54 protein-coding genes (2 of these 54 only partly in view) are annotated in these 56,402 nt (G+C 70.9%); 32 read left to right on the top strand and 22 right to left on the bottom strand.

The features are described from left to right. Positions 1 to 344 carry the start of a MocR-like pyridoxine biosynthesis transcription factor PdxR gene (pdxR, locus tag ACTOWY_RS29975; protein ID WP_441312954.1) on the bottom strand. 1,012 nt of this gene lie to the left of the window's left edge, so 344 of the gene's 1,356 nt are visible here — the first part of the coding sequence; the start codon lies at positions 342 to 344; the stop codon falls past the left edge of the window. A 65-nt stretch (positions 345 to 409) separates the two neighbouring features. On the opposite strand from pdxR, the gene ACTOWY_RS29970 reads away from it, so the two are divergent. The 4 genes from ACTOWY_RS29970 (at position 410) to ACTOWY_RS29955 (ending at position 2,611) form a co-directional block, all read left to right on the top strand. Then, positions 410 to 871, top strand: a complete 462-nt coding sequence (locus ACTOWY_RS29970) for a carboxymuconolactone decarboxylase family protein (RefSeq protein ID WP_441312953.1) — start codon at positions 410 to 412, stop codon at positions 869 to 871. Beyond that, on the top strand, positions 864 to 1,622 hold the full coding sequence (locus ACTOWY_RS29965) for an isocitrate lyase/PEP mutase family protein (RefSeq protein WP_441312952.1): 759 nt from the start codon (positions 864 to 866) through the stop codon (positions 1,620 to 1,622). The genes ACTOWY_RS29970 and ACTOWY_RS29965 overlap by 8 nt, the downstream gene beginning before the upstream one ends. Before the next feature lie 72 nt (positions 1,623 to 1,694). Next, the gene (locus ACTOWY_RS29960) at positions 1,695 to 2,084 is read left to right on the top strand and encodes an SSI family serine proteinase inhibitor (protein ID WP_441312951.1); all 390 of its coding nucleotides are present in this window, start codon (positions 1,695 to 1,697) and stop codon (positions 2,082 to 2,084) included. An 89-nt stretch (positions 2,085 to 2,173) separates the two neighbouring features. Continuing rightward, the gene (locus ACTOWY_RS29955; protein WP_441312950.1) at positions 2,174 to 2,611 is read left to right on the top strand and encodes an SSI family serine proteinase inhibitor; all 438 of its coding nucleotides are present in this window, start codon (positions 2,174 to 2,176) and stop codon (positions 2,609 to 2,611) included. 193 nt (positions 2,612 to 2,804) lie between these two features. On the opposite strand, the gene ACTOWY_RS29950 is transcribed toward ACTOWY_RS29955, so the two are convergent. Continuing rightward, on the bottom strand, positions 2,805 to 4,085 hold the full coding sequence (locus tag ACTOWY_RS29950; protein WP_441312949.1) for an RNA-guided endonuclease InsQ/TnpB family protein: 1,281 nt from the start codon (positions 4,083 to 4,085) through the stop codon (positions 2,805 to 2,807). 54 nt (positions 4,086 to 4,139) lie between these two features. Further along, entirely contained in the window at positions 4,140 to 6,506 is a 2,367-nt protein-coding gene (locus tag ACTOWY_RS29945; RefSeq protein WP_441312948.1) for a glycosyl hydrolase family 95 catalytic domain-containing protein, read from the bottom strand. A 234-nt stretch (positions 6,507 to 6,740) separates the two neighbouring features. Between ACTOWY_RS29945 and ACTOWY_RS29940 the strand changes: the two genes are divergently transcribed. The 3 genes from ACTOWY_RS29940 to ACTOWY_RS29930 all read left to right on the top strand — a co-directional run bounded on the left by ACTOWY_RS29940 (position 6,741) and on the right by ACTOWY_RS29930 (position 8,446). After that, positions 6,741 to 7,610: a trypsin-like serine peptidase gene (locus ACTOWY_RS29940; protein WP_441312947.1), complete on the top strand. Its 870-nt coding sequence runs from the start codon at positions 6,741 to 6,743 to the stop codon at positions 7,608 to 7,610. A gap of 162 nt (positions 7,611 to 7,772) precedes the next feature. Continuing rightward, positions 7,773 to 8,132, top strand: coding sequence for a YidH family protein (locus tag ACTOWY_RS29935; protein ID WP_441312946.1), 360 nt, complete (start codon positions 7,773 to 7,775; stop codon positions 8,130 to 8,132). Beyond that, positions 8,129 to 8,446, top strand: a complete 318-nt coding sequence (locus ACTOWY_RS29930) for a DUF202 domain-containing protein (protein ID WP_185001815.1) — start codon at positions 8,129 to 8,131, stop codon at positions 8,444 to 8,446. The genes ACTOWY_RS29935 and ACTOWY_RS29930 overlap by 4 nt, the downstream gene beginning before the upstream one ends. Here the strand turns inward: ACTOWY_RS29930 and ACTOWY_RS29925 are convergent. Both ACTOWY_RS29925 and ACTOWY_RS29920 read right to left on the bottom strand, forming a co-directional pair. Continuing rightward, positions 8,430 to 9,527, bottom strand: coding sequence for a glycosyltransferase (locus ACTOWY_RS29925; protein WP_441312945.1), 1,098 nt, complete (start codon positions 9,525 to 9,527; stop codon positions 8,430 to 8,432). The genes ACTOWY_RS29930 and ACTOWY_RS29925 overlap by 17 nt on opposite strands. Positions 9,528 to 9,678: 151 nt before the next feature. Then, complete coding sequence (locus ACTOWY_RS29920) at positions 9,679 to 10,821, bottom strand: nucleotide disphospho-sugar-binding domain-containing protein (protein ID WP_441312944.1); 1,143 nt, start codon at positions 10,819 to 10,821, stop codon at positions 9,679 to 9,681. Between the two features lie 683 nt (positions 10,822 to 11,504). Between ACTOWY_RS29920 and ACTOWY_RS29915 the strand changes: the two genes are divergently transcribed. From ACTOWY_RS29915 to ACTOWY_RS29890, 6 genes are all read left to right on the top strand, one after another. Further along, positions 11,505 to 12,437 (top strand): hypothetical protein, encoded by a 933-nt coding sequence (locus ACTOWY_RS29915; protein ID WP_441312943.1) that lies wholly within the window; start codon positions 11,505 to 11,507, stop codon positions 12,435 to 12,437. 96 nt (positions 12,438 to 12,533) lie between these two features. Next, the gene (locus ACTOWY_RS29910) at positions 12,534 to 13,643 is read left to right on the top strand and encodes an ABC transporter ATP-binding protein (RefSeq protein WP_441313050.1); all 1,110 of its coding nucleotides are present in this window, start codon (positions 12,534 to 12,536) and stop codon (positions 13,641 to 13,643) included. After that, on the top strand, positions 13,643 to 14,473 hold the full coding sequence (locus ACTOWY_RS29905; RefSeq protein WP_441312942.1) for a hypothetical protein: 831 nt from the start codon (positions 13,643 to 13,645) through the stop codon (positions 14,471 to 14,473). Before ACTOWY_RS29910 ends, ACTOWY_RS29905 begins: the two co-directional genes overlap by 1 nt. A 38-nt stretch (positions 14,474 to 14,511) precedes the next feature. After that, complete coding sequence (locus tag ACTOWY_RS29900) at positions 14,512 to 18,261, top strand: ABC transporter ATP-binding protein (protein ID WP_441312941.1); 3,750 nt, start codon at positions 14,512 to 14,514, stop codon at positions 18,259 to 18,261. A gap of 180 nt (positions 18,262 to 18,441) precedes the next feature. Beyond that, complete coding sequence (locus ACTOWY_RS29895; protein WP_441312940.1) at positions 18,442 to 22,119, top strand: multifunctional oxoglutarate decarboxylase/oxoglutarate dehydrogenase thiamine pyrophosphate-binding subunit/dihydrolipoyllysine-residue succinyltransferase subunit; 3,678 nt, start codon at positions 18,442 to 18,444, stop codon at positions 22,117 to 22,119. 72 nt (positions 22,120 to 22,191) lie between these two features. Then, positions 22,192 to 22,374: a DUF6104 family protein gene (locus ACTOWY_RS29890; RefSeq protein ID WP_185001806.1), complete on the top strand. Its 183-nt coding sequence runs from the start codon at positions 22,192 to 22,194 to the stop codon at positions 22,372 to 22,374. Here the strand turns inward: ACTOWY_RS29890 and ACTOWY_RS29885 are convergent. After that, complete coding sequence (locus ACTOWY_RS29885; protein ID WP_441312939.1) at positions 22,371 to 23,333, bottom strand: helix-turn-helix transcriptional regulator; 963 nt, start codon at positions 23,331 to 23,333, stop codon at positions 22,371 to 22,373. The two genes, ACTOWY_RS29890 and ACTOWY_RS29885, sit on opposite strands and share 4 nt — an antisense overlap. A gap of 62 nt (positions 23,334 to 23,395) precedes the next feature. Here ACTOWY_RS29885 and ACTOWY_RS29880 point away from each other — a divergent pair, with 62 nt between their 5' ends. Further along, positions 23,396 to 24,667: an FAD-binding oxidoreductase gene (locus ACTOWY_RS29880; RefSeq protein ID WP_441312938.1), complete on the top strand. Its 1,272-nt coding sequence runs from the start codon at positions 23,396 to 23,398 to the stop codon at positions 24,665 to 24,667. On the opposite strand, the gene ACTOWY_RS29875 is transcribed toward ACTOWY_RS29880, so the two are convergent. Continuing rightward, a complete protein-coding gene (locus ACTOWY_RS29875) occupies positions 24,637 to 25,605 on the bottom strand; it encodes an aldo/keto reductase (protein ID WP_441312937.1) in 969 nt (322 codons plus the stop codon). The two genes, ACTOWY_RS29880 and ACTOWY_RS29875, sit on opposite strands and share 31 nt — an antisense overlap. A gap of 69 nt (positions 25,606 to 25,674) precedes the next feature. Here ACTOWY_RS29875 and ACTOWY_RS29870 point away from each other — a divergent pair, with 69 nt between their 5' ends. From ACTOWY_RS29870 to ACTOWY_RS29860, 3 genes are all read left to right on the top strand, one after another. Continuing rightward, the gene (locus ACTOWY_RS29870; protein ID WP_441312936.1) at positions 25,675 to 26,226 is read left to right on the top strand and encodes an AAA family ATPase; all 552 of its coding nucleotides are present in this window, start codon (positions 25,675 to 25,677) and stop codon (positions 26,224 to 26,226) included. 68 nt (positions 26,227 to 26,294) lie between these two features. Continuing rightward, positions 26,295 to 26,963, top strand: coding sequence for a response regulator transcription factor (locus ACTOWY_RS29865; RefSeq protein WP_441312935.1), 669 nt, complete (start codon positions 26,295 to 26,297; stop codon positions 26,961 to 26,963). Beyond that, entirely contained in the window at positions 26,960 to 28,270 is a 1,311-nt protein-coding gene (locus tag ACTOWY_RS29860) for a sensor histidine kinase (RefSeq protein ID WP_441312934.1), read from the top strand. Before ACTOWY_RS29865 ends, ACTOWY_RS29860 begins: the two co-directional genes overlap by 4 nt. Here ACTOWY_RS29860 and ACTOWY_RS29855 read toward each other — a convergent pair. Then, positions 28,191 to 28,517 (bottom strand): hypothetical protein, encoded by a 327-nt coding sequence (locus ACTOWY_RS29855; protein WP_441312933.1) that lies wholly within the window; start codon positions 28,515 to 28,517, stop codon positions 28,191 to 28,193. The two genes, ACTOWY_RS29860 and ACTOWY_RS29855, sit on opposite strands and share 80 nt — an antisense overlap. A gap of 155 nt (positions 28,518 to 28,672) precedes the next feature. On the opposite strand from ACTOWY_RS29855, the gene ACTOWY_RS29850 reads away from it, so the two are divergent. Further along, entirely contained in the window at positions 28,673 to 29,683 is a 1,011-nt protein-coding gene (locus ACTOWY_RS29850; protein ID WP_441312932.1) for a pentapeptide repeat-containing protein, read from the top strand. Here the strand turns inward: ACTOWY_RS29850 and hutI are convergent. From hutI to hutH, 5 genes are read right to left on the bottom strand one after another with little or no spacing between them, the layout of a single operon-like run. Then, complete coding sequence (hutI, locus tag ACTOWY_RS29845; RefSeq protein ID WP_441312931.1) at positions 29,647 to 30,804, bottom strand: imidazolonepropionase; 1,158 nt, start codon at positions 30,802 to 30,804, stop codon at positions 29,647 to 29,649. The two genes, ACTOWY_RS29850 and hutI, sit on opposite strands and share 37 nt — an antisense overlap. Beyond that, positions 30,801 to 32,111: a formimidoylglutamate deiminase gene (locus ACTOWY_RS29840; RefSeq protein WP_441312930.1), complete on the bottom strand. Its 1,311-nt coding sequence runs from the start codon at positions 32,109 to 32,111 to the stop codon at positions 30,801 to 30,803. Before ACTOWY_RS29840 ends, hutI begins: the two co-directional genes overlap by 4 nt. After that, positions 32,108 to 33,310 (bottom strand): allantoate amidohydrolase, encoded by a 1,203-nt coding sequence (locus ACTOWY_RS29835; RefSeq protein ID WP_441312929.1) that lies wholly within the window; start codon positions 33,308 to 33,310, stop codon positions 32,108 to 32,110. Before ACTOWY_RS29835 ends, ACTOWY_RS29840 begins: the two co-directional genes overlap by 4 nt. Next, positions 33,307 to 34,980: a urocanate hydratase gene (hutU, locus tag ACTOWY_RS29830; RefSeq protein WP_441312928.1), complete on the bottom strand. Its 1,674-nt coding sequence runs from the start codon at positions 34,978 to 34,980 to the stop codon at positions 33,307 to 33,309. The genes ACTOWY_RS29835 and hutU overlap by 4 nt, the downstream gene beginning before the upstream one ends. 1 nt (position 34,981) lies before the next feature. Beyond that, on the bottom strand, positions 34,982 to 36,529 hold the full coding sequence (gene hutH, locus ACTOWY_RS29825) for a histidine ammonia-lyase (protein ID WP_441312927.1): 1,548 nt from the start codon (positions 36,527 to 36,529) through the stop codon (positions 34,982 to 34,984). A gap of 90 nt (positions 36,530 to 36,619) precedes the next feature. Between hutH and ACTOWY_RS29820 the strand changes: the two genes are divergently transcribed. Beyond that, positions 36,620 to 37,402 (top strand): IclR family transcriptional regulator, encoded by a 783-nt coding sequence (locus ACTOWY_RS29820; RefSeq protein WP_441312926.1) that lies wholly within the window; start codon positions 36,620 to 36,622, stop codon positions 37,400 to 37,402. 77 nt (positions 37,403 to 37,479) lie between these two features. On the opposite strand, the gene ACTOWY_RS29815 is transcribed toward ACTOWY_RS29820, so the two are convergent. Genes ACTOWY_RS29815 through ACTOWY_RS29800 form a run of 4 tightly spaced genes read right to left on the bottom strand, consistent with a single transcriptional unit; the run spans position 37,480 to position 40,914 of the window. Further along, positions 37,480 to 38,370, bottom strand: a complete 891-nt coding sequence (locus ACTOWY_RS29815; RefSeq protein ID WP_441312925.1) for an ABC transporter substrate-binding protein — start codon at positions 38,368 to 38,370, stop codon at positions 37,480 to 37,482. Continuing rightward, positions 38,367 to 39,149, bottom strand: coding sequence for an ABC transporter permease (locus tag ACTOWY_RS29810; protein WP_441312924.1), 783 nt, complete (start codon positions 39,147 to 39,149; stop codon positions 38,367 to 38,369). The genes ACTOWY_RS29815 and ACTOWY_RS29810 overlap by 4 nt, the downstream gene beginning before the upstream one ends. Next, entirely contained in the window at positions 39,146 to 39,823 is a 678-nt protein-coding gene (locus ACTOWY_RS29805; protein WP_185010443.1) for an ABC transporter permease, read from the bottom strand. Before ACTOWY_RS29805 ends, ACTOWY_RS29810 begins: the two co-directional genes overlap by 4 nt. After that, the gene (locus ACTOWY_RS29800) at positions 39,820 to 40,914 is read right to left on the bottom strand and encodes an ABC transporter ATP-binding protein (protein WP_247764198.1); all 1,095 of its coding nucleotides are present in this window, start codon (positions 40,912 to 40,914) and stop codon (positions 39,820 to 39,822) included. Before ACTOWY_RS29800 ends, ACTOWY_RS29805 begins: the two co-directional genes overlap by 4 nt. A 123-nt stretch (positions 40,915 to 41,037) precedes the next feature. Between ACTOWY_RS29800 and ACTOWY_RS29795 the strand changes: the two genes are divergently transcribed. After that, on the top strand, positions 41,038 to 42,591 hold the full coding sequence (locus ACTOWY_RS29795; protein ID WP_441312923.1) for a bis-aminopropyl spermidine synthase family protein: 1,554 nt from the start codon (positions 41,038 to 41,040) through the stop codon (positions 42,589 to 42,591). 52 nt (positions 42,592 to 42,643) lie between these two features. After that, entirely contained in the window at positions 42,644 to 43,414 is a 771-nt protein-coding gene (locus ACTOWY_RS29790; RefSeq protein ID WP_441312922.1) for an alpha/beta fold hydrolase, read from the top strand. Here the strand turns inward: ACTOWY_RS29790 and ACTOWY_RS29785 are convergent. Beyond that, positions 43,411 to 46,647: an EAL domain-containing protein gene (locus ACTOWY_RS29785; RefSeq protein ID WP_441313049.1), complete on the bottom strand. Its 3,237-nt coding sequence runs from the start codon at positions 46,645 to 46,647 to the stop codon at positions 43,411 to 43,413. The two genes, ACTOWY_RS29790 and ACTOWY_RS29785, sit on opposite strands and share 4 nt — an antisense overlap. A gap of 308 nt (positions 46,648 to 46,955) precedes the next feature. Beyond that, a complete protein-coding gene (locus ACTOWY_RS29780; RefSeq protein WP_441312921.1) occupies positions 46,956 to 48,137 on the bottom strand; it encodes an NAD(P)-dependent malic enzyme in 1,182 nt (393 codons plus the stop codon). Between the two features lie 321 nt (positions 48,138 to 48,458). On the opposite strand from ACTOWY_RS29780, the gene ACTOWY_RS29775 reads away from it, so the two are divergent. Beyond that, entirely contained in the window at positions 48,459 to 49,073 is a 615-nt protein-coding gene (locus ACTOWY_RS29775; protein WP_441312920.1) for a dTDP-4-dehydrorhamnose 3,5-epimerase family protein, read from the top strand. Positions 49,074 to 49,160: 87 nt separating this feature from the next. On the opposite strand, the gene ACTOWY_RS29770 is transcribed toward ACTOWY_RS29775, so the two are convergent. Next, entirely contained in the window at positions 49,161 to 49,490 is a 330-nt protein-coding gene (locus ACTOWY_RS29770) for a S26 family signal peptidase (protein WP_441312919.1), read from the bottom strand. A gap of 72 nt (positions 49,491 to 49,562) precedes the next feature. Here ACTOWY_RS29770 and sodN point away from each other — a divergent pair, with 72 nt between their 5' ends. Further along, positions 49,563 to 49,973, top strand: a complete 411-nt coding sequence (gene sodN, locus ACTOWY_RS29765) for a superoxide dismutase, Ni (RefSeq protein WP_247764204.1) — start codon at positions 49,563 to 49,565, stop codon at positions 49,971 to 49,973. A gap of 14 nt (positions 49,974 to 49,987) precedes the next feature. Here the strand turns inward: sodN and ACTOWY_RS29760 are convergent, their stop codons facing one another. Continuing rightward, positions 49,988 to 51,217 carry a tyrosine-type recombinase/integrase gene (locus ACTOWY_RS29760; protein WP_441312918.1) on the bottom strand — a complete coding sequence of 410 codons (1,230 nt, stop codon included), beginning with the start codon at positions 51,215 to 51,217 and terminating at the stop codon, positions 49,988 to 49,990. Then, positions 51,207 to 51,737, bottom strand: a complete 531-nt coding sequence (locus tag ACTOWY_RS29755; RefSeq protein WP_441312917.1) for a helix-turn-helix domain-containing protein — start codon at positions 51,735 to 51,737, stop codon at positions 51,207 to 51,209. The genes ACTOWY_RS29760 and ACTOWY_RS29755 overlap by 11 nt, the downstream gene beginning before the upstream one ends. A 150-nt stretch (positions 51,738 to 51,887) precedes the next feature. On the opposite strand from ACTOWY_RS29755, the gene ACTOWY_RS29750 reads away from it, so the two are divergent. From ACTOWY_RS29750 to ACTOWY_RS29710, 9 genes are all read left to right on the top strand, one after another. Then, complete coding sequence (locus tag ACTOWY_RS29750; protein WP_441312916.1) at positions 51,888 to 52,055, top strand: helix-turn-helix domain-containing protein; 168 nt, start codon at positions 51,888 to 51,890, stop codon at positions 52,053 to 52,055. Continuing rightward, entirely contained in the window at positions 52,052 to 52,339 is a 288-nt protein-coding gene (locus ACTOWY_RS29745; protein WP_441312915.1) for a hypothetical protein, read from the top strand. The genes ACTOWY_RS29750 and ACTOWY_RS29745 overlap by 4 nt, the downstream gene beginning before the upstream one ends. An 85-nt stretch (positions 52,340 to 52,424) precedes the next feature. Next, positions 52,425 to 52,655 (top strand): hypothetical protein, encoded by a 231-nt coding sequence (locus ACTOWY_RS29740; protein WP_441312914.1) that lies wholly within the window; start codon positions 52,425 to 52,427, stop codon positions 52,653 to 52,655. Next, complete coding sequence (locus tag ACTOWY_RS29735; protein ID WP_441312913.1) at positions 52,652 to 53,029, top strand: hypothetical protein; 378 nt, start codon at positions 52,652 to 52,654, stop codon at positions 53,027 to 53,029. Before ACTOWY_RS29740 ends, ACTOWY_RS29735 begins: the two co-directional genes overlap by 4 nt. Positions 53,030 to 53,031: 2 nt before the next feature. Continuing rightward, positions 53,032 to 54,450, top strand: a complete 1,419-nt coding sequence (locus ACTOWY_RS29730; RefSeq protein WP_441313048.1) for a DNA primase family protein — start codon at positions 53,032 to 53,034, stop codon at positions 54,448 to 54,450. Between the two features lie 154 nt (positions 54,451 to 54,604). Next, positions 54,605 to 55,381, top strand: a complete 777-nt coding sequence (locus ACTOWY_RS29725; RefSeq protein ID WP_441312912.1) for a hypothetical protein — start codon at positions 54,605 to 54,607, stop codon at positions 55,379 to 55,381. Between the two features lie 131 nt (positions 55,382 to 55,512). After that, positions 55,513 to 56,019, top strand: a complete 507-nt coding sequence (locus ACTOWY_RS29720) for a helix-turn-helix domain-containing protein (protein WP_441312911.1) — start codon at positions 55,513 to 55,515, stop codon at positions 56,017 to 56,019. Then, complete coding sequence (locus tag ACTOWY_RS29715; protein WP_441312910.1) at positions 56,016 to 56,207, top strand: hypothetical protein; 192 nt, start codon at positions 56,016 to 56,018, stop codon at positions 56,205 to 56,207. Before ACTOWY_RS29720 ends, ACTOWY_RS29715 begins: the two co-directional genes overlap by 4 nt. After that, positions 56,204 to 56,402, top strand: the 5' end (the start) of a protein-coding gene (locus ACTOWY_RS29710; protein WP_441312909.1) for a hypothetical protein. 215 nt of this gene lie beyond the right edge of the window; the window shows 199 of its 414 coding nt (coding positions 1–199); it begins with the start codon at positions 56,204 to 56,206; its stop codon lies off the right edge, out of view. The genes ACTOWY_RS29715 and ACTOWY_RS29710 overlap by 4 nt, the downstream gene beginning before the upstream one ends.

Below are 56,402 nucleotides of genomic sequence, written 5' to 3'. Positions count from 1 at the left end.
CAGGAACTGCCGGGGAACAGCGAGGCGTCCGGCTCGCCGGGACGGAAATCCCAGCGCGCGCCCTGCTCGGCCGGGCGGTGCGCGCTCGGCGGGTCCAGCGCGGGGGCGGCGGCCACCACGGTCGGCGCGCCCTGGCGGCTGCGGAACCAGCCCTCGGCGGTGAGCTGGGCGTAGGCCTCCACCACGGTGCCCCTGGCCACGCCGAGCTGGGCGGCCAGCACCCTGGTCGAGGGCAGCGGGTCACCAGGGCGCAGCCTGCCGTCCCTGATCGCCCCGCGCAGCGCCCGCTCGATGGCGGCATGCCGGGTCAGACCGGGTTCCAGGTCCAGATACAGCTCGGCCACTGGTCCAGATTACTTGGCTCGCACTGGTCCAGTTTTCTGGACCAGTTCCGCCTAGGCTGGGTCTCGTGAGCAACAACCGAGCACTCTTCGCGAAGTCCTGGCCCGCCGGCTACAAGGCCATGCTGGCCTTCAACCAGACCGTGGCCGACTCCGGCCTGGACAAGATCCTGGCCGAACTGATCAAGATCCGCGCCTCGCAGCTCAACGGGTGCGCGTTCTGCCTGGACATGCACGTGCGGGACGCGGTCAAGCTGGGCGAGAGCCAGCAGCGACTCGGCCTGATCGCCGCCTGGCGGGAGGCCGCCGGGGTGTTCACCGAGGCCGAGCGGGCCGCGCTGGCGCTGACCGAGGCGGTCACCGGCATCAACCACGGCGGGGTGCCCCAGGACGTCTACGCCGCGGCCCTCGACGCCTTCGGCGAGGAGACCCTGGCCAAGGTGGTCTACGCCATCGTCACCATCAACGCCTGGAACATGCTCAACGTGACCCAGGAACTGCCGTTCAAGGTCGAGCACGCGCATGGGTGATCTCACCGCGCAGGCCGCCGAGCTGAAGTCGCGGCACGTTCCCGGGCGGCCGTTGGTGCTGCCCAACGCCTGGGACGCGGCCACCGCGCGACTGGTGCACAAGCTGGGTTTCCCGGTGGTCGCGACCTCCAGCTACGCCGTGGCCGCGGCCGCCGGGTACCCCGATGACAACTCGATGCCCGCCGAGGTCGCCTTCGCCAGGGTCGCCGCCATCGCCGCGGCCACCCCGGCCCCGGTGACCGCGGACCTGGAGGCCGGTTACGGCCTCTCCGCCAAGGAGTTCACCACCGCGCTGCACGGCGCGGGCGCGGTCGGCTGCAACCTGGAGGACAGCGACCACCGGGGCGGCCTCAAGGCCATCGAGGAGCAGGCCGCCTGGCTGTCCGCGCTGAAGGCCTCGACCGGACAACCGTTTGTGCTCAACGCGCGGATCGACTGCTTCATCCTGGATGCCGGTGCGCCGCAACGGGATCTGGCCGAGGCGATCGAACGCGGCCGGGCCTACCTGGCCGCGGGCGCGGACTGCGTGTACCCGATCGGCCTGCGGGATCCGGTGCGGATCAAGGAGTTCACCGCCGCGGTGGGCGGTCCGGTGAACGTGCACTACCACTTCGACGGCCCGGCCGTGCCGGAGCTGGCCGCGCTCGGCGTGGCCCGGATCTCGCTGGGCGCCGGGCTGTTCGCGGTGGCACAGCGCGCAATCAAGGACGCGGTGGCGACCCTGGGTGACTACTCGTCCACTGTGGACTGAAGTCGAGGCACGATCCGGTGGTCCCGCTGACGGAGCGGCGTTTCGCCCCTTCCGGCGCGGGACCATCGACGCATGCCCCTCCCCACCTTTCTGCCCCTGCTGGCCGCCGCCGGCCTGCTGACCCCCGGCCTGCTCACCCCGCCGCCGGAGAGCGTGCTCGAACTGACCGTGGAGAACGTCGGCGCGGCCAACCTGCCGGACGCGGTCACGCTGACCTGCGGCCCCGACGAGGGCGACCATCCCACGCCCGGACTCGCCTGCACCGAACTCACCAGGGTGGGCGGGGACGTGCGCCAGGTCGGCGATCACGAGACCGCCTGCACCGACCACATCGAGAACCCGAAGCGGGCCACCGCACGCGGGCACTGGCGCGGCCAGGCGGTCGACGTGGAGCTGTACTTCGGCAATCCCTGTGAGTTCGCGACCCGTGCGGGACACGTGTTCCGCATCAACGGAGAGTGAACATCCACGACCGGGTGTCACGCGATCCGGCGGACCCGGCAGCGCAGACCTCGGCCCCCGCGTGCGGCTCCGGTAAACCGGTTCGCACTATGCGTACCTCACACCTACTCGCCAGCACGGCGCTGACCGCAGCCGCGCTGTTCGCGATGACCCCCGCCGCCACCGCGGCGTCCACCTCCGGACTCGATGTTTCGGCGATGACGCTGTCGGTGTCCTACGGCGAAACCGATTCCCTGGTCCCGGACGAGTCCGCGATCCTGGCCTGCAACCCGGCGCTCGGCACGCACCCGAGCCCGACCAGGGCCTGCCGTTCGCTGGCTCGCGCGAACGGCGACATCGCCCGGCTCGCGCCGAAGGACGGCTACGCCTGCACGCTCGACTACCAGCCGCGCTCGGTGTCGGTGAAGGGCACCTACCGCGGCAAGGAGCTGGACTGGCAGGGCCGATTCCCCAACACCTGCACCATGCTCGCCGAGACCGGCGACCTGTTCACCTTCGCCGGCGGTCCTGCCCTGCCGTTGCCGTAGTACTCAGAACTAGTTAGCCCACAGAGCTAACTGCGCGCGCGGGCGGCTCACCTGTACTGCGAGCAGGTGAGCCGCTCGCACCTGTGTCCGGCCCCTGCTGCCGGACACCCATCCCCCGGCCCCTGCTGCCGGAGGAAGTTGGACGGGGCGCCCCGATCGCCCCGCACTCCTAACTAATCATCCAGGGCTGAAGCTACGCTGAGAAATAGCTGTCAAGAACCCGTCCCTCGGCGGACAGGCTCGTCGCCTGTCCCCGCCTTCCGGGTCTCCCACTAGGGTTGCTGCTGCCGCCCTGACTGGCTGCCAGGGTGGGCGCTGCGTCTGGACGCATAACTTCGCCCCAGCGCACAACACCGCGAGTGGCGATGTTGCGCGCCGCGTTGTGGTCGGCGTGCCCAACGAAGCCACACCGGCCACAGACAAACAACGCTTGCGAGCGTCGGCTTTTCTTGTCGATATGCCCGCACCGGTTGCAGGTCTGCGACGTGTAGGCCGGATCGACCTGCACGAACGCGACCCCGGACCGGGCGGCCTTGTACTGGAGGTACTGGCCAAGCTGAGCAAAGGCCCAGGCATGCAGCGTGGCCCGTTGGGGCTTGCGAAGCCGTACCCGTCCGCGGATTCCCGTCAGGTCTTCGACGGCGATACCGCGCTCGGTGCGTTGTGCCTCGGCCACGATGCGTTTGCTGATCCGGTGGTTCACGTCGGCGGCGAACCGGGCTTCCCTGCGGCGGCGTTTCTTGAGCAGACGCCGGGCAGAGGAGGTCTTCTTGACCTGTAGGCGCTGCCGGAGCCGCCGCTGCCGTGCGCGGTACCGGTTGAGGTGCGAGCCGCAGGACCGGTGACCATCGCTGGTGGTGGCGATGTTGATAATCCCGAGGTCGACGCCGAGGAACCCGTCCGGTTCCCGTAACGGCGCTTCCTGAACGTCGATGGCCGCGTGCAGAAACCACATGCCGTCACGGCAGATCAGGTCGGTCTCGCCGATGGTCCCGCCCCGCAGGAGAACCAGCTGTGCGGGACTGCCCACCAGCCGCAGATCGCGGACCCGACCGGCGACCGTCCAGATCGACACCGTGCCCGCACAACCGTGCTCGGGCAGCTGCCAGGACAGGCAGCGAGCATCGAAGGGTTGTGCCGCGTCCGAACGGAATCGAACCGGTTTGTCCGCAACCTTCCGGCGACGCGCTGAACCAGTTGGCCCGTAGTTTCCTGCCCGCAGGTTTGCCCGCACCGTGGCGTAGGCTTCGGCGACCTTGCCGATGACCCTGACCGTGGGCTGCGCCGACAGACCAAACCAGTCCCGCAGTCCGCGGTACCAGCGTTTCTGCGCATCGATCTTGTGCCACACCCGGTCACGATGCATCTGTTCGGATAACCAGGTCGCGGCCACGTTGCAGGTGTGCAGCGTTGCCAACAGAGCCGACGCCTGTTCCGGTGTCGGCAGCAACCTGACCTTCACCACCTGCCGCACAACAGCCATTCTTCCACTGGCCCCTGTCACCACAGTGAACCCGGCATCGGTTCGTTATCCGGGTAAGCCCCAGGGGGCGGCCGGTGTGTTCGGGGTCACCGGCCCGATGCGCAGATCCGGGCGGATGCCTTTGCGGTGCACCAGGACCTCCTCGCCCGCGCGCAGGAACAGCTCGATCTTCCCCTCACCCAGGTCCTGCCAGCGTTTCGGCAGGCCCCACCGGTCCCGCACGCTGATCTCACCCTCGATGCCCGGTCGCAGCACGCACGGGGCGCCGGCCTCGCTGCGCAGCCGCACCCATTGGGTGGCGCCGCCGGATCGCTTGGCGGACAGCAGGAACGCGCCCTCGGTGCGGAACTCGTGCAGCACTGCCTCGCGCCAGCTCGCGGGCACCGCGGGGAACACCCGGATCACCCCGCCCCAGCTCTGGCACAGCATGTCGTGCAGGGACTGGGCCGCGGACAGCGGGGTTTCGATCACCGGCCCGGATTCCTGGTACATGGTGTTCGGTTTGACGAAGCGGCGCAGCAGCTCACCGAGGTAGAACTCGGCCTTGTCGCCGCGGCCCATCTGCGCGGAGATCGCGGCCGCGCCGGTGAAGCTGTAGCCCTGCAGCGCGCCCTCGAAGCTGATCCAGTGCTCCAGGGAGGTCTCGATGAGCTTGCGGTGCTCGGGCTGTTCCCAGGTGATCTCGTAGAGCGGGTAGACCTGCAGCAGGTGTGAGTAGTGCCGGTGCGATTTCGCGAACGGCGCGCCCGCGCCGATCATGTAGCCGTTGGCGTCCACCGGGTAGCCGGTGAGTTTGTCCAGCACCTCGCGCCAGCGCCCGGTCATCGGATCGGCCACCCGCAGGATCTTCGCCGCTTCGAGGAGGGTCTTGCAGCCCCAGCGCAGCAGGGCCAGGTCGTAGGTGCAGTCCGGCGCGTTGATCCCGTACTCGGGTGAGAAGGTGAACGGCAGATGCAGTCTGCCGTCCGGGCCGGTGCTGAGGAAGTGCAGGTAGTAGCGGATCGCGCCGCGCAGCAACGGGAAGAGCACCTCGCGCAACAGGTGCTCGTCCATGGTGTGCCGGTAGGACAACCACACGTTGTGCAGGGCCCACACCAGGTTGCCGACCTCCGGGGTCGGTTCGGCCTTGCCGGGGACGCCGATGCCGTAGCCCGCGGTGCCGGTGCCGGATCCGTTGCGCAGGAACATGTCCGTGGTGCGCGGCAGGCCGTAGCTGCCGTCCCGGTAGGCCGCGTCCACCTGTTCGCGCAGTGCGTCCCGGTGCCGGTCCAGGCTGCGGGTGACCGCGTCCAGCTCCAGGTGGTTGGAGCCGTGGATGAGCCAGTACTCCAGCTGCACGTTGAGGTTCCACCAGGTGGCAGGCCACGGGGTGGGTTCGAGCCAGGGCCCGGTGGTGGCCATCACCGGGGCGTCCGCACGGGCCGCGGAAGCGATCTTGTAGAGCTGGATCCAGTAGAAGCTCTGCAGCCTGCCGTCCGGCACGGACAGGAAGCTCTTCCGGTAGTAGTCGTTCCACCAGCGCCGATGGCCGCGGGCGAAGGTGTCGAAGGGCTGGGTGGCGGCGGCCCGGACCGCGTGCAGGGCCTTGGCCCGCGGCGGGGTGCCGGGGTGCGCCCACGCCACGGTGGCGTACAGGGTGCGGCGGCCGCCGCGGGTGCTCTCCCGCCAGGCGGTGACGTGCCCGCCACCGGCCAGCAGCGGCTGGGCCGCGAGCCGGGTGTCCCCGTGCTGTTCCAGTTCCGGGGCCGGGTTGGGCAGGAAACCGGGCGGTGGCGGCTTGTTGAAGCGTGGGTCGGTGCGCGGGCTGATCGCGGTGGCCGGGTGGAATTTCCAGGTCAGGCCGCGCTCACCGGCACTGGGGGCCAGCTCCACCGCGAGCACCGATCGTCCACTGTGGACAATGGCGCGGAGTCCGATGGTGCCCGCCGCGGTGGTGATGGTGCCGCGCAGTTCGGCGTTGTTCAGGTCCAGCCGCCAGTCCACGCCGGTGATCGCGCCGACGGGGGTGAGCGCGAGATGGCCGATCGGGATCCGGGCCAGGCCGAACAGCGCGCCGAACTCGGGACGGTGATCCTGCACCTCGGAGTGCTGCACGTTGAACCGGATGCTGTTGCCGCCGGGCGGGGCGTAGATGCCGGAGCCGAGGAACCCGTTGCCCAGGAAGGGGCCCTCGGCCCAGGTCGCCGGGAGCTTGCGCCAGATCAGGTCGCTGGAGGCGAGGAAGTCGGTCCAGCCGCGGTCGCCGAGGCCGTCGACCCAGCCGCCCCCTGCCGAGCCGCTGCCCACGGCTTCGACGGGGGCGGCCGGGTCTTCAGCGCCGGCCAGCGCCGCGGGTGCTGCCACCGCACCCGCCACTCCGGCCAGCGCGCCACCCAGTAATCCGCGTCGGGTCAGTTCGCCCGCACCGTCCATCCCAGCACCCCTCTGTGCGATGGGTAAGCGCATTCATCCGACCTATCCGGTCGAAACTAGGAACGAAAAGGTTACCCAGTCAAGGGTAAACCTGCGAAAACACCGACCTTTGGCCAGGTTTTTGGGTCCATTCACTGAATGCCCCCCGCCGAACGGACCCTGCCTGCCGCCCACGTGCTGCTCCTAGCGTCGGAGTCCTCATGCCCCCTGCACATGAGGTGGAAGGAACACCCGATGAAGCTCACCCGCTTGCTCGCACTCGGCGCCTGCGCCGCCGCCCTGGCCGCGATCCCGGTCGGCGCGGCCACCGCCAGTCCGACCCAGGAGGTGTCCGCGCAGCAGACCGCTGACTACTGGACACCAGAGCGGATCAAGGACGCGGTGAACAACCCCATGCCGCTGCCCGGCCCGGACATGAGCAGCACCGGCGGCCTGTCCGCCGCCGCGCCGCAGGCCACCATCCAGCCGGTGCCCGGCCCGTACACCACGGAGAAGATGCGCAGCCAGGGCAGGCTGCTGTTCACCACCGGCGGCCGCAACTCCAGCTGCTCGGCGACCTCGGTGGTGGCGGCCAACAAGAACCTGGTGTGGACCGCGGCGCACTGCCTGCAGTACGGCGGCAACACCTCGGCGAACGTGAGCTTCCTGCCCGCGTTCCTGAACAACGCCCGCCCGTACGGCACCTGGCCGGCCACCAAGCTGCACATCCCGGCCCGGTGGACCTCCAGCTCGCAGCGTGACTTCGCCTACGACTACGCGGCCTTCTCGGTGGCCTCGCAGAACGGCAAGTCGCTGACCGACACCGTCGGCGCGAAGAGCATCGTGTTCAGCGACAAGCGTGCCCAGCAGTCCACCCTCTACGGCTACCCGGCCGAGTCCCCCTACACCGGTCAGCAGAGCTACAACTGCAGTGGCCAGGCCCGCGTGCAGACCTTTGACGCGACGCTGGCCTGCAACGGCATCGGCGGCCAGAGCGGTGGCGCCTGGCTGAACGCCAGCGACCAGATCTGGGCGGTCAACAGCCGCTCCGACCGGCGCACCACCACCTGGGGCACCCTGTTCGACGCCAACGCGAAGACCTTCTACACCCAGGTCCAGGCCTGAGCTGAGCAGTAGCCGGGCGGTGTGCCCGTTGCCCTGGCACACCGCCCGGCTCCGCCCCCCTCGCGCCCCACCCGGCTACGCCACCCCGCCCCCCGGGCGGCGCGGCGAGCTTCACCATCTCGCATCCCGCTCGGGCCGAACACCTCGTTCTAGGGTGTTGCGGTGACCTCGCGACGGTGGCCTGGATTTGTCTACGACGCCGGTGACGAGCCTGATCCGCGGTTCACCCTGGCCAATGAGCGGACCTTCCTGGCCTGGATCCGCACCGCGCTCGGCCTGATGGCGGGCGGAGTGGCGGTGGAGGCGCTCGGTTATCCCGGGCACGGCGCGCTGCGCGCCGTGCTGGCGGTGTCGCTGCTGCTCTCGGGCGTGCTGTGCGCGGGCACCGCGTTCTTCCGCTGGGCCGCCGCTGAACGCGCCATGCGACTGGGTCAGCCGTTGCCGGGACCGTTCCTGTTGCCGGTGCTCGGCGCGGTGCTGGTGCTGGCCGGACTGCTCGCGGTGCTCATGGTGCTGCTGTGATCGACCCCGGCCTGCAGCCCGAGCGGACCGTGCTGGCCTGGCGGCGCACCCTGCTGGCCTTCCTCGGCGCGGCCCTGGTGCTGTTGCGGCTGGCCGCGCACCGCAGTCCGTTGCTGGCCGCCGGGATCGTGCTGGTGGCCGGGCCGGTGGCGGCGCTGGTGAGCCTGGACCTGCGGCGGCGGTACCGCCGCGTCCGCGCCGACCTGCCCGGTTCGGCCAGTCGGTGGGACGGGCGGCTGCCGCTGTGGACCAGCCTGTTCGCCGGGCTGCTCGGGCTCGGCGCGCTGCTGTACGTGCTCAGCGCCCCGCGATGACCTCCAGGTTCGGCACCAGCTCGGCCGGGCTGGGCTGGGCGGCGATCTCCGCCCGCACCTCGGCCACCGCGGCCTTCAGCTTCTCCTCGTGCAGCAGCCCGTCGATCTGCTCGGCGGTCACCTGCCCGCCCATCGCGGCGTAGCCGACACCCCGCTGGACCACCAGGTCGGCGTTGATGAACTGGTCCGCGCCGTAGGGCGAGAGCAGCTGCGGGATCCCGGCGACCAGCGCGGTCAGCGTGCTGCCCGAGCCGCCGTGGTGGATCGCGGCGTCGCAGTAGGCCAGCAGCGAGTTCAGCGGCAGGTAGCCGATCACCCTGGCGTGCGGCGGCAACGCCAGCCCGGACAGGTCCCACGGACCGGCGGCCAGCACCAGTTCGGCGCCGCTGTCCTCGGCCGCGTCCAGGATCCGCTGCCACGGGCTCAGCTCGGCCCCGCCCTGGTCGATGGTGCCCATGGTGACCAGGATCCGCGGCCGTTCGCGCGGCGCCGCCAGCCAGTCCGGCAGCACCGCGCCGCCGTTGTAGGGCACGTACCGGGTGCTGATGCCCTTGAGTCCGCCGTGCATGCTCGGCGGGGCCAGGTCCAGCGCGGTCTCCGGGGTGGCCAGCGGCTCGGTGACGTGCCGGTGGATCTCCTCGATCAGGCCGTGCCCGCCGCTGAAGCCGAACCCGTGCGCCACACAGGGAATGCCGAGCCGGGCGGCGATGATCGGGCCGGTGGTGTCGCACAGCTCGTAGACCACCAGGTCCGGCCGCCACTGCTCGGCGTGCGCCAGTGCCCCGGCCAGCATCAGCTCGCCCATGGTGGCGAACATCCGGCCTGCCTCGCCCACCAGATCCGGCGGCTCGGCGCCGGGCCCGGGCTTGGTGTGGGCGTCGAAACGCAGGCCCAGCGCGGCTTTGAGGTCCACGCCGGGCGCGGCGTCGACCACGGTCAGGCCCGCGTTCGCGGCCGCGGTGGCGGCGGAGTCCGCGGTGGCCAGCCGGACCTCGTGGCCGGCCGCCCGCAGCGCCCAGGCAGTGGAGATCATCGGGAACAGGTGGCCGAGACCAGGGGTGCTGGTGAGCAGAACGCGCATGCCCACCAACCTACTCAAGTTTGAGCAATGGCCGCCAGTGCCAGACCGGCCATCGAGCTGACCACAAGAACTCGCATGTCCGGCTCCCTGGTGCTGGACCCGGGTGGACGGCGGCCCCACCGCTCGCCGTCCACCCGGACCATTCAGGGGGTCAGTGTCCCGCGATGGCTTCCAGGTGCGGGACCAGCGCGGCCGGACTCGGCTGCGCGGCCATCTCCGCCTTGACCTCGGCCACCGCGGTCTTGATGCCCTGGTCGTGCAGCAGGCGGTGGATCTGCTCGGCGGTGACGCCCTCGTGCTCGGCGCTCAGGCCCGCGCCGCGCTTGGCGATCCGCTCGGCGTTGTAGAACTGGTCCGCGCCCTGCGGCACGATCAGCTGGGTCACCCCGGCGTCGACCGCGGTGAGCGTGCTGCCCGAGCCGCCGTGGTGCACCAGCGCGTCGCAGACCCCGAGCAGCGCGCCCAGCGGCAGGTAGCCGATGGTGCGCACGTGCGGGGGCAGCTCACCCAGTTCGGACAGGTCCATCGACCCGGCGGCCAGGATCAGCTCGGCGTCGGCGTCCACGGCCACGTCCAGGATGGCCCGCCACGGGTTGAGACCGACGTGGGTGGCCATCGCGGTGCCCATGGTGATCACGATCCGCGGGCGCTCCTTCGGCCCGGAGAGCCACTCCGGCAGCACCGCGCCGCCGTTGTAGGGCACGTACCGGGTGCTGATGCCCTTGAGTTCGCCCTCCAGGCTGGGCGGGGCCACGTCGATCGCGTTCGCCTTCTCGGCCAGGCCGTCGACGCCCAGGCGGGTGAAGGTGTCGGTGAGATGCGGCAGCATCCCGTCGAACAGCTCCTGCGCGTTGGTCAGGCCGAAGCCGTGCTGCACGCAGGGGATGCCGAGCTTGGCGGCCACGATCGGGCCTGTGGCGTCGGTCAGGTCGTAGACCACCAGGTCCGGCTGCCACAGCGCGGCCTGGCGGACGGTCTCGTCGGCGGCCAGGTCGGCCATGTGCGCGAACATGACGCCCGCACTGGCCATCGAGTCGGGCCGGGGCTGGCCGGGCTGGGCGGCGGGGAAGCCCTCGGTGCCGAAGTTCTGCTCGATGATCCGCTGGACCTCGGCTTCCCAGTCGATACCGGGACAGGACTCCACCACGGCGAGGCCGGCGTTGGCCGCCGCGGTGGCCGCGGGACCGGTGGTGGCCACCCGCACTTCGTGCCCGGCGGCTCGTAACGCCCAGGCGGTGGAGATCATCGGGAACAGGTGGCCGAGGCCGGCCGAGCTGGTGAACAGGACGCGCATGACTTCCTCCCAGTGGACGATCACCCTCCCTGCCCATCTAACTCGCACACTGAGAATCTTGTCGAGTGAGATAAATAAGGAACACGGAACGAACCGGACGGGTCCGCGTGGGATCACCCTGTTGTGGGATTGCGCGAAGAGGGACCAACACAATGTTGATCAGACAAGAAGGGGCGACCCGCTCAACCGGCCTGGGGGTCACCGGGAGCGAGCCGCCTCCGTCAGTCTACGCGGACCGGCGCCCGGCCCACGACCGGCCCTCGAATACTTTTTGCTCTCGAGAAGAAGCCAGGTGCAGGCAATCGAGTGACGGGCCAGGCATGCGAGTGATTTCGCTGGTGAGCACTCCATGACAGCCCGTGCCCGGCCGATTACTCCTCCATGCCCATGCCCAGTGCGCCGAACGCGGTCAACCCGCTGCTCGCGCCGCTGCGGCTGAGGTCAGCCGAGTGCTCCCGGGGCCGGGCCACCGCCCATGGGTGAACCACGCTGGTGGGTGGAATGCGATGACCCCTTCGGACGGGCGCGGTCGGTGACCCTGCTCGCCGAACCAGACTCAGTGTTACTCATCACACCGCCAGGAGAGACGGCCGTCCTGTCCGCCACGCAGACCCGGGCTCTGCACGCGGCACTGGACGACGCCCTGGCGGAGTCCTCCCCCGCGAGACGAGGAGACGACCAGGATGGACGACGTGCTGCGCCAGGCGGTGCTGGACCGGCTCGCCCTGCTTGACCAACTGGCCGAGGAGGGCGACGCCAACTCGCTGCTGCCGCTGGCGCGCACCGAGCTTCAGCGCCTGGCCGAAGGCTGGCGGTTGCTGCTGACCGTGCATCAGCCGGATGAGGACGGCCGCTGCAAGGCCTGCCCCGGCGGGTTCCTCGGCCGCGGCAGGCGCTGGCCCTGCCAGATGTGGCTGACCGCGCACAAGCACCTGATCAACGACGGCTCCGGGCACCGGGAACGCCGGATGGCCAAGCGGAACCCGTTCAGCCGCAAGGCCGCCCGCGCCGTGCCACCGGTGCCGCCCGCGCTGCCGAACCCGCCGAGGGAGAGCACCATCCCGCCGGACGTGCTGGCCGCGCTGGTCACCCAGGCCGGTGGTCCGCCGCAGCAACGCCAGGGCACCATGCCGCCCGGCGTGATCCCACCGTTCACCGGGGTCAACGGCACCATCACGCCGGAGACCACGCCCCCGCTGACCGGCACCCTGCCCCCGGGCGCGGTGCTGCCGGTGCGCATCCCACAGGCCGTGACCGGCACCATGCCGCCCGGTCAGCTCGCGCCGTTGTCCCCGCTCGGGGGACAACAGCAGACCGTGGCGCCGCCGGTGATCGGCGCGGTCAGCGTGGTCACGGCAGGCGCCCGCGCCGCCGCCCAGACGCCGCTGCCGCTGGCCGAGGTCCCGGCCGAGGGCGCGGCCGAGGTGACCACCGAGATCCCCCGGATCCGGCTCACCCTGCCCAGCGAACTCGACCCCGAGCTGCTCGAACAGCTCAGCGCCACCCTCGACCCGGAACGGCCCGCGCCGCTGGAGACCACCGACCCCGGCATCCACCGGGCGGCCGTGGTCGAACGCGAGCCCACGCTGCCCCGGATCCGGCAGCGGCCCGTGTAACCGGTCACTCCGGGCGCCATGGTCGGCAACTGTCCTACACGGAGCCGACCAATGCGGCAGTATTGCGGCCGTACCCCGTGGCACCTGGAGGAACGCGTGCACGACGGCAGCGGCCGGATCGTGGTGGGGAACCTGACGAAGCAGTTCGGGAACATCACCGCGGTGCAGGACCTCAGCTTCATCGTCGAACCCGGCACTGTGACCGGCTTCCTCGGCCCCAACGGGTCGGGCAAGACGACCACCCTGCGCATGGTGCTCGGCCTGGTCCGGCCCACCGGCGGGCAATCGACCATCAACGGGGTGCCCTACGAGCGGCTCGGCACGCCGGGCCGGGTGGTCGGCTCGGTGCTGGAGGCGCAGAGCTTCCATCCCGGCCGGTCCGCGCGCAATCACCTCAAGATCTACGCCGCCGCGCTGATGGTGCCGGACGAGCGGGTGGACCAGGTGCTCCAGCTGGTCGGCCTGGCCGCCGCGGCCGACCGGCGGGCAGGCAGCTTCTCCCTCGGCATGCGGCAGCGCCTGGCGCTGGCCACCGCGCTGCTGGGCGATCCGCAGGTGCTGGTGCTGGACGAGCCTGCCAACGGGCTGGACCCGGAGGGCATCGCCTGGCTGCGCACCTTCCTGCAGTCCTTCGCCCGCAGCGGCCGCACCGTGCTGGTCTCCAGCCACCTGCTGGCCGAGGTCGAGCAGACCGTGGACCACGTGGTGATCATCAGCCGCGGCCGGACCGTCTACAACGGCGGTCTGGACACGCTGCGCCAGTCCCAGCAGAGCCGGGTCATCGTGCAGCCCTCCGACCCGCACAAGCTGGTCGAGGCCTTGCAGGCGGCCGGGCACACCATGATCGAGCCGACCCAGGACGGCAGGCTGGCCATCACCGGCGTGCACACCAAGCAGGTCGCCGACGTGGCGCTGGCCGCGGGCGTGGCCATCTACGCCATGCAGGAGGAGCAGGTCGACCTGGAGCGGCTGTTCTTCCAGCTCACCAGCGCCCAGTACACCGGGGCGGCGCCCGGCCAGTATCCGCCGCCGACCCCGCCCGGCGGTGGCTGGGGACCGCCCTCCGGCGGCCTGCCGGCCCCGACCTCCTACCAGCAGGCCTACCAGCAGGAACAGGCGTACCAACCGGGTTATCAGCAGCCGCAGCAGCCCGGTTATCCGCCACAGCCCGGTCAGCAGGGCAACCAGTACGGAGGTAACGCCTGATGGGCGCCCTGATCAAGAGCGAGCTGCGCAAGATCCTGACCACCAACGTCTGGTGGGCGCTGCTGATCCCGGCGGCGCTGGTCACGCTGCTGGTCACCCTCGGCGGCAGCGCGTTCGGCATGCTGCTCTCCAGCGTGGCCTCGCAGGTCCAGGACACCGAGATCAACGTGCCGCTGGCGCTGCTGGTCTTCCCCACCGGGGTGAACATCGGCACCATCTTCACCGCGATCTTCGGCGGGCTGGCGGTGGCCGCGGAGTTCCAGCACCGCACGATCACCACCACCTACCTCACCGCGCCCTCGCGCACCTCGGTGCTGCTGGCCAAGCTGGCCGCCTACGGTGGTTTCGGGGTGCTCTACGGCGTGGTCATCGTGTTGTTCGGCTCGATCGGCGCGCTGCTGGCGCTGGACATCGACAACTTCCCGAACCTGGGCTCCTGGCTGGTGCTCTGCCTGGTCTCGGTGCTGGCCAACGTGCTGTGGGCGGTGCTGGGCGTCGGCCTGGGCGCGCTGATGAGCAACCAGATCGCGATCGTGCTGGTGGTGCCGCTGGGCGCGCTGGTGGAACGGCTGCTCCGCGGCCTGCTGGGTGCCCAGGGCGTGGGCGAGGTCGGCAACTTCCTGCCCAACGCGGTGGGCAACGGCCTGGTCAGCGGGGTGGGCCAGGACCTGTTCATGGACAACATCGGCACCAGCATGCGCAGCATGGGCCGCGCCCTCACCGACGCCAGCGAACCGTCCTGGTGGCTCAGTGGCCTGGTGTTCCTCGGCTACCTCGCGCTGTTCCTCGGCCTGGGCAGGCTGGTCGCGCAGCGGCGGGACATCGCCTGATCGGAAAATGTGTCGGCACCCCGGGTTAGCGTGAGGGGGTGCCCGAACCGACCACCACGCAGCAACCCGCAGGCCCTGGCTGGATCCGCAAACTGAGCCGTGCCTGCTGGGCGCACCCGAAGCTCGTGGTGGCCGCGATGCTGGCCGCGGTGGTCGGGGTGGGCCTGCAGGCCGTGGCCCCGCTGCTGCTGGCCAGGGCGGTGGACGACGCGGTGGCTGGCAGCACCGCCTGGCTGGGCTGGATCGTGGCCGGGCTGAGCGCGCTGGCGCTGCTGTCCTTCGGCGCCGGGTTCGTGCGCCGTTACCTGGGCGGGCGGCTGGCCCTGGACGTGCAGCACGACCTGCGGCGCGCGGTGTTCGCCTCGGTGCAGCGGCTGGACGGCGGCACCCAGGACTCGCTGCGCACCGGGCAGGTGGTCTCCCGGGCGATCACCGACCTGCAGCTGGTCTACTCGCTGATGTCGATGGTGCCGCTGGCCGCGGGGCAGGTGGTCTTCGCGGTGATCGCGCTGGCCGCGATGCTGTGGCTGTCCCCGCTGCTCACCCTGGTCGCGCTGCTGGTGGTGCCGATGGTCTTCGTGACCGTGCTGCGCAGCAGGGGCGTGTTGTTCCCGGCCACCTGGTCGGCCCAGCAGCGGGCCGCGGACGTGGCCCAGCACGTGGAGGAGACGGTCACCGGGGTCCGGGTGGTCAAGGGCTTCGGGCAGGAGGCCAGGGAGACCGGCAGGCTGGAAGCGGCGGCCACCCGGCTCTTCGGCGAACGGCTGCGCGCGGCCCGGCTGACCGCCCGGCCGAACGCGACGCTGGCCGCGTTACCCGCGCTCGGCCAGGTCGGCGTGCTCGGCTTCGGCGGGGTGCTCGCGCTCAACGGGCAGGTCAGCCTGGGCACCTTCCTGGCCTTCGCCACCTACGTGGCCAACCTGATCGGCCCGGCCCGGATGCTGTCCAGCCTGCTGATCACCAGCCAGCTGGCCAGGGCCAGCGTGGAGCGGGTGTACGACCTGGTCGACTCCCAGCCCGAGGTCACCGACGCCCCGGACGCCGCCGGCCTGCCGGACGGGCCGCTGGCGGTCTCCTTCGAGGACGTCCGGTTCGGCTACAGCCGAGGTGAGCCGGTGCTGGACGGGGTGAGCCTGCACGTGGCGCCGGGCGAGACGCTGGCCCTGGTGGGCACCGCGGGCTCGGGCAAGTCCACCGTGTCACTGCTGCTGCCCCGGTTCTACGACGTGCACGCGGGCGCGGTGAAGCTGGGCGGGGCGGACATCAGGGGACTGCGGATCGCCGCGTTGCGCGGGGCGATCGGGGTGGTGTTCGAGGAGGCGTTCCTGTTCTCCGACAGCGTGCGCGCCAACATCGCCTACGGCAGACCCGCGGCCACCGACGCCGAGGTCGAGGCGGCGGCCAGGGCCGCGGAGGCGCACGAGTTCATCGAGGCGCTGCCGCACGGCTACGACACCGTGGTCGGCGAGCGCGGACTCACTCTTTCCGGTGGCCAGCGGCAGCGGGTCGCGCTGGCCCGCGCACTGCTGTCCGACCCCAGGGTGCTGATCCTGGACGACGCCACCTCCGCGGTGGACCCGGCCACCGAGGCCGCCATCCACGCCACCCTGCACGCGGTCACCGCGAGCCGGACCACCCTGCTCATCGCGCACCGCCGGTCCACCCTGGCGCTGGCCGACCGGATCGCGGTGCTCGACGGCGGCAAGGTGGTCGACGTCGGCACCAGGGCCGAGCTGACCCAGCGCTGCGCGTTGTTCCGGGCCTTGCTGGCCGGTCCGGGCGAGGTGATCGAGGAGGCCCAGGCCGAAGCGCCGCAACGGCTGGAGCCAGGCCCGGACGGGGTCACGCCCGCGCTGTGGCCGGACCCGCCCGCGGAGACCTGGGCGCCAAGCAACTCGGCCCGGCAGGCCGCGGCAGGCGGCCGGTCCGGCCGAGGTGGTAGCCGGGGCGCCGCGCTGGGTGCGCTGGAACCGACCCCGGAACTGCTCGCCCAGGTGGACAAGCTGCCGCCGGTGCGGGACGAGCCGGAGCTGCCGGGCATCGACGCCCGCGCGCCCGACCCCGGTTTCCGGTTACGCAGGCTGCTGCACCCGGTGCGGTCGTTGCTGCTGCTCGCGGTGGCCTTCGTGGCGGTGGACGCGGCCGCCTCGATCGCGCTGCCCACCCTGTTCCGGCACGGCGTGGACGCCGGGGTCGGCGGGCGCTCGGGCTGGGCGCTGGCCGGGCTGGTGCTGCTCGGCGTGCTGGTGGTCGGCATCGGTTGGGTCGTGGTCAGCGCGCAGACCCTGGTCACCGCGCGGGCCGGGGAGAGCGTGCTCTACCTGCTGCGGGTGCGCAGTTTCAGCCACCTGCAACGGCTCGGCCTCGACTACTACGAGCGCGAGCTGGCCGGGCGGATCATGACCCGGATGACCACCGACGTGGACGCGCTGTCCACGTTCCTGCAGACCGGACTGGCCACCGCGGTGGTCAGCGTGCTGACCGTGGGCGGCATCGCGGTCGCCCTGCTGGTCACCGATCTGGCGCTGGCCCTGGTCGCACTGGCCGCGCTGCCGATCCTGCTGGGCGCCACGGTGATCTTCCGGCGGTACTCCTCGCAGGCCTACGCCGAGGCGCGGGAACGGGTCTCGGTGGTCAACGCCGACCTGCAGGAGAACGTCTCCGGGCTGCGCGTCTCCCAGGCCTTCACCAGGGAGGAGCACTCCGCGGCCGCCTTCGCCGAGCGCAGCGACGCCTACCGGCGGTCCCGGCTGCGCGCCCAGCGCTACATCGCGACCTACTTCCCGTTCGTCACCCTGCTCTCCGACCTGGCCCAGGCCGCGGTGCTGGGCGTGGGCGCCTACCGGGTGGCCACCGGCTCGCTGACCACCGGCGTGCTGCTGGCCTTCTTGCTCTACCTGGGCCTGTTCTTCGCCCCGATCCAGCAGCTGTCCGGGGTCTTCGACGGCTACCAGCAGGCCAAGGTCGGCCTGCGCCGGATCGGCGACCTGCTGCGCACCCCGACCTCGGTGCCACCGGCGGGCCACCCGCGCGCGGTGCCGGCCCGGCTGCGTGGCGCGGTGGAGCTGCGCGGGGTCGGATTCACCTATCCGGGCACGGATCGGCCCGCGTTGAGCGATATCTCGCTGACCGTGCGTCCCGGCGAGACCATCGCGCTGGTCGGCGCGACCGGCGCGGGCAAATCCACCCTGGTCAAGCTGATCGCCCGGTTCTACGACGCCACGCAGGGCGCGGTGCTGGTGGACGGGGTGGACATCCGCGCCTACGACCTGCCCGGTTACCGCGGCAGGCTGGGCGTGGTGCCGCAGGAAGCGCACCTGTTCACCGGCGACGTGGCGGGCAACATCGGTTACGGCAGACCGGAATCCACCCCCGCCGAGCTGGAGGCCGCGGCCCGCTCGGTCGGCGCGCTGCCCATGATCGCCGGCCTGCGCGCCGGGTTCCGCCAGCCGGTAGGCGAACGCGGGCAAGGGCTTTCCGCCGGTCAGCGTCAGCTGGTCGCACTGGCCAGGGCCCGCCTGGTCGACCCGGACCTGCTGCTGCTGGACGAGGCCACCGCCGCCCTGGACCCGGCCACCGAAGCCGCCGTGCTGGACGCGAGCGACCGCCTCAGCGGCGAACGCACCACCTTCGTGGTCGCCCACCGGCTGGCCACCGCGGCCCGCGCGGACCGCATCGTGGTCCTCGCCGGCGGCCGGATCGAGGAGGAGGGCACCCACACCCAGCTGCTCGCGATGGGCGGCGCCTACGCCCGTTTATGGGCCGCTGGAACCCTCGATGCCGCCTAGCGGACCTGCCTTGAGCTGGCCTTGAGGTGCCGATTTCACACTAAAACGATCCAGTAAACGATTCTGTGACCTAGCCCTCCGCGTGCTGCCCCCGCCCTGTACCACGGCGGCGCGCGGTAGGACTAGCCTGAAACAGAGTGTGTCTTACCCCGAGCAGATGGATCGAGGCGAGTGTCGGCCGTGTCCAGCAGCAGCCCTGCGTCACAGTTCGGCCCCAATGAGTGGCTAGTCGAGGAAATGTACGAGAACTTCCTCGCTGATCCCACCTCCGTAGACCCGGCGTGGCACGACTTCTTCGCCGACTACAAGCCGACGCAGAAGTCCGCCGACACCGGCGTGACAGCGGCGCAGTCGGCCGCCGCCAGCACTGTGACAACAACCCAGGCAGCCCCCCCGAAGGCGCCTGACACCAATGGTCAAGCACCGGCGACCGCCCCCAAGGTGGCGACCCCGGCCAAGGCGAAGCCGACCCCGTCGGCCGCCGCGACCGCGACCCCGGTGAAGCAGCCCGCGGGTCCCGGCGAGCGCAAGCCGCTGCGTGGCGCCGCCGCGGCGATCGCCAGGAACATGGAGCAGTCGCTGACCGTGCCGACCGCCACCTCGGTGCGCTCGGTCCCGGCCAAGCTGCTCGCGGACAACCGGATCGTGATCAACAATCACCTCAAGCGGACCCGCGGTGGGAAGGTCTCCTTCACCCACCTCATCGGTTACGCGATCGTTCGGGCGCTGGAGAGCTACCCGAACATGAACCGGTTCTTCGCCGAGACCGACGGCAAGCCGACCATCGGCACGCCCGAGCACGTCAACCTCGGCCTGGCCATCGACCTGCCAGGCAAGGACGGCGCCCGCACCCTGGTGGTTGCCTCCATCAAGAGCTGCGAGTCCATGTCCTTCCTGCAGTTCTGGCAGGCGTATGAGGACCTGATCCGCAAGGCGCGCGGCGGCAAGCTCGGCAACGACGACTTCACCGGCACCACGATCTCGCTGACCAACCCCGGCACCATCGGCACCAACCACTCGGTGCCGCGGCTGACCGCCGGTCAGGGCGCGATCATCGGCGTTGGCGCGATGGAGTACCCGGCCGAGTTCCAGGGCGCCAGCGAGAAGGCCCTGATCAAGATGGGCATCAGCAAGATCATCACGCTGACGTCCACCTACGACCACCGGATCATCCAGGGCGCCGAGTCCGGCGAGTTCCTGCGCCGGATCCACCAGCTGCTGCTGGGCGAGGACGGCTTCTACGACAGCATCTTCGCCTCGCTGCGCATCCCGTACGAGCCGATCCGCTGGGTGGCCGACATCCCGGACGGCGCGGTGGACAAGACCGCCCGCGTGCTGGAGCTGATCGACGCCTTCCGCAGCCGCGGCCACCTGATGGCCGACACCGACCCGCTGAACTACCGCCAGCGCCGCCACCCGGACCTGGACGTGCTCTCGCACGGCCTGACCCTGTGGGACCTGGACCGGGAGTTCGCCGTCGGCGGCTTCGCGGCCCAGGAGCGGATGAAGCTGCGCGACGTCCTCGGCGTGCTGCGCAACTCCTACTGCCGCACCGTGGGCATCGAGTACACCCACATCCTCGGCCCGGACGAGCGCAAGTGGCTGCAGGAGCGGATCGAGGTCCCGCACTCCAAGCCGGACCAGGCCGAGCAGATCTACATCCTGAGCAAGCTCAACGCGGCCGAGGCCTTCGAGACCTTCCTGCAGACCAAGTACGTCGGGCAGAAGCGGTTCTCCCTCGAAGGCGGCGAGACCGTCATCCCGCTGCTGGACGCGGTGCTGGACAAGGCCGCCGAGTATGACCTGGACGAGGTCGTCATCGGCATGCCGCACCGGGGCCGCCTCAACGTGCTGGCCAACATCGTGGGCAAGCCGATCTCGCAGATCTTCCGCGAGTTCGAGGGCAACCTGGACCCGGGCCAGGCGCACGGCTCCGGCGACGTGAAGTACCACCTCGGCGCCGAGGGCAAGTACTTCCGGATGTTCGGCGACGGCGAGGTCAAGGTCTCGCTGACCTGTAACCCCTCGCACCTGGAAGCCGTGGACCCGGTGCTGGAAGGCATCGTCCGGGCCAAGCAGGACATCCTGGACAAGGGCGCCGAGGGCTTCACCGTGGTGCCGGTCATGCTGCACGGCGACGCCGCCTTCGCCGGTCAGGGTGTGGTGGCCGAGACGCTGAACCTGGCGCTGCTGCGCGGCTACCGCACCGGCGGCACCGTGCACGTGGTGGTCAACAACCAGGTGGGCTTCACCACCGCGCCGGAGTACTCGCGCTCCAGCCAGTACTGCACCGACGTCGCCAAGATGATCGAGGCGCCGGTCTTCCACGTCAACGGCGACGACCCCGAGGCCTGTGTCTGGGTGGCGAAGCTGGCGATGGAGTACCGCCGGGCCTTCGGCAAGGACGTCGTGATCGACATGATCTGCTACCGGCGCCGTGGTCACAACGAGGGCGACGACCCGTCGATGACCCAGCCGGCCATGTACGACCTGATCGACACCAAGCGCTCGGTCCGCAAGACCTACACCGAGGCGCTGATCGGCCGGGGCGACATCTCGGTCGAGGAGGCCGAGAGCGCGCTGAAGGACTTCGGCAGCCAGCTGGAGCACGTCTTCAACGAGGTCCGCGAGCTGGAGAAGCACCCGGCCGTGGTGAGCCCGTCGGTGGAGGCCGAGCAGGTCATCCCGACCAAGCTCAAGACCGCGATCTCGCTGGAGACGCTGACCCACATCGCCGACTCGCACATCAACCTGCCGGAGGGCTTCAGCCCGCACCCGCGGGTCAAGCCGGTGCTGGAACGCCGGGCCAAGATGGCCCGCGAGGGCGGCATCGACTGGGCCTTCGCCGAGCTGCTGGCCTTCGGCTCGCTGGTGATGGAGCAGCGCCGGGTCCGGCTGGCCGGTCAGGACTCCCGCCGCGGCACCTTCGTGCAGCGGCACTCGGTGCTGATCGACCGCAAGACCGGCAAGGAATACACCCCGCTGCAGAACCTGTCCGACGACCAGGCCAAGTTCCTGGTCTACGACTCGGCGCTGTCGGAGTTCGCCGCGCTCGGCTTCGAGTACGGCTACTCGGTGGCCAACCCGGACGCGCTGGTGCTCTGGGAAGCCCAGTTCGGTGACTTCGTCAACGGCGCCCAGCCGATCATCGACGAGTTCATCTCCTCCGGCGAGGCCAAGTGGGGCCAGCGCTCCGACGTCGTGCTGCTGCTGCCGCACGGCCACGAGGGCCAGGGCCCTGACCACACCTCGGGCCGGATCGAGCGGTTCCTGCAGCTGTGCGCCGAGGGCTCGATGACCGTGGCGGTGCCCTCCACCCCGGCCAGCTACTTCCACCTGCTGCGCCGGCACGCCCTGGACGGGATCAACCGCCCGCTGGTGGTGTTCACCCCCAAGTCGATGCTGCGCCTGAAGACCGCGACCAGCCCGGTCGAGGACTTCACCGAGAGCAAGTTCCACTCGGTGCTGGCCGATCCGCTGGTCGCCGACCCGAACAAGGTCGACCGGGTGCTGCTGTGCAGCGGCAAGATCAGCTACGAACTCAACGCCGAGCGGCAGAAGCGCGGCGCGGACAACGTGGCGATCGTGCGCATCGAGCAGCTCTACCCGGTGCCGCACAAGAAGCTGGCCCTGGTACTGGACAAGTACCCCAACGCCAAGGACGTCCGCTGGGTCCAGGAGGAGCCTGCCAACCAGGGCGCCTGGCCGTTCCTGGGGCTGTCCCTGCCGGAACTGCTGCCGGAGCGGCTGGCCGGACTCAAGCGCGTCTCGCGGCGCGCGATGGCCGCCCCGTCGGCCGGGTCCAGCAAGGTGCACGAGGTCGAGCAGGCGGCCTTGATCGCCAAGGCTTTCGACTGATCGTTTGAAGTGGTCCCGAGCCGCCAAGTCCACTGTGGACTTGGCGGCTCGGCCTTATCCCGGAGGAAATCCGTGTACTTCACCGACCGCGGTATCGAGGAGCTGGAGCAGCGGCGCGGCGAGGAGGAGGTCACCCTGGCCTGGGTGGCCGACAAACTGCGCGCCTTCGTCGACGCCAACCCGGACTTCGAGACCACCATCGAGCGGCTGGCGACCTTCCTGGCCCGCGACGACGCCGACGACCTGGACGACTAGCCGCACTGACCGAGCCGGTCCCGGGCCGCGTCCAGCTCGGCCCGGACCAGCTCGTCCGCCTCGACGATCACCAGCCCGGCCCCGAGCGCGGCCAGGCTGAGCACATCCCTGGCCACCTCCCGCGGCTGATCGGCGCTCAGCAGCACCTCGCTGCCGCCCTCGACCTCGGTGACCCGCGCGGGCAGCAGCCGGAACACCCAGGCGAGCACCTCCCGCGGCGCCGCAGCGATCCGGACCACCGCGCTGTGCCGGTAGGGCGTGGTGGCCAGCACCCGGTCCAGGTAGGCGCCGGTGTCCGCGGCGGGCAGCTCGCGTGGTGCGAACCGGCGGCCGGTGGGCCGAGGGTCGGTGATCCGGTCCACCCGGAAGGTGCGCCAGTCGGCCCGTGCCGGGTCGTAGGCCAGCAGGTACCAGAGCCGGTAGGCGGTGACCAGCCGGTGCGGTTCGGCCCGCCGCTCCCCCGCCGAGCCGTCCCGCCGCCGGTAGCCGAAGGTCAGCAGCTCCCCGTCCCGCACCGCCGCACCCAGCACGGCCAGCACCGCCGGGTCGACCTGCGCGCCGCTGACCGGCTGCACCGCCTCGGTGGCCTGGGCGACCGCGGCCACCCGGTGCCGCAGCCGGGACGGCAGGATCTGGGACAGCTTGGCCAGCGCGCGCACCGCGGTCTCGGCCACCCCGCTGACCCCGCTGCCCGCGGCGGTGAGCAGCCCGGTGGCCACCGCGACCGCCTCCTCCTCGTCCAGGGCCAGCGGCGGCAGGTTCCGGCCGGAGACCAGCCGGTAGCCGCCCGCGGTGCCGGTGCCGGCGTGTACCGGGTAGCCCAGTTCGCGCAGCTTCTCCACATCGCGCCGCACGGTTCGGTCGGTGACCGCCAGCCGCTGCGCCAGCTCCGCCCCTGACCATTCCCGGCGGGCCTGCAACAGCGATAGCAACCGCATGACGCGGGCGAGTGGGCTCATGTCCCCAAGACTGCCACCGTTGCGGACAGAACCTGTCCGCAACGGCTCCTAACCTGGGCCGCATGTTGACCTTCGAGCCCCACTCCCCCGGCTACGACACCGAACGCGCCGCCTTCCAGACCAACTCCACCTACCGCCCGGCCCTGGTCGTCGGCGCCACCTCCGCCGCCGAGGTGCGGGCCGCCGTCCGGCTGGCCGCCGGGCGGAACCTGCCGGTCGCGGTCCAGTCCACCGGCCACGGCCTGCCGCCCACGGGCGAGCCGGGCGTGCTGATCACCACCCACCGAATGCGCGAGCTGACCGTCAACCCGGCCGAGCGCACCGCCACGGTGGCCGCCGGGGTGCGCTGGGGCGAGGTCCTGGAGGCCGCCGCCCCGCACGGCCTGGTCCCGCTGCTGGGCAGCACCCCGCACGTCGGCGTGATCGGCTACACCGTGGGCGGCGGCCTGAGCCTGTTCGGCCGCGCCTTCGGCTGGGCCGCCGACCGGGTCCGCGCCCTGGAGGTGGTCACCGCCGACGGCGAACTCCAGCACGTACGCCCCGGCTCGGACCTGTACTGGGGCCTGCTCGGCGGCGGCGCAAACCTGGGCATCGTGACCGAGTTGACCTTCGAGCTGGTCCCCATGCCGGAGCTGTGGGCCGGCGGGTTGTTCTTCGACGCCGAACTGATCCCCGAGGCGCTGCGGGTCTGGACCGAGTGGACCACGACCGTCCCGGACACCCTGACCAGCTCGATCGCGGTGATCCCGTTCCCGGACTTCCCCGGCGTGCCCGAACTGCTCCGCGGCCGCCGGGTCGCGCACATCCGGATCATCCAGGCGGGCCCCGCCTCCGACGACCTGGTGGCCCCGCTACGCGCCCTCGGCCCGTTCCAGGACACCGTGGGCCCGATGAAACTCACCGAGGTCGGCACGATCTACAACGACCCCACCACCCCGGCCCCATACCACTCCACCAACCGGCTGCTCCGCGACGCCGACGCCCTCACCACCCGCCGCCTGCTCGCACACACCCCCAACGGCCCGCACATCGTCGAACTCCGCCACCTGGGCGGCGCGCTGGCCAGCCCGGCCCGCAACGCGGTCAGCGGCCGGGACGCGCGGTACCTGGCCACCATCACCACGCTGCACCCGGAGCCGGGCACGGCCGCCACGCACGAAGCGCTGTTCGCCGCACTGACCCCGTGGACCAGCGGCGATCGGTTCCGCAACTTCCTCACCGACCCGGCCCAGGCCCGCTACCCACGCCGCCTGCACGAGCTGAAGGCGCGACTGGACCCGGCCGGGCGGTTCGGCGTGCTGCCTCAGAATCCCGACACGGCGTGCGGCGTGTAGGGCGCCTCCAGCCGGGCGATCTCCTCTTCGGACAGTTCAAACCCGACCGCGGCGACCGCGTCGTCCAGGTGCGACATCTTGGTGGCGCCCACGATGGGGGCGGTCACCGCGGGGTTGTGCAGCAGCCAGGCCAGGCCGACCTGAGCCCTGGGCACGCCGCGTTCGGCGGCCACCGCCGCCACCGCGTCCACCACGACCCGGTCGCTGTCCTGGTAGAGCGTCTTGCCGAAGGCATCGGATTCGGCGCGCGCGGTGGCCTCGTCCCAGTCCCTGGTGAGGCGGCCGCGGGCCAGTGGGCTCCACGGGATGACGCCGATGCCCTCCTCCGCGCAGAAGGGCAGCATCTCGCGCTCTTCCTCGCGGTAGATCAGGTTGTAGTGGTTCTGCATGGAGACGAACCGGGTCCAGCCGTTGAGGTCGGCCAGGTACTGCATTTTCGCGAACTGGTAGGCGTGCATCGAGGAGGCGCCCAGGTAGCGGACCTTGCCCGACTTCACCACGTCGTGCAGGGCTTCCAGGGTCTCCTCGATCGGGGTGTGCCGGTCGAAGCGGTGGATCTGGTACAGGTCGATGTAGTCGGTGCCCAGCCGGCGCAGGCTGTTGTCCACCTCGGTGAAGATCGCCTTGCGGGACAGTCCGCGCCGGTTCGGCCCCTCCCCCATCGGCAGGTGCACCTTGGTGGCCAGCACGATCTCGTCCCGCCGCCCGTACTCGCCGAGCAGCTTGCCGACGATTTCCTCGCTGGTGCCGTCGCTGTAGGCGTTCGCGGTGTCGTAGAAGTTGATCCCCAGCTCGACCGCCCGCTTGAGGAACGGCCTGCTCTGCTCCTCGGTCAGCGACCACGGGTGGGTGCCGCGCTCGGGCACGCCGTAGCTCATGCAGCCCAGGCAGATCCGCGAGACATCCAGCCCGGTGGCCCCCAGCTTCACATACTCCATGCGGCCGAACCTACGCCGCTCTCGCGCGCGCGGCAGCGCATTTCCGGTCCCTGGGCCATCATCGACGGCATGAGCGAGCCCGTGTCACCAGGACAGGTCATCGTGCTCACCGGCCCGCCGGGTGCGGGCAAGAGCACGGTGGCGCGGTTGCTGGCCGATGAGCTGTCGCCCAGCGTGCACCTGCACACCGACGACTTCTACAAGTTCATCCGGCGCGGCGCGATCGCGCCGTACCTGCCCGAAGCCCAGCGACAGAACGAGATCGTGGTGGACGTGCTGGCCACCGCCGCCTTCGGCTACGCCGCAGGCGGCTACGACGTGGTGGTGGACGGCGTGATCGGCCCGTGGTTCCTGGACGTCTTCCGCAAGGCGGGCGGCGGGTTCGCCGTGCACTACGTGGTGCTGCGGCCCAACGAGGCGATCACCATCGGGCGGGCGGTGGACCGAGGGCCCGGCGCGCTGACCGAGGTGGCGCCGATCCGGTCGCTGTACAAGCAGTTCAGCGGGCTGGGCGAGCTGGAACGGCATGTGGTCGACTCCGGGCCGCTGGACGCCGAGGACACCACCACCGCGGTGCTGGCCGGGATCGCCCGCGGTGCGTACCGGCTGACCGAGGGCTGAGTCCACGGCCGAAAATCCACCGAAAGCGTGGCCGGACCCGGGGTCACCGGCGGGATACCGTCGGCGGGGTGCGACTGCTGATCGTGGAGGACGAGGCGGACCTGGCCAGTGCGCTGCGCACCGGCCTGAGCCACGCCGGGTACGCGGTGGACACCGCGGCCACCGGCGCCGAGGCGCTGGCCAAGTTCGGGGTGCACGCCTACGACCTGGTGGTGCTGGACCTGAACCTGCCGGACGGGGACGGGCTGCTGCTGTGCCGCCGGATCCGCTCGGTCAGCGGGGTGCGCATCCTGATGCTCACCGCCCGCGCCAGCCTGGCCGACCGGGTGCGCGGCCTCGACCACGGCGCGGACGACTACCTGGTCAAGCCGTTCGCGCTGGCCGAGTTGCTGGCCCGGCTGCGCGCGCTGCTGCGCCGGGACGGGGACACCGGGGAGCCGGTGCTGCGCGCCGGTGGGCTGGAACTGGATCCGGCCAGTGGCGAGGTGTCCCGGGGCGGGGTGCCGATCACGTTGACCCGCAAGGAGTTCGGCGTGCTGCGTTACCTGATGTCCAGGCCAGGCAGGCTGGTCCCGGCCGAGGAACTACTCGAACACGTGTGGGACGAGTTCGCCAACCCGTTCACCGAGACCGTGCGGGTCACCGTAGGAACGTTGCGGCGCAAGGTGTCCAGCCCCGGTGCGGCGGCGCCGATCGAGACCGTGATCGGCCGCGGCTACCGGCTGGTGGACCGGTGAGCGCCCGCCGCTGGCTGACCACGATCCGGTTCCGGCTCACCGTGTCCTACTCGGCCTGGGTGTTCGTGCTGGGCGCGCTGGTGATCACCTCGATCTACCTCGGCGTGCTCTACACCCTGGAAACCGCCCCGCCGGTGGAGCAGGAGGGGCTGGTCAAGGTGTTCATCCACGACGTCGGGGGCGGTGCGACGTCCTGGACAGTGGAGAAGCAGAACGCGGTGCAGAGCTTCGAGCGCAAGATCCAGTACCAGGCGATCACCCTGCTCGGCCGGTACTCGGCGATCGCGCTGTCCGTGCTGTTCCTGCTGAGCCTGCTCATCGGCTGGTGGCAGGCAGGCCGCGCGCTGCGCCCAATCCGCCGGATCACCCAGCGCGCCAGGGAGATCGGCGCCACCGACCTGTCCCGCCGGATCGCCCTGGACGGCCCGCCGGACGAACTGCGCGGCCTGGCCGACACCATCGACGACATGCTGGCCCGGCTGGACACCGCCTTCGCCGACCAGCGCCGCCTGCTCGGCGACGCCTCACACGAGCTGCGCAACCCCCTCGCCATCATCCAGGCCAACCTGGACGCGGTGCTCACCCGCCCGGACGCGACGATGGCCGAACGCGACCAGGCGGGTGAGGTGGTGCGCCGTGCGGTGCTGCGGATGAGCGGCCTGGTCGAGGACCTGCTGGCCACCGGCCGCCGGGACGCCCCCGCCTTCGCCGAAACCGAGGCCGACCTCGCCGGACTGGCCGAGGAATCCGCCGCCGAACACGATCAGCTCGCCACTGAAGCCGGCGTCGCCCTCACCCGCGAACTGACCCCGGGACTGCGGGTGATCGGTGACCGCGACGCGCTGAAACGCGCCACCGCCAACCTGTTGAGCAACGCGCTGCGCTTCGCCCCCGCGGGCAGCACGGTGCGGCTGGCCACCGGCCGCGGCGACGGCTGGTGCTGGCTCGCGGTGCACGACGACGGCCCCGGCATCCGCCCCGACGACCAGCCCCGGGTGTTCGACCGGTTCTGGCAGGCAGGCGAACACGCCGCGCACAACGGGCACAGCGGGCTGGGCCTGGCGATCGTGCGGCAGATCATGGAGGGCCACGACGGCCGCGTCACCGTGCACAGCATCCCCGGCCAGGGCTGCACCTTCGTGCTGTGGCTACCGGATCTGACCGCCCCGCACCGCATGCCGTCGCCACGGGGGCCGGGCGGGGCTGATCCCCCGCCCGGCCCGGCACTCAGCCCTTGCCCTTGCGGCAGAAGGCCTCGACCCGCGCGAGAGCCTCGTACAACGTCTCCGACTTCTTCTCCACCTTGACCAGCCCGCCCAGCTTCTTGCAGGTGGTCCCGGTCTTCTTCTCGTAGTTCGCGATCCCCCGGTCCACCCCGTCCTGCGCCAGCCGCACGGCCTTGTCCGCGGTCTCCGCCGCGGCATACCCGGCGAACTTGACCACGCCTGGCTTACCCGGCTTCGCCGCCTCATCCGCCATGGCTACCGACGCGGTGCCCAACGGCAGGCCGATGGCCAGCGCGCCGACCAGGAGGATGGACTTCAGCGACCTCATGGAAATCTCCTTGTGTTGGTGGGAAAACCACGAGCAGTCAACCGAAACAGGGGGAAAACCAACCGAAAGCCAAGATCAAGCGGGCGAGCTGGGAGCATGGGCGGATGACTGCTCCGCGGGTGCCGTTGACGCCGTTGCGCTGGTGGTGGGTTGCCGTGTCCGCGGCGGTGGTCGTGCTGGCGGGGCTGGGCATCGGGTACTGGTTGTGGCGGGCGGCGGGCGGGTTGCTGGAGCCGGAGGCGACCAAGGCGCGGATCGAGGCGATCCGGACCGGGCTGACCACCTCGGCGGGGGTCGGGGCGGCGCTGGCGTTGTTGCTGGCGGTGCGACGGCAGCGGGCGACCGAGATCGGGCTGGGGTTGCAGGACGCGGATCTGGCGCAGAAGGAGCAGGCGGCGGCGGACGTCCGGCATGACGCGGCGGAAAAGCGGATCACCGAGCTGTATACGAAAGCGGCGGATCAGCTGGGGTCGGACAAGGCGCCGGTGCGGCTGGCGGGGCTGTACGCGCTGGAGCGGCTGGGCGAGGGCAATCCGGATCATCGGCAGACGGTGGTGAACCTGTTCTGCGCGTACCTGCGGATGCCGTACGAGAGCGGCCAGGAGGAACGGCAGGTCCGGCTCACCGCGCAGCGGATTCTGGCCTGGCACCTGCTGCGGGAGACCGCGCAATTCTGGCCGGAGATCACCCTCGACCTCAGCGGCGCGGTCCTGCTGGACTTCACCCTGAGCTATTGCGTGGTGGCCAGCGTGAACTTCCGCCACGCCGAGTTCCAGGGCGCCGCGGACTTCACGAGGAGTGAGTTTCAGCTGTTCACCGACTTTTCTGGTGCAAGGTTCACCGGCTCAGTCGATTTCGCCAATGTCGATCTCGCCCGCACGCAGTTCGATACGGCGCGCTTCCTCGGTCTCGTCCACTTCGGCAACGCGAGGTTCCCCGGGTTTGCCAATTTCGTGGGAGCGGTCTTCGTGGCCCCAGCGATTTTCGGCGACCCGGTGCCGGGCCAGGTCAATCTCGACCAGGCCCGCACCCGGGTCGGCACCGACGACCACTGGCCCGCTGGCTGGATCGTGCAGCCGCCACCCCGCGAGGTCGAAGGCCGGATCGAGGGTCTGCCGGGAACCTGGGGCTACTTGACCCGCAGTCCGGACCGCCACACCGAGTGAGTCAGCGGCACCCCCGGCCGGTAAGCCAGGTGCGTCACCGACGGCGCGTTCAGCACGTGCACATCCGCCCGCGCCCCCGGCCGCAGCACGCCAACCGCGCCATCCCCGCTCTCCCGCCCCAGCGCCCGCGCCCCGCCCCAGGTGGCCGCCCGCACCGCTTCCTCGACCGTGAGGCGCATCTGGAGGACCGCGGTGGTCACGCAGAAGGCCATCGAGGAGGTGTAGCTGGAGCCGGGGTTGCAGTTGGAGGCCAGGGCGATGGTGGCGCCGGCGTCCACGAGCTTGCGGGCCTCGGGCAAGGGCTGGCGGGTGGAGAGGTCGCAGGCGGGGAGCAAGGTGGCGACCGTGTCGGAGTTGGCCAGGGCGTCGATGTCGCTGGGGGTGAGGTGGGTGCAGTGGTCGACGCTGGCGGCGCCGAGTTCCACCGCCAGGCGGACGCCGGGGCCGTAGCCGAGCTGGTTGCCGTGCACGCGCAGGCCAAGGCCCTTGGCGGCGGCGGCGTTGAGCACGGTGCGGGACTGGTCTTCGTCGAAGGCGCCGGTTTCGCAGAAGACGTCGGCCCAGCGGACGTGCGGGGCCACCGCGTCCAGCATCTCGCCGCAGACCAGGTCCACGTAGTCGTCGGCGTCCCAGCCCGGCGGCACCAGGTGTGCGCCCAGGAAGGTGACCTCGTCGGCCAGCTCGGCGGCGATCCGGGCGGAGCGGAGTTCGTGTTCGGTGTTGAGGCCGTAGCCGGTTTTGGTTTCCAGGTAGGTGGTGCCCTGGGCGACGGCCTCGGCGAGGTGGTGGCGCAGGCCCTCGATCAGCTCGGTGTCGGTGGCCTCGCGAGTGGCGTTGACGGTGACCGCGATGCCGCCCGCCTGGTAGGGCTGACCGGCCATCCGGGCGGTGAACTCGGCGGTGCGGTCACCGGCGAAGAGCAGGTGGGTGTGGCTGTCCACCCAGCCGGGCAGCACGGCCCGGCCCTCGACGTCGACCAGGTTGTCCGCGTCCGGTGCGCTCGCTTCGGGACCTGCCCAGACCACCCGGTCGCCGTCGAGTACCAGGGCGGCGTTGCTGAGCTGGCCCAGTTCGGGGTCGTTGGTGGTCAGCTCACCGATGCCGGTGATCAGGACGGTCATGCCCACACCTCCTTGATCGCCTTGGCCAGCAACGGTCCCACCGGGCCGAGCCGGATGTGTTCACCATGCCGGACGACCAGCTGGCCGCCGTTGACCACACTGTCCACATCGGACGCGGTGGCCGCCAGCAGGACCTGGTCCGGACGGCAGCCCGCGGTGCGCACCGAATCCAGCCGCAGTGCCACCAGATCGGCCCGCTGGCCGACCGCGAGCTGGCCCGCGTCCGGCCAGCCGAGCGCCCGGTGACCGTCCACTGTGGACGCCTTGAGCAGTTCGGCCGGGGTGAACCGGCCGCGCTGGCCGGTGCGCAGGCGTTCGTGGTGCTCCAGCGCCCTGGCTTCCAGGATCGGGTCGTTGACCGCGTGCTGGTCGCTGCCCAGGGAGAGCGGACTGCCCGCGTCGGCCAGTTCGCGGGCCGGGCCGATGCCGTCGGCGAGGTCGGCCTCGGTGGTCGGGCAGAAGCAGGAGCCGGTGCCGGTCTCGCCGAGCAGCGCGATGTCGCCGGGGGTCAGGTGGGTGGCGTGCACCGCGGTGGTGTGCGGGGACAGCGCGTCCGCGGCGTGCAGCAGTTCGGCCGGGGTCAGCCCGTGCGCGGCCTGGCAGGCCTCGTTCTCCGCGGGCTGTTCGGACAGGTGCACGTGCAGTGGACGGCCCGCCGCGCCCGCGACCACGTCGGCGAGCTGGTCGCGGGGCACCGCGCGGACCGAGTGGATGGCCGCGCCGATCCGGGTGTTGTGGTCAGCAGGCATGGCGGCGACCCGGGCGGCCCAGCTCGCCGCGTCGCCGTCGCCGAAGCGGAGTTGTTCCGGGGCAAGGGGAGCGCCGAAGCCCGCGGACAGGTAGCAGGTGTCCAGCAGGGTGAGCCGGACACCGGCCTCGGCGGCGGCCTGGCGCAGGGCCTCACCCATCGCGTTGGGATCGCGGTAGGGCTTGCCCCCGGGAGCGTGGTGCACGTAGTGGAACTCGCCGACCGCGGTCACCCCGGACAACGCCATCTCGGCGTACACCGCGCGGGCCAGCCGCCGGTAGTTGTCCGGGTTGAGCTTGGCGGCCAGCGCGTACATGCCCTCCCGCCAGGTCCAGAAGGTGCCGCCGTCGCCGTGTGTGCGCCCGCGCAGCGCCCGGTGGAAGGCGTGCGAGTGCGCGTTGGCGAACCCGGGCAGCACCACCCCCGGCAGCCGCCGGGCGCCCAGCGGCGGACTGTCCACTGTGGACACCTCGGTGAACACGCCGTCCTCGGCGCGGATCAGCACGCCGCTGGTCACCCCGCCGGGCAGCCAGGCCTGTTCGCACCAGTAGGTGCTCATCGGGTCAGCTGTTCCACGACGTGGGCCAGTGCGGTGACCCCGGCCTCGCAGTCGGCCGGTTCGGCGTGTTCGGCCGGGGCGTGGCTGATGCCGGTGGGGTTGCGCACGAACAGCATCGCGGTGGGCACCTTGGCGGCCAGGATCCCGGCGTCGTGCCCGGCCCCGGTGGGCAGCGCGGGCACCCCGCCGAGCTGGGCGGCGAGCTGGTCGCGCAGCTCCGGGTCGAAGATCACCGTATCGCCGTAGGACTCCTCGGTCACCGCGACCGCGCAGCCCTCGGCCTCGGCGGCGTCCCTGGCCGCCGCGGTGATCTCGGCGACCACGTTGCGGGTGACCTCGTCGGTGGCCGCCCGCGCGTCCAGCCACACGTCCACCGCGGAGGCGATCACGTTGGTGCCGCCCGGATTCGGGATGAGCTTGCCCACCGTGGCCCGAGCCCCGTCCACCGCCCGCGCCGCGGCCCGCGCGGCCAGCACCAGCTGGGCGGCGGGCAGCATCGGGTCGGTGCGGTCGCCGATCAGGGTGGCCCCGGCGTGGTTGCCCTCGCCGGTGAACCGGAACCGCCAGCGGCCGTGTGCCAGGATCGAGCTGGCCACCCCGACCGGCGCGTCCAGGTCGACCAGGCCCTTGCCCTGCTCCACGTGCAGTTCGACGAAGCAGCCGATCGAGGCCAGCGCCGCCGGGTCCGGCCCGAGCCGGGCCGGGTCGAGCCCGGCCGCGTCCACCGCGTCGGCCAGGGTGATCCCGTTGAGATCGGTGAGCCGCCGCGCCGCGTCCGGGTCGATGCTGCCCGCCATCAGCCGGGAGCCGAGGCAGGGCACGCCGAAGCGCCCGCCCTCCTCCTCGGCGAACACGGTCACCGCGAACGGCCGCCGCGGCTGGAAACCCCTGGCCTGCAACACATCCACCGCGGCCAGCGCGGAGACCACGCCCAGCGGGCCGTCGAAGGCGCCGCCGCCGGGCACTGAGTCGAGGTGGCTGCCGGTGATGACCGCGTCCTTGCCGGGCGCGCCCCACCAGGCCCACAGGTTGCCGTTGCGGTCGTTCTCCACCGTCAGGCCACGCTTGCCGGCCTCGGCGATGAACCACTCGCGCAGTTCCAGTTCCACCACGTCGAACCCGTGCCGGGAGTACCCGCCGCGCTGGCGGTCGACCCCGACGCCGCTGATGTCCGACAGCAACCCCGTCGCAGTGCTCATACCTTTTTCGATACCCCTTCCATGGGCACCCGCACACCGCGTTCCGCCGCAACCTCATCCGCCCGGGAGTACCCGGCGTCGACGTGGCGGATGACGCCCATGGCGGGGTCGTTGGTCAGCACGCGTTCGAGCTTCTGCGCGGCCAGCGCGGTGCCGTCGGCGACGGTGACCTGGCCGGCGTGGATGGAGCGGCCGATGCCCACGCCGCCGCCGTGGTGGATGGACACCCAGGTGGCGCCGCTGGCGGTGTTGATCAGGGCGTTGAGCAGGGGCCAGTCCGCGATGGCGTCGGAGCCGTCGGCCATGGCCTCGGTCTCCCGGTACGGGGAGGCGACCGAGCCGCAGTCCAGGTGGTCCCGGCCGATGACGATGGGCGCGGAGAGTTCGCCGCTGGCCACCATCTCGTTGAACTTCAGGCCGGCCAGGTGGCGTTCGCCGTAGCCGAGCCAGCAGATCCGGGCGGGCAGGCCCTGGAACTCCACCCGCTCCTGGGCCATGGTGATCCACCGGTGCAGCTGCTTGTTCTCCGGGAACAGTTCCAGGATGGCGCGGTCGGTGGCCGCGATGTCCTTGGGGTCACCGGAGAGCGCGGCCCAGCGGAACGGGCCCTTGCCCTCGCAGAACAGCGGGCGGATGTAGGCGGGCACGAAGCCGGGGAAGTCGAAGGCCCGCTCGTAGCCGCCGAGTTTGGCCTCGCCGCGGATGGAGTTGCCGTAGTCGAAGACCTCGGCGCCGCGGTCCATGAACCCGACCATGGCCTCCACCTGCTCGGCCATCGACTCCCTGGACCGGTCGGTGAACTCATCCGGCTTCTTGGCCGCGTAGTCGTGCCAGTCGGCCAGGGCCACGCCCTTGGGCAGGTAGGCCAGCGGGTCGTGCGCGGAGGTCTGGTCGGTGACCACGTCGATGTCCACGCCCCGGCGCAACAGCTCGGGGAAGACCTCGGCGGCGTTGCCGATGACCGCCACGGACAGCGCGCGCCGCTCTCGCTTGGCGGCCAGGCAGCGCTGCACCGCGTCGTCGAGGTCGTCAGCGATCTCGTCCAGGTAGCGGTGTTCCAGGCGGCGGCGGGCGCGGTCCGGGTCGACCTCCACGCACAGCGCGACGCCCTCGTTCATGGTGACCGCCAGGGGCTGGGCGCCGCCCATGCCGCCGAGGCCGCCGGTGAGGGTGAGGGTGCCGGCCAGGGTGCCGCCGAAGCGCTTGCTGGCCACCGCGGCGAAGGTCTCGTAGGTGCCCTGCAGGATGCCCTGGGTGCCGATGTAGATCCAGGAGCCCGCGGTCATCTGGCCGTACATGGTGAGCCCGAGCTGTTCCAGCCGCCGGAACTCCGGCCAGGTGGCCCAGTCGCCGACCAGGTTGGAGTTGGCGATGAGCACCCGCGGCGCCCACTCGTGCGTGCGCATCACGCCGACCGGGCGGCCGGACTGCACCAGCAGCGTCTCGTCCGGGGCCAGCGTGGTCAGCTCGCGGCTGATCGCGTCGAAGCTGTTCCAGTCCCTGGCGGCCTTGCCGGTGCCGCCGTAGACGACCAGGTCGTCCGGGCGTTCGGCGACCTCGGGGTCGAGGTTGTTGTGGAACATGCGCAGTGCGGCCTCGGTGGACCAGTCACGCGCGGTCAGTTCGGTTCCGCGCGCGGCGCGCACCGGACGGGGGCCTGCGGTGGTCACTTCACCCTCCATTGGTGGACGAGAGGAATGGTTCGACCGCGGCGTGCAGCTCGCCGGAACGCACCACGCGTTCGGCGGCGGCGATCTCCGGGGCCAGGTGGCGGTCGGGGCCCGGCCCGGCGACGTGCTCGCGGAGCACGCGCAGCGCGGCGGCGGTGGCCGGGGCCGGTTCGAGCGGGGCGCGCAGGTCCAGCGCGCGGGCCGCGGTGAGCAGTTCGATGGCCAGCACGGTGGTCAGCCCGTCGACCGCCTTGCGCAGCTTGCGCGCGGCGGACCAGCCCATGGAGACGTGGTCCTCCTGCATGGCCGAGCTGGGGATGGAGTCGACCGAGGCCGGGTTGGCCAGCCGCTTCAGCTCGGAGACCAGGGCGGCCTGGGTGTACTGGGCGATCATGTGGCCGGAGTCCACGCCGGGGTCGTGTGCCAGGAACGGCGGCAGGCCGTGCGAGCGGGCCACGTCCAGCATCCGGTCGGTGCGGCGTTCGGCGATGCTGGCCACGTCGGCGATCGGGATGGCCAGGAAGTCCAGCGCGTAGGCCACCGGCGCGCCGTGGAAGTTGCCGTTGGACTCCACCCGGCCGTCGGAAAGCACCACCGGGTTGTCCACCGCGGCGGCCAGTTCCCGGTCGGCCACGGTCTCCACGTAGGCCAGGGTGTCCCTGGCCGCGCCGTGCACCTGCGGGGAGCAGCGCAGCGAGTAGGCGTCCTGCACCCTGGTGCAGTCCGGGCCGCGGTGGCTGGCCACGATCGGCGAGCCGGCCAGCGCGGCGAACATCCGGGCGGCCGAGCGGGCCTGACCCGGGTGCGGGCGCAGGGCCTGGAGTTCGGGCGCGAAGGGCCGGTCGGTGCCCAGCAGCGCCTCCACGCTCATCGCCGCGGTGACATCGGCCAGGTCGAGCAGCCGGTGCAGGTCGGCGGCGGCCATGACCAGCATGCCGAGCATGCCGTCGGTGCCGTTGATCAGCGCCAGGCCTTCCTTCTCGGCCAGCTGCACCGGTTCGATCCGGTGCTCGCGCATGGCCTCGGCGGTGGGGCGCAGCAGCCCGGACTCGTCCCGGACCTGCCCCTCCCCCATCAGCGCCAGCGCCACCGCGGACAGCGGCGCGAGGTCGCCGGAGCAGCCCAGCGAGCCGTACTCGTGCACCACCGGCACCAGCCCGGCGTTGAGCAGCGCGGCCATGGTGGCCGCGGTGCGCGGCCGGATGCCGGTGTGCCCGCTGGTCAGCGTGCGCAGCCGGAGCAGCATCAGCGCGCGCACCACCTCGGCCTCGACCTCCGGCCCGGCGCCCGCGGCGTGCGAGCGGACCAGCGAACGCTGCAGCTGGGCGCGTTTCTCCGGCGGGATGTGCCGGACGGCGAGCGCGCCGAAGCCGGTGGACACGCCGTAGGTGGGCGTGGTCGCCTCGGCCAGGGCCTCGATGTGCGCCCTGGTGGCCGCCATGGCCTCCTGGGCCTCCGTGGTGATCTCCACGGCCGCGCCGCCGCGGGCCACCGCGACGACCTGCTCACGGGAGAGCGGCTTCAAGCCGACGGGTACCGGTTGCTGCATGTGCCCATCAGAACCTGTGACCGGCTGGCACGGCTATCCCGGTTGGGGTGACACTGTCTGGGATCCCAGACGTCTTGAGGAGCGTGCCAAGTGGGCGAGAGCAGCGACGTCCCCGCGCTGCGCCGCGGCCTGGCCGTGCTGCGGCTGCTGGCCGGGCGCGCGGGCCCGATCTCCGCGGCCGCCATCGCCCGCGAGCTGGAGCTGCCCCGCTCGACCACCTACCACCTGCTCACCGAGCTGGTCGAGGCCGGTTTTGTCACCCACCTGACCGAGGAGCGCCGCTACGGCCTCGGCGTGGCCACCTTCGAGCTGGGCTCGGCCTACCTGCGCCACGACCCCCTCGAACGGCTGGCCCGGCCCCTGCTGCGGCGCCTGGTGGACCGGGTGGAGACCACCGCGCACCTGGGCGTGCTGCACGGCGCGGAAGCCCTCTACCTGCTCAAGGAACAACCACATCGCCCGCAGACCCTGGTCACCGACGTCGGCGTGCGGCTGCCCGCCCAGCTCACCGCCTCCGGCCGGGCCGTGCTCAGCGGACTGCCCGCCGCCCAGGTCCGGGCGCTGTTCCCGTCCGCGCGGGCGTTCGTGGACCGCACCGGCCGCGGCCCGCGCGACCTGCCCGCGCTGCGCAGGCTGCTCACCGCCGAACGCCAGCGCGGCTGGTCGGTGGAGGACGGCCACGTCACCCCAGGCTTCGCCTCGGTGGCGGTGCCGGTCTTCGACCACAGCGGCCGGCCGGTGGCCGCGATCAGCCTGACCATCCGGCACGAGTGCGAGCAGGAATGCGGCCAGGACTGGCCCGAACTCGCCGCCGAGGCAGTGCAAAGCGCGGCCGGGCTGACCGCACGCATCGGCGGTCAGCCCGGCCGCTAAGCCCTGCCCGCCGAGTTGGCCCAACTGGTACGCCAAGTTGGCCCAACCGGGCGTACGAGTTGGCCCAAGTCGACGGGTCAGGCGTTCTGCTTGACGAAGTCTGAGGCCACGTCGACCGGGTTCTCCTTGTCGACCTCGATCCGCTTGACCGCGGCGGCCAGCTTCTCGGTGGTGATCTTCTTGGAGATCTGGTTGAGCGCCAGCTTGGCGGCGTCGGTCAGCTTGCCGGACTTGAACAGCGGGATGATGTTCTGCGCCGGGTACATGTTCTTCGGGTCGGCCAGCTGCACGAAGTTGTTGGTGCCGATCGCCGAGGCGGTGGTGAACAGGTTGGCGACCTGCGCCGAACCGGACTTGATCGCGTCCAGGGTGACTGGGCCACCGGCGTCGGTGGAGCGGATCTCCTTGAAGGTGCAGCCGTAGAGCTGCTTGATCTTGGCTTCCCAGCGGGTCTTCCACTCACCGGCCGCGGCCAGGGTGAGCTGGGAGCACTTCGGCCCGAGGTCGGCCATGGACTTCAGACCGAGCTGCTGGGAGACCTGCTGGGTCACCACCAGCACGTCCTTGTCCTCGCCCGGCGCGGGCTCCAGGACCTCCAGATCGGGGCCGACCTTGGACTTGAGCGCGGTGAAGATGTCCTCGGACTTGGTCACGGTGTTGCCGGAATCCAGTGCCTGCAACAGGTTTCCGCTGTAGTCGGGCACCAGGGTGAACGAGCCGTCCTTGAGGCCCTTGAGCACCACCTCGCGCGCCGAGACCGGGCTGGCCACCTTGACCTCGGCCCCGGCGGCGTCCAGCACCGCGGCGTAGATCTCGGCCAGCAGCTTGTTCTCCGGGAAGTCCACCGAACCGATGTGAATGGTCTTGTCGGTGACCGGCGCGCCGTTCTTGAGCGGGTCCGCGGGCGCCCCGCAGGCGCTCACCGCGGCCACGACCAGCACGGCCACGGCCGCCAGATTCCGCTTCATGACTTAGTCCCTCCAGCAACACCGGACTCAGCGGCCCGGGTCTCGATCTTGGCCAAGTTGTTGTGCCCGTTGGGTTTCACCCGCACCCGGGTGGCGCCGCGAGCCATTGCCGCCGCCCGCGCGGCCACTCGCAGCCCACGCGGCACCACGATCCGCTGCAGACCCGCGAGCAGCAGGTCCAGCGTCACCGCGAGCAGCGCCACCGCGAACGCGCCCGCCACCACCTTGGGGTAGTCATAGATCCGCATGCCGTCCAGCAGCACCCGGCCCAGCCCGCCAAGGCCCACGTAGGCCGCCACCGCGGCGGTGGCCACCACCTGGAGCATGGCGTTGCGCAGCCCGCCGAGCAGCAGCGGCAGCGCGTTGGGCACCTCGACCTGCCAGAGTCGTTGCCAGCCGGTCATGCCCATGCCGCGGGCGGCGTCGACCACCCCGGCGTCGGTGTCCTGCACGCCGGCGTAGGTGCCGGCCAGGATCGGCGGCACCGCGAGCACGATCAGCGCGATCAGGGTGGAGACCTGGGAGCCGCCGCCGAGCAGGAACAGGAAGGTGACCAGGCCCAGGGTGGGCAGCGCGCGCATCGCGTTGGACGCGCCGACCAGCACCAGCCCGCCGCGCCCGGTGTGCCCGACGAACAAGCCGAGCGGGATGCCGATGGCCGCGGCGCCGAAGACCGCGATCAGCGTGTAGTACAAGTGTTCGGCCAGCCGGGTCGGCAGGCCGTCGGGGCCCTGCCAGTGCGCCGGATCGGCCAGCCAGGCGAAGAGTTGCTGGATCACGGCGCGCCTCCGGTGCCCAGGCGGGTCCACGGGGTGAGCAGGCGGCGCAGCGCGACCAGGGTCAGGTCCACCAGCGCGGCCAGCAGCAGGGTGAGCACGATGCCGACGATGATCGGCGGCAGGTACTGGATGCCGAAGCCGGAGGTGAACAGCACGCCCAGCCCGCCGGTGCCGATCAGCGCGCCCACGCTGACCAGGCTGATGTTGCTCACCGCGGCCACCCGCACCCCGGCGGTGAGCACCGGGACCGACAGCGGCAGGTCGACCACGAAGAACCGGTGCGCCGGCTTGAACCCGATCGCGGTGGCCGCGGCCAGCACCGGGCTGGGCAGCGAGTCCAGCGCGTCGATCACCGGGCGCACCAGCAGCGCGGTGGTGTACACCGTCAGCGCCACCACCACGTTGAGCGGATCGGTGATCCGGGTGCCCAGCAGGCCGGGGATCACCACGAACAACGCCAGCGACGGGATGGTGTAGACGATGTTGGCGGTGCCCAGGAAAACCGTGCGCAGCCACCGGGTGCGCTGGGCCAGCCAGCCCAGCGGGATCGCCAGCAGCAGCCCGATCAGCACCGGCGCCAGCGACAGGTAGACGTGCTGGAGCAGTCCGTCCAGCACCGCGCCGACGTTGCGCGGGTTGCCGAGGTACTTGGCGAGGTCGTCGAACACCCTCAGACCCTGCCCGTCTCCTGCTCGCGGCGGTGCTCCAGCAGATCGAGCACCTGCTGCGCGGTGACCACGCCGGTGTACCCGCCGCCCTCGTCCACCACCACGCCGAGCCCGGCGGGGGAGGACAGCGCCGCGTCCAGCGCGCCACGCAGCGCGGTGCCGCGCACGTGCAGCGAACCACCCGGCACCAGCGAGCTTTCCGCCACCTGACCGTCCGCGATGGACTCCGGCGGCAGCCAGCCACGCGGGTGGTTGTCCGCGTCCAGGGCCAGTGTCCAACCGGTGCCCGCCTGCCGTTGCGCACCGACCTGCACGGTGTCCACCGGCCGCAGGTCCAGTTCGCCGTCGGCCACAAAGGACAGTCCGCGGTAGCCGCGGTCCTTGCCGACGAAGTTGGCCACGAAATCGTTGGCGGGCCTGGTCAGCAGCTCCGCCGGGGTGGCGTACTGGGCGAGCACGCCGCCCTGCCGGAACACCGCGATCTTCTCACCGATCCGGACCGCCTCGTCGATATCGTGGGTGACGAAGACGATGGTCTTGTCCAGCTCGGCCTGCAACCGCAGCAGTTCGTCCTGAAGCCCTTCGCGCACAACGGGATCCACCGCGCTGAACGGCTCGTCCATGAGCAGCACCGGCGGATCGGCGGCCAGCGCGCGGGCCACTCCGACCCGTTGCTGCTGCCCGCCGGAGAGCTGGGCCGGGTACCGCTTGCCCAGTTCCACCGGCAGTCCGACCGTCTCCAGCAGCTCGGCCGCGCGAGCGCGCGCCTTGCGCCGGGTCCAGCCCGACAGCAGCGGCACAGTGGCGATGTTGTCCAGCACACTGCGGTGCGGGAACAGCCCGGCCTGCTGGATCACGTAGCCGATGCCGCGGCGCAGCAGCGCCGGATCGGAGTCCCGGATGTCCTTCCCGTTCACCAGGATGGTGCCACCGGTGGGTTCCACCATCCGGTTGACCATCCGCAGTGAGGTGGTCTTCCCGCAGCCGGACGGCCCGACGAACACGGTGATCGTGCCCGCCTCCACGGAAAGGGTCAGCTCGTCGACGGCGACCGTGCCGTCATCGAAGCGTTTGGTCACGGCCTGGAACTCGATCACGCGAGCCCCCTTAAGGTCGTGACGGCCACTGGCCGGCCGCCGCCTGAGCAATCGACCTTAGTCCGATGGACTGACAACGGCGAGGTCAACACCCAGTGGCCAGCCCTTTACAGTAAACGTTTTGTGACCGTCGACGCGCCGCTGGACCCGCTCGCTGCCCACCTGTCCGCGGCCGGTCCGGCCGCCCGCCGGCTACGCCGCGTGCTCGCCCTGCTGGCCGGTGACTGGCACCCGCTGGCCGAGTTGATCCGCAGGCCAGCCGCCCCGCGCCGCTCGGTGGAGGAGCTGCTGGCGCTGCTCGGGCCGGACCTGGAGAGCCAGGGCGATCGGCACCGCATCCGGCCGGCCAGGGCCGCGGCCTACCGCAGTGCGTTCGAGCTGGACGAAATCCCCGGACCGGCAGATCCGCTCGCGGATGCTGTGAGCCAGCACACAGCCGCGCTGTCCACCATCCGAGCCGATATCGACGCCAATCCGCCGCCGCTGCCCGCGCTGGACCACGTCCCGGCCACCGCGGAGTCGGTGCTGCGCCGCGCGCTGTGGCTGGAGCGCACCTATGACCTCGCCGGCGCGCAGGTTCTGTGCCTTGGCGATCACGACCTGACCTCGCTGGCGCTGGCCGCGGTGCGCCCGGACCTCCAGCTCACCGTGATCGACCTGGACGAGCGCCTGCTCGCGCACATCGACGCCACCGCCCGCGCGCGCGGGCACCGGATCCGCTGCCTGCACGCCGACCTGCGCTTCGGTTTCCCGCCCTCGGCCACCGGCTGGGCCGACCTGGTCTTCACCGACCCGCCCTACACCCCCGAGGGCATCGGCCTGTTCGCCACCCGCGCGGTGGAATCGTTGCGTGATCCGGCCACCGGACGGATCCACATCGCCTACGGCTTCAGCGAGCGCAGCCCCGCGCTCGGCTGGAAGGTGCAGCAGGAACTGCTGAAGCTCGGCCTGGTCTTCGAGGCGCTGCTGCCCGACTTCGACCGGTACCTCGGCGCGCAGGCGGTGGGCAGCGCGAGTTCGCTCTACGTCTGCCGCCCGACCGCCAAGGCCAGGAAAACCGTTGCCGGGACCGGGATCTACACCCACGGCCCGCAGTCCATCGAGGCCGGCACGACCGATCGAGTCGGCCCGCTGCGTGAACTCGCCGCCAAGGACGGGCTGGAAGTCGTTGTGCGCCAACCAGGTTGGGCTACCCCGGTGACCGCCCGCGGCGCGGTCGCGCTGGACACCACCGCCGACCCCGGCCCGTGGGCACTGCGCCACCTGCTGGCCATCTCCGCCGACCGGGTGCTGCTGCTGGTGGACAACAACCACCCGGACATCACCAGCGAACGCGGCCAGCGCGGCCTGGCGGATCTCGTTGCCAGCAAGTACAAACTGCGTTTCCTGCGCAGCAACCCGGACCCCAAGTCCGCGGTGATCGTCGCCGACCGGATCAGCGAAACCCCTGAGCCACAACAGATCCAGCGCGCCCTGCTGGACCGTGCGCACGGCAAACCCGGCAACATCTGGCGCGAGGCGCTCACCAGGACCGGCCTGACCAAAAACGAGGCCCGCGCCCGGATCACCGAACTTCTCCCGGACCTCGACCTCAGCGCCCGCCTGATCGACCTGCCCCGCCACCAGCTCGCCGAGCTGTTCACCGCACTGGGCGCGGAAGTTCTTACCGATCGCTGACGGGAGGGCGCAGCCTGTCCGGCGGACCGGATTCCCGGACTAGCTTCAGGACATGATCAGTAGAAGGGCGTTCACCGTGCTGGGCGCGGGCGCGGCGCTGACCTCGATGACCGGCCTGCCCGCCGCCCAAGCCACCCCGCGCGGCGTACGGGATGTGGTGCTGGTGCACGGCGCCTACGCCGACGGCTCCTGCTTCGCCGCGGTCATCGAGGGCCTGCAGGACGCCGGACTGCGGGTGAGTTCGGTGCAGAACCCGCTCACCTCGCTGGCCGAGGACGTGGCCGCGACCAACCGCGTGCTCGACGAACTGACCGGACCGGCCGTGCTGGCCGGGCACTCCTGGGGCGGCGCGGTGATCACCCAGGCCGGGCTGCACCGCAACGTGGCCGGTCTGGTCTACCTGGCGGCCCGCGCGCCCGAGGTGAACGAGGACTACGCCGCACTCGCCGCCCGCTTCCCCACCCCGCCCGCCAACGCCGGGATCATCGAGTCCGGCGGCTTCCGGCGGCTCACCGAAACGGCCTTCCTGCGCGACTTCGCGGTCGACGTGCCACACCGCCAGGCCCGTGCGCTCTACGCCGCGCAGGGCCGGGTGGCCGCCACCCTGTTCGCGAGCCGGACCAGCGTCGCGGCCTGGCGGAGTCGGCCGTCCTGGTACGCGGTGTCCCGGCGGGACCGCACCACCGCACCCGAACTCCAGCGGTTCGTGGCGCAGCGGATGGGCGCGCGCACGGTCGAACTCGACACCGGCCACCTGGCCCCGGTCTCCCGCCCGGCGGCGGTGACCAGGCTGATCCGCACCGCCGCGGCTCAACTCGGCTAGACGCCGCTGGAGTCCGCCTTGGGCACGTGCAGCCGCCCCAGCGAGAGCACCGCGCGGAACTCCCGCGGCGGCACCGCCCTGGAGAACAGCCAGCCCTGGTAGGCATCCACGCCGACGCCCTGCAGGATGTTGAACTGGGTCGCGGTCTCCACGCCCTCGGCCACGCAGCTGCGGCCCATCGCGCGGGCCATGTCCACCACCGCGCGGGCCACCGCGAAGTCCGAGGGGTCCTTGCCGACCCCGGCGACGAACCGCCGGTCCACCTTGATGATCTGCGCGGGCAGGTCCTTGAGCCGGGCCAGCGAGGAGTAGCCGGTGCCGAAGTCGTCCACGGCGAAGCGGACCCCGCGCTCGACCAGCTCGGCCATCACCACCCGGGTCTTGGACGGCAGGTCCACCAGGCTGGTCTCCACCAGCTCCAGGATCACCCGGTCCCACTCGATGCCGGCCTCGGCCACCGCGGTGGCCACGATGTCCACGAAGTCCTGGTCACCCGGCAGCAGTCCGGCCAGGTTGACCGCGATTCCGGGGGCCTTGGCGCCGTTGGCCGACGGCCAGTTCGCCGCCTCCTTCAACGCGGTGCGCAGCACCCAGCGGTCCAGTTCGCGCAGCAGGTCGCCCTGTTCGGCCACCGGCAGGAACACATCCGGGGAGAGCAGGCCGCGATCCGGGTGCGGCCAGCGGACCAGCGCCTCGGCGGTGACGATCGTGCCGGAGGAGTCCACCACCGGCTGGAAGTGCAGGGCCAGACCGTCCCTGGCCAGCGCGTCCCGCAACTGGCCCTCCAGGTGCACCTGCCAGTCCGCCGAGGCCATCAGCGCCGCACTGGCCAACGAGACCCGCCCCGCACCGCGCCGCTTGGCCTCGAACATGGCCGCGTCGGCGAAGCGCAGCAGGTCATCGCCGGTGGCGCGGGAGCCGTTGGGCACCGCGGCGCCGATCGAGGCGGAGATCCGGACCAGCTGGCCGTGCACCGGGACCACCGTGCGCAGCAGGCTGGAGACCTTGGTGGCCAGCGCGTCCACCCCGCCGACCTCGTCGATGTTCTCGCAGATGATCACGTACTCGTCGCCGGAGAGCCGGGCCGCGGTGCAGCCCTTGGGCAGCCCGCCCTCCAGCCGCCTGGCCAGCACCACCAGCAACTCGTCCCCGGCGTCGTGGCCGAGGGAGTCGTTGACCCGCTTGAAGTTGTCGATATCGCAGAACAGCACCGCGACCCCGTGCGGGTGGTCGCCGTGCAGCAGCCCGGCCAGCAGCTCCTTGACCGCGGCCCGGTTGGGCAGGCCGGTCAGGTCGTCGTGGGTGGCCTGGTGCTTGAGCGCCTCGGCGGTGCGCCTGCGTTCGGTGATGTCCTGGAAGACCACCAGCGAGAACCGGCGGCCGTCATCCTGCACGGACAGCGCCACGTGCAGCTCGCAGTAGACCGGCTCGTTGTCCGAGCGCAGCAGCACCCGCTGCGGGATCTTGAGGTTCTTCTGGTCCTCGGCGGCCATCAGCGCGCCCACCGAGAGCTGCTCGGCGGGCTCGTCGGGGTGGGTGAGCTGTTCGGCGGTCATGCCGCGCAGCTGCTCCAGGTCGAAACCGAGCAGCTCGCACAGCGCGTCGTTGGCGTCGACCAGCCGTTCGCTGTCGTCGAAGATGCCGATGCCCACCGGGGTGACCGAGACCAGGTCGGCGAAGCGCTGGCTGGAGCGCTGCATCCGGGTCTCCACCACCCGCTGCTCGGTGATGTCCTGGGCGGTGCCCACCATCACCGTGACGCCCTCTGGCGAGACCACCGCGGCGCCGTGGCAGCGGAAGACCCGCACCGCGCCGTCCCCGCGCACCAGCCGGTGCTCGCACTCCACCGGCTGCTCGTCCGCGGCGAGCTGCTGCCACAGCTCGTCCACCCACTGCCGGTCCTCGGGGTGCACCAGGTTGAGGTAGTCCTGGTAGGTGGTGCGCTGCCCCGGCGGCACGCCGTACAGCTCGAAGAGCATCTCCGACCAGGAGGTCTCCCCGGTGCCCGGGTACCACTCCCAGGTGCCCAGCCTGGACACCCGCTGCGCGTCGTCCAGCCTGCGCCGGTCGCGCAGCAGCTGGCGTTCCAGCGCGCGCTGCTCGGTCACGTTCTGCACGGTGGCCTGCAACCGGGCCACCGTGCGGTCCTCGCCGTGCTCGGCGCGCACCCGCAGCATGTAGACCTTGTCGCCCAGCTCGCCGCGGAACTCGGTCTCGGCGGTCTCGCCGTGCTCGGCCACCAGCAGCCGGTCCCGCAGATCGGCGAGAGCCTTGAGGTCGGCGGGGTGCACGCCGGAGAGAATGTCGTTGTCCGGCACCGAACCGACCTCGTCGAACAGCTCGATCAGCGCCTCGCTGCGGTAGATCGTGCCCGCGGCGACCTCGTAGGTCCAGCTGCCCATGCGCGCGATCCGCTGCGCCTCCAGCAGCCGGACCCGCTCCTTGGCCAGCTCGTTCTCCACCCGCCACGCCTCGGTGATGTCCCGGATGTAGCCGGTGATCCGGACCAGTTCGCCGCGCTCGTCGCAGTGCGATTTGGCCTCGCCGCGGATGCGCCGGATGTCCCCGTCCGGGCGGATCACCCGGTACTCGATGTCGATGGCGTCGCCGGAGTGCTTGTGATCGCTCCAGTAGGCCGCGATCAGGTCCCGGTCCTCGGGGTGGGCCACGTCCAGCACGGCCTGCGCGCCCGGGGTGACCGTGCCGGGGGTCAGGCCGAGGATGTCGTAGTGGTTGGCCGACCAGATGGTCTCGCCGGTGGCCGGGTCGAACTCCCAGGAGGCGATCCCGGCGACCCGCTGCACGTCGTTGAGCCTGCGTTCCTCCTCGCGCAGGTCCTGCGCGGCGCTGGCCAGGTCGGAGATGTCCACCAGCAGCACGATCTGCCTGCCAAGGCCGGGCGCGGGCAGCCGGACCACCCGCACCGGCACCTCGCCACCGGCCGGGCGGCACAGCCTGGTGTCCGGGTCGGCGCCGATGAGCAGCGCGCCCAGCTCCAGGCCGATGAGTTCGTCCATGGTGGCGCCGGCCAGTTCGGCGGCGGCCTTGTTCGCCTTGACCACGTAGGTGTTGGCGTCGCAGAGCAGCGCGGCGGCGTCCGGGAAAGCGATCTCCAGGGAGTCCACCGAACCGGTGTCGGCGGCCGGGCCGATCTCCTCGGCGGTGGCCGGGGCGCCGTTGTCCGGACATGGCTGAGCGGACTCCGCGGGTTCGAGCACGTGCGGTCCCCGCATCGCCCGCTGGACCTGCTCGGTCACCATGTCCACCCTTCCGCATCGACCGCCGCGGCGCAGGGTGGCCCGGCCGGCGGCTGTCTCAGCAGTGCACCCGAGTCGAGGTGGCCACGCCAACCCCCACCCGGATGCCTACCTGAACGAGTGAAGGTAGTAGGTGGGACCCGGTTGGCCCACCCCCCAGAGTTGGCAATTCAGTGGCAACTTGACAAACGCCACAACCTGGGAGAACTACCTTCACTCGGTCAGTGTTAGCGCTGAGTAGCCGGAACGCTCGGTAACCCGGTGAACCTTGTGCCCCGACCCTTTCAGGCTACCCCGTCCCGGCGGGCCGCCTCGGCCACCGCGGCGGCGACTTCGAGCGGAACCCTCGGGTCCAGGGCGCTGGGCACGATCGCGTCCACCGACAGGTCCTCGGCGGCGACCTGGAAGATGGCCTCGGCCGCGGCCAGCTTCATGTTCTCGGTGATCCGCCGGGCGCCGCAGTCCAGCGCGCCGCGGAACACACCGGGGAAGGCGAGCACGTTGTTGATCTGGTTCGGGAAGTCGCTGCGGCCGGTGGCGACCACCGCGGCGTGCTGGGCGGCCAGTTCCGGGTGGATCTCCGGGTCCGGGTTGGACAGCGCGAACACGATGGAGTCCGCGGCCATGAGCTGGATCTGCGCCAGCGCGACCTTGGACGAGGACAGCCCGATGAACACGTCCGCGCCCTTGAGCGCCTCGTCCAGCGAACCGGTGAGGCCACGCGGGTTGGTGATCCCGGCCAGCTCGGCCTTGATCGGGTTGAGCCCGTCCCTGCCCTGGCTGATGATGCCGCGGGAGTCGAGCACCACCACGTCCTCGACCCCGGCAGCGCGCAGGATCTTCGCGCAGGCCACGCCGGCCGCGCCCGCGCCGGAGATGACCACCTTGAGCGGGGCGAACTCGCGCTTGAGCGCGGCCGCGGCGCCGCGCAGGGCGGCCAGCACGATGATCGCGGTGCCGTGCTGGTCGTCGTGCATGACCGGGCAGTCCAGGGCCTCGATCAGCCGCGCCTCCAGCTCGAAGCAGCGCGGTGCGGCCACGTCCTCCAGGTTGACCGCGCCGAAGGAGGGGCGCAGCCGGACCAGGGTCTCCACGATCTCGTCCACATCGGTGGTGTCCAGCACCAGCGGGATCGAGTCGAGTCCGCCGAAGGTCTTGAACAGCGCGGACTTGCCCTCCATCACCGGCAGCGAGGCGCGCGGGCCGATGTTGCCGAGGCCGAGCACCGCGGTGCCGTCGCTCACCACGGCCACCAGCCGGTGGGTCCAGGTGTAGCGGGCGGCGAGGCTCGGGTCGGCCGCGATGGCCTGGCTGACCCTGGCCACCCCCGGCGTGTAGGCGATGGACAGCGCACGCGGGTCGGCGAGTGAGGCGGTCGGGGCGATCGCGAGCTTGCCGGCCTCGTGCGCGGAGAAGATCTCCTCATCGGTGAGCTGACCGGTGGCCTGGTCGTCCACGGTTGTCACAGCGTCCCTCCTGGAGGGGGCGAGAGTTGTGGGCGTGCCCGAATAGGCACGTGACGCGGTCCGCCGGACGCTGTCGCACCCTGGCGTTTCGCGGGATCAACGGGTCGACCACTGGACTACGGGGTGGAGTCCGGTGATCAACACACGCTGCGGTGTCGACAGTGTGGCAGCACTTCCTGATCGTGTCTGCGGCGGGGATCACAGTTACCTTTTTCCTTCCGGCGCAGGTCAGGGCCTGTTTTGCAAGACGTCCGTCCGGCTTGTTGCCGCGGCGGGCGGTCCTCCGCAGGTCGCGGGACTCGCGCCGTAAGCTCAAGCACCATGCAGGTGCGGAAAATGACGATCCCCGATGCTTACGAATTCACTCCGAAAAGTTTTCCGGACGACCGCGGACTTCTGGTGGTTCCGTTCCAGGCCGACCTGGTCACCGAGACCGTCGGATACCCGCTGCCGCTGGCCCAGAGCAACCACTCGGTGTCCCGCCGCGGGGTCATCCGCGGTGTGCACTTCGCCGACACCCCGCCAGGGCAGGCCAAGTACGTCTACTGCGCCAGCGGCGCCCTGCTCGACATCATCACCGACATCCGGCTGGGCTCGCCGACCTTCGGCAAGTGGGAGGCGGTGCGGCTGTCCTCGGAGACCTACAACTCGATCTACATCAGCGAGGGTCTCGGGCACTGCTTCCTGGCGCTGGAGGAGAACACGGTGATGAGCTACCTGTGCTCCACCCCGTTCACCCCCGCGCGCGAGCGGGCAATCAACCCGCTGGACCCGGCGCTGGGCCTGCCCTGGGCGGAGTACCTGGACGGCGCGGCGCCGGTGCTCTCGGTCAAGGACACCGAAGCGCCGAGCCTGGCCGAAGCCGAGGCCGCCGGTCTGCTGCCCAAGTACCAGGCCTGCGTCGACCACTACGCCAGCCTGCGCGCCAACGCCTGAGAAGTCCCCGTCCCCGCCAGGTCGGCCACCGTCGCCACGACCTGGCGGGCCCGTGTCAGCCCCGCCGCCGCGGCCGCCCCGGCCCGTTCAACTCCGCCGAGGCAGCCGCCCCGGCCGTGGCCACAATCGCCACCGCACCACCCCGAGCACCTCGGCCGCGCCGAGTGCCTTCGAGTCGGTGGAGCCGAAGGTGTTGTCCCCCAACACCCACCAGCCGCCCGCGACCGGCCGCACGGCCCGCTTGACGGATAACTGCCCCGGCCGCGCCGCCCAGCGCACCAGCACCACATCCCCGGCCCGCGGCCGGCCACCCCGACGGACCAGCACGACGTCACCGTCGGCCAGCGTCGGCGCCATGGACGGCCCACGCACCAACAGCCTGCGCACCGGCAGAAGCCCGAGCGCCAGGACGATCACCTCCGCCTGCCGGTCCGGTACGCCCGGAGTAGGGTCACCCGCGTCGGAGCATCCATTGTTCAGGAGGACATGATGCGACTGTTGTCGCGCATCCTCGCCCCGCGTCTGGAGGTCACCGCGCACTGCGACCTCCCGTGCGGCGTGTACGACCCAGCCCAGGCGCGGATCGAGGCCGAGTCGGTCAAGGCGATCCAGGAGAAGTTCCAGTCCAACGAGGACCCGGAGTTCCGCCAGCGCGCGATCGAGATCAAGGAACAGCGCTGCGAACTCGTCAAGCACCACCTGTGGGTGCTGTGGACGGACTACTTCAAGCCACCGCACTTCGAGAAGTACCCGGAACTGCACGAACTGTTCAACCGGGCCACCAAGGCCGCGGGCGCCGGTGGCGCCAAGGGGTCCACCGACCCCAAGACCGGCACCGAACTGCTGGACTACATCGAACAGATCTCGACCATCTTCTGGGAGACCAAGAAGGCGGCGTAGTTCACGCAACCGCTCTAACCAGCGACGAGGGCCGCACCAAGATCGCCCGGCACAGCTTGGGCACAATCCGCGCTAGGCGGGCTGACAGACAGCGAGCCCAGCACGGAGTCCACGATCGACCTGGTGCGGTCCTCGTCGCCTGGCCACAGGTGCGAGTACACCCGCAGCGTGACGACCGCCGAGGAGTGGCCGAGCACGACCTGAACCTGCTTCACCGACGCACCACCAGCGATGAGCGCCGAGGCGTAGAAGTGCCGTAGGTCATGCGTGGTGCTCTTCTCCAGCTCGACCGGCTTCCGCCGCGCCCGCTTCGCGGCCTCGTTCTCCGCCCGCTGCAACGCGACCTGCGCGGTGTTCCACATGCTCTTCCACCCGCGGTACATCGCCGGTCGACCACCCTCGTTGATGAACAGCCATTCGTCGGACGGGTAGGCCGCCAGGTGCGCGGCCAGCTCGTCCAGCACGACCCGGCCGAGCGGGACCGTCCGCTTGGACTTCGCGGTCTTGGGCGGCCCGATCCGGCCATTCTGGAGCCGCTGACGATCCACGCGGACCGTGCGCCGCAGGAAGTCGACGTCCGACACCCGCAGGCCGAGCAGTTCCCCGATCCGCAGGCCGGACCCGGCCAGCAGGACGACGGCGCCGCGGTACCGGTCCGGCACCGTCGCGGCGAGCGTCCGCACCTCGTCGACGGTCGGCGGGACCACCTCGGCCTCCGGCTTGGGCGGCAAGGTGATGTTCTTGCACGGGGTGGCCGCGATCACCTCATCGTCGACGGCCGCGGCCATGATCCGGCCGAGCACCTCGTAGACGTTCCCGACGCTCCCAGGCCCCAGCACCTCAGCCAGACCCTTGACGAGCCCCTGAACGTCGCTGCGCCGGATCGACGACACGGCGCGGTCACCGAGCACCGGCAGGATGTGCAGGCGCAGCGCGTTGTCCACGATCCGCGTCTGCGCCTCACCGGCGACGTTCGTCGACTCCCACCCGCCCGCGTACTCGCGGAGCGTGATCTTTCCCGCTCGCGGGTCGATCCACCGACCTCGCGCGATGTCCGCGCGCGTCGTGACATCGGCGTTTTCGGCGTCTGTCTTCCGCGTGAACAGCTCTTCCCGCTTCTCCTTCGTCACCGGGTCGATAATGCGAACGCGCCACCGCCGGCCGCGACCGTATCGCTTCGACGGCAAGGGCTTGTCATCCGGGCCTCGCTTCGTCTTCAGGAACCAGAGATCGTCAACGGCCATCGTCGGACTCCTTATCCGAGGCGTACTCCATCGAGGCGACCAGGGTCGGTCCTAGTTCGGCAACAAGGGCTGAGACCTGCTCAGCGTTGTCGACCGCCTGGTTAGCCAGGTCGAGCGCGGCCAGCGCGGCGCCCTGATGCTTCTGCATCGTCGCCAGCGCATGCGCGAGGTTCCTGAGCTGGGTACGCAACTGCTCGAAGCTGGCCGCTTCGGATACCGGCGGGTACGCAACCGCCGTAAGCCGCGACCGGTCGAGCAGCGCTCCACTCGGTAGTTCGATCTTCTGCACGAACGCCGAGGGGGTGAGCAAGCGCGTCACGGTCGTTTCGAGGACGTGGGCTACAGCGATCAGTTCAGCCGCTGTCCACAGGCGTCCTCCCTGCTCCGCAGAGCTGACAGCCTGCCTGGACCACGGCTTCCCCAGTAGGTCCCCAAGCTTCTGACCGAGCTGCACCTGCGTCAGCCCACTCGCCTCGCGGGCATCCCGGACTCGTTCGCCAATGATCTTTTCGATCTGCACCAGACCTCCAATTGTCACGCTTGAGCATGACAGGCACTTTGCGTGTTGACAACTAATGCAACCGGACGCAAGCTGTAGCAGGACAGTCATTCCACAGCTTGCGGAGGTGTTGAAGTGTCCAACACGAGACCTCTCGCTACCCCGGACCAGGTGAGCGAGTTCCTGAACGTCCCGAAAGCAACCCTCGTGGCCTGGCGGAACAAGCGGGTCGGCCCGCGGTTCAGCACGGTCGGCCGCCACGTCCGCTACCGCTGGACCGACGTCGAGCAGTGGCTCGACAGCCAGGCCAACGACGGCGCTCGGGCGGTGGCCCGATGACCACGCTGTCCGCCCACCTGCACACCGGCCAGCAGTCCGACGAGGCCGCCGCGGTCACCGACTGCCTTCGCGCCCTGGTCGTCTTGGAACGCCAGCACGGAACCCGGATCTTCGATCTCGCCGTGGAGAACCTGCTGGAGTCCCGGGAGTACAACCGCCGTCGAAACGCCGCCCGCCCCGAACTGGTCAATGAGATGAGGGCGATCCTGACGGCGATTGGCACGGACCCCGCCATCATCGCCGAGGTCACGGAAGGGGCCGACAATGCCCCCGAAGCGGCCTAAACAGCGAGAAGACCGCCCCAGCCCTGGAGCGGCCTCCCACAAGGTCACTGGTTCGCCAACCTCGACCAACTCGCAACGCTACGCCGTGGGCTCCACAGCGGCCACCCTCGACGTGGTTCCTCGGCTGCCCGCCCTGCTCACCCCTGGCCGACGCGGCACATGGTTGCTGGTCGTCGCCAGGTGCCCGTTCTGCCACAAGCGCCACACCCACCGCGCTGAGCACGGTCCGGCCACCGGCGAGACCTCCCGCCTGTCGCACTGCCTTGACGGCGGCCAGCCCTACCGACTGGTCCCAACCACGCGGGAGGCCGCGTGATCCCGCGCCCACCCGAGTACGGCTCCGCCGAGTGGCACGCACTGTCCACTGAGGACCCGCTCAAGATCGCTGCCGTCGCGCGGGCGGCCGAGTCCTGGCGCCGGTTCTGGCTGCCCGATGCCGTCACCTTGCGGACCGAGCAGTTCGAGGCCGAGATTGCCGACCGGCTCAAGCAAGCCGCCGTGGCGATCAGCACCGGCGCCGACTGGGTGAAACTCGCCAACACCCCGTCCCATGCCGAACTGCAACGTCGCCGCGCCCTGCCGACACAGTTGCACCAGGAGTTCGTCACCCGTCACGGCGGCCCGTACCTGGGCGGTCCCGTCGACTGGTCGACCGGCCGCCCCCACAACACCCGGGAGGCCGCCGCGTGAGCATGCCTGGCTACGGCAATCCCGACTACGACGACCAACAGTGGGCCGAGGCTGACGGCACCGTCCACGCGGGCCTGGCCGACACCCAGCCCGTGCCCGAGATGCACCGTGGACAACTACGCATGGCGGAACGCCTCGCCGCGCGCCACGGCGGGAGACTGCTGCACGCCCACAACATGGGCTGGTACCTCTGGGACGGTCAACGCTGGGCACCCGACCGCGACGGGGCCGCCATGCGCGCCGCCATCGACACCGTCAAGGCCGCCCTGCACGAGCTGACCCACCTCGACGGCAGCGACCGCAGCGCCCTCAACGGCGACATCCGCAAGTCCGAATCCGCCAGCGGCCTCGAAGGAATGCTGCGCATCGCCGAAGCACTCACCACGTTCGCGGTCTCGGCCGACCAGCTCGACGCCGACCCCTACCTGTTCAACACCGCTGACGGCACGCTCGATCTCCGCACGGGCGAGATCCGGCCGCACGCCCCTGCCGACCGGATCACCAAGGTCGCCGGTTGCGGACTCGGCGAGGAACACGGAGAGGCGTTCCCCCGGTTCCTCGCCGAGATCCTCCCCGACGCCGACGTCCGCGGCTTCGCGCAACGCCTGTTCGGCTACGCCATGCTCGGAACCGTCCGGGAACACGTGCTGCCGATCTTCACCGGCACCGGACAGAACGGAAAATCCACCCTGCTCAACGTGGTAGGCGAAGCTTTCGGCGACTACGCGATCGCCGCAGAACCGGAAATGCTGGTCGACCGCGGCAACACCCATCCCACCGGTCAGGCCGACCTGCTCGGCGTGCGCCTGGCGATGACCTCAGAGACCGACGAGGGACGCCAGCTCGCCGCAGCCACCGTGAAGCGGCTCACAGGCGGGGACAAGATCCGCGCACGGCGGATGCGCAAAGACTTCTTCGAGTTCGAGCCCTCCCACACCATCGTGCTGGTCACCAACTTCAAGCCGAAGGTCTCGGGCGATGACCCCGCGCTGTGGCGGCGCATCCGCGTGGTGCCCTTCGACGTGGTGGTAGAGCAGATCGACACCCGGCTATCCGAACGGCTGGCGCTGGAGCTGCCCTCGGTGCTCGGGTGGGCCTACGCCGGGTACCGCGAGTACACCGCTACGGGCTTGGCGGCACCGGAAGTGGTCGCCGAACGCACGGCGGCCTACCGCGCCTCCTCCGACGCCCTCGGCCGGTTCCTGGACGACCGGGCGATCATCACGCCGCACGGCTTCGTTCGGGCACGGGAGTTGTTCCGGGCGTGGTCTGACTGGTGCCACCAGAACGGTGAACAGGCAGGCAGTGAGGTCACCTTCGCCGACGCCATGGCACGCCGGGGACACACCAAGACCCGGCGCAGCATCGGACAGGTCTACCTCGGCTTGATCTTGCAAGAAGCCGAGGATGACGCGGCGTAACCACCTGCTCACAGGCGAAGTGCAGGGTTGTGCAGGGTTTACCGATTCGACCTACGCGCGCACACCTAAGCGTCAATCACCAAACCCTGCACAACCCTACATCCAAGCCCGTGACCAGCACACATACCTGATCATCACCTGCGGAGGAGACACCGTGACCGACAACCCCATGGCCTACACGATCAGCGACTACCAGACCGACCACTGGTCCCTGAAGGGCATCTGCGACGACACCGAAATGGAGTTCAAGACCAAGATCGACGCCGCGCTCACAGCCCTAGCCATCTGGGACTGCTACCAGGAGAACCCACCCGGGAGCGAGCCAGTACTGAACCTCTTCGGCTACGGCGAGGTCCGCGAGGTGCTCACCGGCCCCGACGACACCGGCTATTTCTGGGGACACGAAGCAGCCGAAGCCCTCGGCTGGGACCCAGCGGAGTTCGCCAAGTGGGCAGAGGATCAATGGCGGTGGGACATCGTTGCCCAACGGGAAGCCGACGAGAAGACCGGGACTCTGGGGTGGGACTGCATTCAGCACCACCCGATGAACGTCACCGTCTGGCAAGGCGAGGGCCGATCCCAGGACTACCCCGCAGCGATGCGCGGGGAGATCACGAAGTACTGGTGTGACATCTACCTGATCCACACCAGCCGGATCATGCCACTGATGAGGGAATCCCCTTGGGGGAAGGAGTGGTTCCAGGCCGTCAAGCCCATGCTGGCGTGGGGGTTCGAGAAGTCCGGACTGGCCGCGATGATGGGCCAGACAGAGACCGTCACCATCTCGGACAACTCCGCAGGTGAGAGCAGCGCTGCACCGAACGGTCAAACCCTGGCTGACGCCATAGCCGAAACCCGGGGTGGCCTCACCGAGCAGGAAGCCCGCGACCGGGCCATGCGCGGCCCCAGCATTCCCGAGGACATGCCGTGACCGCTCGTCCCGGTCGCTCGCGTGCGCGCGTTACGCCCCCTGCCGCTGGCGACTACCCGGTCGCGGCTGGTCGCGGCGCTGGTGTGGTCGGGGCCGTCGAGCGTGAGCGTCTGCGCGGCGCCCTCGGTGCCTTGCTGCGTCGGGAGCGGCTGGCCGCCGGATACTCCCTGCTGCGGCTTGCCCGCGCGACCGGGTGCGCCCGCTCAACGATCCGGCGGCTACAGGCCGGACAGCTCCGCCCCCGAGAGAGCCTGCTGCGCTGCATCGCCGGAGTCCTCGCCGTCGACGACCCCGCCCCGCTGGCTGCCCGCCTGATCAAGGCCGCTGGCTCGTCGTGCCAGCCGGACACACCAGCTTCGCAGCGCGCCCGGTCCCGCCGCGCGACCACCGCCGCACTGGCCGGCCACCGGCCGCTGCCCATCGATCTCGCCCGCGCCCTCACGCTGCACCGGCAGGCCGACGCGGCATGGTCGCGGGCACTGGCACTCCTGGCCCGGCCTGGCGCCCTTGGCAACGTCACGGTGCTGGATGAGGTGCTTCGGTTGCAGGATCGCGCACGCCTGCTCCGGGAACAGGCGGGTCCGCCGGTGATCCTGATCATCGGCAACCACCAGATCAAGGCGGGGTGGTCGATGTGAGCGACACCCCGCCGCCGCACCCTGACCGTGAGGAACTGCTCGCCTTCCTCCGCCAGCACCGGCGCCAGCAGCGTGACGACAAGCTCCGCCACGGCCTCATCTGCCCGCGGACCCACCGCGAGATGGAGCTGTTCGCCGAGGAACTGCTCACCCCGTCCGACCCCGGCGCCGAGGACCCCACACCGTGACCGCCGACCGGTCACCCTCGCCACCGCCCGCCGTCTTGGCCGCTGGGGGTGTGTTCCTGCCCGCCGAGGTCTGCGAACGCCTCTGGCGCATCCTGCGGGACCACCTGACCGCACGGCTACGGGATGGCGGCCAGGTGCGCCCCGAGATCGCCGACGCTCTGGCAGTGCTGCGCGCGGCAGCTCTGGCCCACCTGT

This window comes from Crossiella sp. CA198 (assembly GCF_052078295.1).
Taxonomy (GTDB): Bacteria; Actinomycetota; Actinomycetes; order Mycobacteriales; family Pseudonocardiaceae; genus Crossiella.
The sequence above is the reverse complement of the archived record's forward strand: the minus strand, read 5'-3'. Positions and strand labels throughout refer to the sequence as shown.

Bases quoted from the DNA above. Each gene is read 5' to 3' on its own strand.
- ACTOWY_RS29945 (WP_441312948.1), bottom strand. From the start codon at position 6,506: ATGGACGGTGCGGGCGAACTGACCCGACGCGGATTACTGGGTGGCGCG.
- ACTOWY_RS29960 (WP_441312951.1), top strand. From the start codon at position 1,695: ATGCCCCTCCCCACCTTTCTGCCCCTGCTGGCCGCCGCCGGCCTGCTG.
- ACTOWY_RS29775 (WP_441312920.1), top strand. From the start codon at position 48,459: ATGCAGGTGCGGAAAATGACGATCCCCGATGCTTACGAATTCACTCCG.
- ACTOWY_RS29835 (WP_441312929.1), bottom strand. From the start codon at position 33,310: ATGAGCACTGCGACGGGGTTGCTGTCGGACATCAGCGGCGTCGGGGTC.
- ACTOWY_RS29905 (WP_441312942.1), top strand. From the start codon at position 13,643: ATGGGCGCCCTGATCAAGAGCGAGCTGCGCAAGATCCTGACCACCAAC.
- ACTOWY_RS29925 (WP_441312945.1), bottom strand. From the start codon at position 9,527: ATGCGCGTTCTGCTCACCAGCACCCCTGGTCTCGGCCACCTGTTCCCG.
- ACTOWY_RS29915 (WP_441312943.1), top strand. From the start codon at position 11,505: ATGGACGACGTGCTGCGCCAGGCGGTGCTGGACCGGCTCGCCCTGCTT.
- ACTOWY_RS29745 (WP_441312915.1), top strand. From the start codon at position 52,052: ATGACCACGCTGTCCGCCCACCTGCACACCGGCCAGCAGTCCGACGAG.
- ACTOWY_RS29815 (WP_441312925.1), bottom strand. From the start codon at position 38,370: ATGAAGCGGAATCTGGCGGCCGTGGCCGTGCTGGTCGTGGCCGCGGTG.
- ACTOWY_RS29855 (WP_441312933.1), bottom strand. From the start codon at position 28,517: ATGAGGTCGCTGAAGTCCATCCTCCTGGTCGGCGCGCTGGCCATCGGC.
- ACTOWY_RS29965 (WP_441312952.1), top strand. From the start codon at position 864: ATGGGTGATCTCACCGCGCAGGCCGCCGAGCTGAAGTCGCGGCACGTT.
- sodN (WP_247764204.1), top strand. From the start codon at position 49,563: ATGCGACTGTTGTCGCGCATCCTCGCCCCGCGTCTGGAGGTCACCGCG.
- ACTOWY_RS29840 (WP_441312930.1), bottom strand. From the start codon at position 32,111: ATGAGCACCTACTGGTGCGAACAGGCCTGGCTGCCCGGCGGGGTGACC.
- hutI (WP_441312931.1), bottom strand. From the start codon at position 30,804: ATGACCGTCCTGATCACCGGCATCGGTGAGCTGACCACCAACGACCCC.
- ACTOWY_RS29920 (WP_441312944.1), bottom strand. From the start codon at position 10,821: ATGCGCGTCCTGTTCACCAGCTCGGCCGGCCTCGGCCACCTGTTCCCG.
- ACTOWY_RS29870 (WP_441312936.1), top strand. From the start codon at position 25,675: ATGAGCGAGCCCGTGTCACCAGGACAGGTCATCGTGCTCACCGGCCCG.
- ACTOWY_RS29955 (WP_441312950.1), top strand. From the start codon at position 2,174: ATGCGTACCTCACACCTACTCGCCAGCACGGCGCTGACCGCAGCCGCG.
- ACTOWY_RS29790 (WP_441312922.1), top strand. From the start codon at position 42,644: ATGATCAGTAGAAGGGCGTTCACCGTGCTGGGCGCGGGCGCGGCGCTG.
- ACTOWY_RS29880 (WP_441312938.1), top strand. From the start codon at position 23,396: ATGTTGACCTTCGAGCCCCACTCCCCCGGCTACGACACCGAACGCGCC.
- ACTOWY_RS29730 (WP_441313048.1), top strand. From the start codon at position 53,032: ATGCCTGGCTACGGCAATCCCGACTACGACGACCAACAGTGGGCCGAG.
- ACTOWY_RS29875 (WP_441312937.1), bottom strand. From the start codon at position 25,605: ATGGAGTATGTGAAGCTGGGGGCCACCGGGCTGGATGTCTCGCGGATC.
- ACTOWY_RS29785 (WP_441313049.1), bottom strand. From the start codon at position 46,647: ATGCGGGGACCGCACGTGCTCGAACCCGCGGAGTCCGCTCAGCCATGT.
- ACTOWY_RS29760 (WP_441312918.1), bottom strand. From the start codon at position 51,217: ATGGCCGTTGACGATCTCTGGTTCCTGAAGACGAAGCGAGGCCCGGAT.
- ACTOWY_RS29940 (WP_441312947.1), top strand. From the start codon at position 6,741: ATGAAGCTCACCCGCTTGCTCGCACTCGGCGCCTGCGCCGCCGCCCTG.
- ACTOWY_RS29885 (WP_441312939.1), bottom strand. From the start codon at position 23,333: ATGAGCCCACTCGCCCGCGTCATGCGGTTGCTATCGCTGTTGCAGGCC.
- hutH (WP_441312927.1), bottom strand. From the start codon at position 36,529: ATGCAGCAACCGGTACCCGTCGGCTTGAAGCCGCTCTCCCGTGAGCAG.